We start from the raw sequence: 57671 nt of genomic DNA, 5'->3' as shown, positions 1-57671 counted from the left end.
TCCAGACCTTTGGCCGCCGAGCTGGCCAGTACAGGAATGAGCCGCCATTGTTCCAGTTGAGATTTTAGAATGAGGAGATTCGTTTGATTATCATCTACGATCAGTATTTTCTTGTCTTCGTAATCGTTCGTATTCAGCACTACGTACTGGCGGCGGGAAGTGGTGCTAACTTCCGTACGAATGCTAAAGGTAAACGTTGTGCCCTGACCCTGGGTACTGCTTACGCTGATCTCCCCGCCCATGAGCTCTACCAACCGTTTACTGATGGCGAGCCCGACGACCCGTCCCCCCGTACTTACGCGTGGTGGAGGAGTCAACCTGCGAAAAGGATTTGAACAGCCGTGACATTTTGTCGGCCGGAATGCCAATCCCCGTATCCACTACATTAAACTGAAGCAACAGCGTATCCGGTTCAGAGGCAGGCAGACGCATGACGCGGACAAAAATTTCTCCGGCCGGCGTAAACTTGATGGCATTGCTCACCAGATTGGTCAATACCTGACGCAGCCGCAGGCTATCGCTTTTGATGAAAGGCGGTACATCATAATCCATCTGATAAATCAAATCCAGACCGATAGCAGAGGCTTTGTTGGCGAAAATGTCCAGCGTTTCTTCGATACACTGGCGTAGGTCTACCTCCTGGTGTTCAATTTCCAGACTGCCGGATTCAATCTTCGAAAAGTCCAGAATATCGTTAATGACGCCCAGCAGATTATGACCACACTGCCGAATGGTTTCGGCGTATTCCTGCTGTTCAGTGGTCAGTGGAGTCTCCTGCAACAACGTCGTCATGCCCAGTACTCCATTGAGTGGGGTACGGATTTCGTGACTCATGGTAGCCAGAAATATACTTTTCGCCTGGTTGGCTTTTTCTGCCTGCTGACGGGCCTCGGCTTCCTGTTCCTTCTGCTCGCGTAGTTCTTCGTTGACTACCTGCAAATCAGTAGCCAGACTCTGGAGTTCTTCTTTCTGCACCATCACTTCCGCATTAACCTGCCGCAGGGCCTGGGTTTGTTCGAGCACCTGGCCTTCCAGTTTCTTCCGCTGGGCCTGCATGCGTTGGGTTCGCCACAGGTAGATACCGTATAAGACTACGATCAACAGCAAAACGACCAGCACCCGAAACCACCAGGTCTGGTAATACGCGGGCATGACAATCACCTCAATACTCGCTCCTTTCTGATTCCAGAGGCCGTGGTTATTCGCAGCTTTTACGTGAAAAGTATACGTTCCCGGATCCAGATTGGTATACGTAGCCGTATGGTTATTACCCACATAGTTCCAGTCTGAGTCGTACCCTTTCAACTGATAGGCATACTGGTTTTTATGCGAAGAGGTATAGTTAATCGCTACGAAATCAAAGGAAAAGGTGGATTGCTCAGGAGATAATCGGATTTCTTTCGCCTCCGTAATCGCCGTCGTCAGAGGCGAATCCTTGTCTCCTACGTCAACGGGTCTGTTAAATAAAGAAAAGCCCGTAATATACACCTGCGGTACAAACCGGTTGACGATGATATGGCTGGGATTGAAGGTTACAAAGCCTTTATTACTACCGAAATACAGCGTACCATTGCGGGTACGAACGTGGGCATTCTGTACAAAATTATTACTCAGCAAGCCATCGGCTTTGGTAAACTGCTGGGTAGTGCGTTCTTCGGGATTAAACTTCACCAGTCCCTGCAAGGTACCCAACCACAAATTCCCCTGCGTATCTTCTTCAATGGACTGAATCCCTTCCAGAGCCGGTAGCGGAACCGTGATAAAGGTCTGGGATTTAGGATCGTACTGACTTAGTTTTTTCTGTCCCAGCCAGACGCGGTTTTTCCGATCCACGTACAAAGCCTTGATATAGTGATTATTCTGACTGTTTTCACTACGCTGGTATTGAACGAAACGCGAAAGCTTCCGGGTTGAAAGATGATAGCGACTCAGCCCGTCCTGCGTTGTTCCAATCCAGAGATTTCCTGATTGATCCTCAGTAATGTCGGTAATGTTTTCGCCATAAAATTTGTGCTGATACGCGTCGGTTGACAAGCGGGAAAACTGGCGGGTTTTGGGGTCCATGCGGTTGAGTCCACCGAAAAAAGTACCTACCCACAAGGTTCCCTCGTGGTCTTCAAAAAGTTTCCAGATGTGATCCGAACTCAGGGAATTGGGATTGTTAGCATCGTACAGGTACCGCTTGAACTGGCCCGTGGAGCGGTCCAGCAGGTTAAGTCCGTTCCAGGTTCCGACCCATAGGTTGCCCTGGCGGTCTTCCAAAATGCTGAGTACTGAATTGCCACTCAGACTGGTTGCATCCTGATCACTATGCCGGTAATGCGTAAAGGTTCGGGTTTTCGGATCGAAACGATTCAGGCCCCCCTCCCCATCGAGTCCCAGCCAAATAATTCCTTCATGGTCTTCACAAAAAGCTTTTACTTCATTGTGACTCAGACTATTGCGTGAAGATGTCTGGTAATAAAAATCGAAGAGGCTGGCGTTCAGATTAAACAGGTTCACACCGGCCCGTTGCACGCCCGCCCAGATGTTATCGGTGCGATCCTTCAGTAAACTGGTAACCGTATTGTTGGAAATACTCAGGGGATTGGTATAGTCGAACTGATACCTGCTGAATGTTTCCGTTTGCGGATTGAACAGATTCAAACCGCCGTTTTCCGTCCCTATCCATATCTTACTGGGCGTATCAACGATGATACTCATGAGCATGTCGGACGCAATGCTGCGGGGATTGCCCACCTGATACCGGTAGACCCGCAACTGTTTCAGACTCGGATTGATGACGTTCAGCCCCCCGCCGTAGGTACCCACGTACAGATTTCCTTTTGCGTCTTCGGACATGCACCGGACATACTCATGACTCAGGGGCTGGTCGAAACCCATTTCTGCCGGAGTAGAATAAAATTGCTGTTTTTTCCGGTCGAACAGGTTGAGGCCTTTCTGGGTACCCACCCAGAAGCTGCCCCGGCTGTCTTCCAACAGACACGTTACCTTATCGTGCGTGAGCGTATGCGACTTGAAAGCATCATGACGGTAGTTTTTAAACGTTTGCGTCTCCGCATCAAAACGATTCAGGCCACCGCCGTAGGTACCCACCCAAAGCGTGTGTTGACGATCTTCGTAGATGCACATGATTTCATTACTGCTCAGCGAAGTCGCATCCCCCGGTCGGTGGGTGTACCGAACAAAGGTGTTATGCTGACGGTCGTAACGATTCAGGCCATCCGGCGTACCTATCCACAATTGATGCCGATGATCTTCATAGACGCACCGGACATTGTTACCACTCAAACTATGCGGATCCTGCGGTTCATTCCGGTAGGTAGTCATGTGCTGCCCGTCGTATTTGTTCAGGCCATCGTACGTACCCAGCCACACAAAACCCTGACTATCCTGTACGATACATTGCACGTTGCTTTCCGACAGTCCCTGATCGGTGGTCAGGTGGGAAAAACGGATTGGAATCTCTTGCGACAGGGCAACGGTACCTGTCAGCAAAAGCAGGAGTACACTCCAGAAAGCTTTCATAAAAAGGTAAGACGCAGGGCGAGTATCAGGCCAATTTACCCTAAATTTTTAACATTGAATGCATTCCCACGCTTAAAACTTCTATTTCGCATTAGTTCCCTCTAATTTCCTCAAAATAAGGTAAAAACGATCCGCTTTCGTAGTTTTGAAATGGCATCTATGACCAACAGAACGGGAGCTGCGTCCCGAATCACGAACGATACGGAAAACTTTCCGGTTATAGGCCTAACTCCCTACTTTGACCCTTATTGATAACTATCGTGCAACGCTCTATTCCCTATTCCGAACGTTTTTCCGCGAACCGTATGATCCTGGAACCAACTTACCAGGCAGCCCGACTAGTGGCGGCAACGATAGAAACGCATTTTGCCCAGCAACTCACTTCCACCTGTAAAGCCAAGTGTCAGCCACTGGCTCCCAACCCGCCGGCTCGCGTCATTGAAGCGATGATCGACGCGGCGTTCTGGGCCAGCTTACGGCACGAAGAAGGGTATTCACCGAAAATTTCACTGGCCTATATTTCGATTGATCAGGCGGATCAGCCGCTGGTATTCGAGCATCGTTTGCCGTTGACGCCAGCGGTACTAACCAAACTGGCCCCGGCCGTCGAACGACCCGGTATTCACCTGGGCATTGGCTACGAAAACGATGAGCTGTTTGTCTGGGGAACTACCCGGGAGATTCCGGGAAACTGTTTTGTACTGGAAGTGATTGAACCAGGTCTGCTGGTGGTAAAACACCGCCGCCTGGCCGGATACGGAAAGTTTGTGAACGTAGCCATTCTGAAAGGCGATCAGGTGAAAATTGTAGATAACAGTCTTACCGATCTTCCCGACTACCTGGCGTCCCTGACCTGTATGCCGGGTTTTCAGACTTCGCAGAGTAAAAATGTACTCGTGCAGCTGGCCGTTTCGATGCGGGCCCACGGACGGGGTGGTTCGTTACTGGTAGTCCCCTCAAGTTCAGAAGCCTGGCGGGAATCCATCATACAGCCCATGACCTATCCCATTGTTCCGCCGCATTCGCAACTGGCGGATTTAATGCAACATAACCTGTACGAAACAACCCAGTACAGCTGGCAGAAATCCCTGGATTTGTCCATCGAAAGTATGGCCGGACTTACGGCAGTGGACGGTGCTACCATCATCAACGATCAGTACGAACTACTGGGTTTTGGAGCGAAGATTGGCCGCTCGGATACGAGTGCCCGCGTGGAACAGATTCTTGTATCCGAACCCATCGTCGATCAGACCAGTACGGTTGTGCATTCCACGCAAACGGGCGGTACACGGCATTTGTCGGCGGCCCAGTTTGTCTACGATCAACGCGATGCTGTCGCTCTGGTGGCCTCGCAGGATGGTCGCTTTACGGTATTTGTCTGGTCGCCAGCGGAAAAAATGGTACACGCTCACCGGATTGACTCGCTTTTACTCTAGTCTGTTCATACCGACATTGAGAAGGGGATGGATGTTGAACATCCATCCCCTTCTTTTCTGGAAAGTACATACGTGGCTTGTACCACTTGCTTCACCTGAGACTGGTTCTAATTTTCGATCCGAACGTTTGCCAGCGGAGCTTCCCACTTGGCACGTTCGATGGCCTGATCCCGGCTGGCCGCAGATGCGTACTTTCGAGCACTACGGGCAATGAGTTTTTGATTGGCCGATTTTAGCCAGAACGTATATTCATGGATTCGATTGATCCGTTCGTAACGACTTTCCAGCGGGGCGTAAATGCGTATGGGTTCAACGTCATGCCAGCAGGTTTCAAAATCCTCGTAGACTTCGCTCATGAGCAGTGCTTCCCCCTGGCTTGATTCAAGCGTAAACTGATACCCTTCGCCCCTGGCAGCCCGGTGAATGATGAATACAGCCATACAGAAGGTTTAGTAGCGTTGACGTTTTTCATGTATCACCGTCAGGGGCAGAAGGATAACACGTATCCGTAAAAAAAACTCTATTTTTTTAATTACCTGCCTAATTCATTCGCTATTATTAAGCTTTTATAATAAATTTTTCTTTGTTCTAAAGATCCTGATTGCTGACAGTCTTGCTTTTTAACGATTTCACTCTTTTGCATTACTACGCAGAATTTCAGCTTTTAGAAAATATTTTTTTGTAACTGATAACCTTTCGACTCATCCGCAGATGTATGGATAAAGGTTCGGTTGTATTTTACGACCTTCTGTCAGCGAACAAAAACTGACTCACTTTAGGATGAATACGTAGTAGCCCTATGCCTCCAATTAACCCCGTACCGGATTCGTCAAAAAGTAATGAAGAAAAGCGTATTGAAGCTCTGCAGGCCAACGACGATATAGCCTGGCGTGATCTGTACCTGGAAGTCTCACGGATTTTCATTCCGTATGCGTTACAGCGAAGCTCCATTTCGGAAGACGATGCCTATGATCTCTTTCAGGAGTCCATGATCGAATGTTCGCTGAAAATCAGAGGCGGTCACTTTCAGTTTCAGGGTAAGCCCGTCACGGCCTATGCCTTTACGATCTGTCGGTATCGCTGGATTAATTTTGTAAAAAGACAGAAACCGACCGACTCCTATCAGGAATGGTCCCTGGAGGACGATAACCCCTTTCTGGACGATGACACTGAATCAACCGCTTCGTCCATGGCCGACTGGGCCGATAGCAGCCTGTGGGGAGATGAAACCGTAGAAGCCGACTTGCAGGCACTGCAAAGGGCAAAAGACGAACTTTCCGACGCCTGCCGTACCCTGATTGAGTGCTTTTACGTCGAAGAAAAATCACTGGCCGAATGCGGTGCCCGCCTGGGCATTCAGGAAGGTTCAGCCAAAGTAAAACGATTCCGCTGTACGCAGCGATTCCGGGAACTCTACCTCACGTACCGTAAAAAAGAATAAGTCATGTCTTTATCCGAAGAATCCATTAGCCAGGTTGGAGCTTACGTAAACAATCAGATGAATACGCAGGAGCGACTGGAATTTGAACGTCTGCTCGAGCAAAACCCCGAGCTGCAACAGGAGTTACACATTCAGCGTGAACTGAAACAGGGCCTTGTGTGGCTGAAAGAAAAAGAACGTTTCCAACAGATTCATCAGGAATTACGAGCTCAGGGCGTGTTACCCCAGGCTCCGAAGTCTGAAGCCCGAAAGGTTGATTTTACCCCCCGTCCGGAAGCAGGCCTCAAGCGTTGGTACGGTTGGGCAGCAGCGGCTTCGCTGGTACTCCTGCTCGGTTTAGGCTGGCTTTGGTTGCGTCCGGTTGATACGGGAGCCCAGTTGGCTGATCAGTACATCCATACCCCCAAGTCCGCTCCCTCACGCATCGACGAAAACGAAGACCGGCTCGGAGCACCGCTTCCCACTACCCAGGTACAGCAGGATTCCATGCAGTTGCAACAGGCTGTAACCCTGCTGCAATCGGGTCAGGTAGATGCCGCCATTTCCCAGCTCAAACCCCTCACGCAGCACATCACGAATCACTGGAACGCCAGTGCCCAGTGGTATCTGGCTTTGGCTTATCTGAAAAATCAGCAGTCGCAGCAGGCTCGGGTATTGGTTGACTCCATTGCCGAGACGACCGGCCATCCCTACCAGCGGGAAGCTCAGCAGCTGGCCGAACAATTTGCTCATCAAACTGCCCGCTAGTGAATCCACGCCTCTGGTTTGCCCTGCTTTTTTTCGGTGGTCTGGCTTTAAAAGGTCTGGCCCAGCCCTTACCCAAAACCGGACTGGTTTTTGACGACGAGGCCTACGAGCAATTACCCTACGAGCTGGTGTTGACGAAAGCTCCCCTTCCGGCTCGCGTCAGTTACGAAGCCTACTGCCCTTCCATTCAGGCTCAGGGGCCGTATAGTACCTGCGTAGGCTTTGCCTGTGGCTATTACCTGCAAACGATTCTGGAGGCTAAAGCTCGCGGACTGAACAAACGGGCTATGATTGATCAGCTCGCCTTTTCGCCGAGTTATCTGTACGAAAAGGCAAAGGTCCAGCAGGATTATAGCTGTACGGAAGGCGTTTCGCTGGTGAAAGTACTGCAAATCATGCAGGAAGTGGGGAACACACCCATGCGAAGCTTCCCCTACCCCGCCTGCGGACAAAAAACGGCCCGGGCCGATCAGCTGGCCGCCCGGTTCCGCATCAAAGGCTTTGAGCGAATTTTCAAGTTACAGGACCCCGATGCGATCAAGATACGTTCGCTGAAAAAATCCCTCGCCGAAGGCAAGCCAATTGTTGTTGGGATGGTGATTCCGGCTTCGTTTTACTACACCAAGAAAGTGTGGCAGGCGGCTCCGGGTGACAATCCCCAAAATCCGGATTTGAAAGGTCACGCCCTCTGCGTTATTGGCTACGACGACGACCTTCACGGCGGAGCCTTCCGCGTTATCAACAGTTTTGGTAACGACTGGGCCGATCATGGTTTCTGCTGGGTAACCTACCGCGACCTGGCCCGCTTTGTGAAGTATGGGTTTGTGGCGAACTAAAACGCCTTAACTTTACGTCTTTCCACCGACAGGTCTGTATCGCTGACTCAGGATTCCAATCTTTCCGTAACCAACCAGATCCTGAGCTTGTGCGGGCTTTCCCTGATTCATTACACATCTTTGCTCCACTTAAAATCATAAAACTGAACAACCGATCCGTGGAAAATTACGCTCCTTTTAAAATCAAAGCTGACGACTATTACCTGATCAAAGCTGAAATCGAGTTATTACCCGAGTACATGATGCTGTTTGCTAAACACGGGTACGAACCCAATGGCTACTGCTGGGAAGGGCATATCATTCAGATTTTAGAGAAGGTCAATCCGGACTTACTGGCTCATATTGAATTTGATCCGGAAGCGGGTGGCTTTTACGCAGTGGCTGATTCCGAAGCCAGTCAACTAGCCTTTGTGCATACGCTCAGCCCTATTTTCCAGGATATGGAAACGCTGGAAGCATACATTCGTACGGCGGATCGTGAACGCGTTGACGATTAGCATTCACGCCCCTATTCAACGGCTGATCCAGCGAAGGCCCTACCAAAAAATTTGGTAGGGCCTTCGCTGGATCAGCCATTACGCATACTTTATATTAGTTCATGATCCTAAGCGTGATTCCTGCAAATAGAGCTGTACAGTCTTTCCGATCAGGTGTATTGAAAATCCACGCATTACTGCTCAACCTTCTCGCCCATCTTAGCCGTAATCCGGTCGCCTTCGCAGATGATTTCGTAATAGTAGCCATCACTGAAGGCCACTTTCGAGCCACATTTGCAGCAACGGGTATTGTAGCCATCCGTCTGAATCTGCGTACCACCGTGACCGTCGCTAACCAGAAAAAAGGACTCGCAGTCCAGACAGTACTCACTTCCTTTGACCTTCGTTCCGGCGGGCAGGGACGTCCGTTCGGCTGTCTTTTCCCCGCTTCGTAGGGCTTTAAATGCGGCCTGTACTTCCACCGTATCTTTGCCCTGTACGGCATAAAACGTAATGGGCTGGCCGTTGCGTTGAGCCACCGGAATCTGAAATACGCTATCGAGCTGCGAACGCCCCGACCGACCGTTGATAAACACGATGGGCGTACCGTCACCCCCTCGCGTGCTAAGGGTCAGTTGAGAAGTTCCTTTTTTGGCAATCCGTACCGTCAGGCCGGGTGTGGGTGTTGTGGTTAGTTTACTGAGGGTCCAGCCCACCAGTGATAGTAATCCCAGAATCAATACAATCAGGGTAACTTTTCCTATTTTGGTTAATCGCATAACTGGTTGGTAAGGTTAGAAGTTTTTGGCTTCGCGGGTAGTGATTTGAATATGATCTTCGGCAATTTTTCCATCGTTGTTCTTCCGGCACTTCATGAGGGTCTGAAAGGCCGCCAGCGAACCGACAAAAATCCGGTAACCGCCTTCGTTTCGCACGTAACCCTGCTGACTGGGAGCCGTCGGTAACGGACAAAAGGCTTCCTCGGAAGCGTATGCCAGCAGGTATTCCGTGCCGTAAGGAGGCGAGCAGATAAAGGCCGATTCGGGTGAGATGCGAACGGGGGTATTTTCCTGACCGGGTTTAATGACGAAATCGGATTCGAGGAGCGTTTGGGTGCCATCCGCCAGGCGATACAGGAGTCGCAGGTGACAGGGTCGGTTAGCTGTAGCTTCCAGAATCATTTGCTGTCCCGCCCAGTACTCCACGCCGGTACGGCCCCGATCGGTACGAATTTCGATCTTCAGAGCCGATTTAGTCGTCGTCGTAATCTGTCGTAAGGTATCCTGTACGTTTCGAACCCGTTCGTAGTTTTCGGGTTTTAACGGCAACTTCTGCTCTACCAGCCAGCTCAGCGGAAGCTCGGAACTACGGGCCTGAGCCAGTACTTTCCGGCTGGCTCCATCCACCACTTCCATGCGTAGGCGTAACTGATTGAGGTCTTCTTCGTACGAACCCCGAATAATCCAGGATTTTTCGTCGGAATCGGCCACTGATCGTACCGGTATTTGAGTATGCCGTTGCCAGCAGGAACTAAGCATGGCGAACACCTGATCCGACAAGGCATCGTTGATCCCGCAATTTTTGTACGTAAATCGCTCCAGTACCAGCCGTTTGACGTTTGGAGGCAGGTCTTTCTGTACCTGTGCTGTCAGGGTATCGAGCACCGACAGGAGGTCTTTGGGTTTTTCTGAACTAGCCAGCGTTTGACTGGTAAAGGCCGTGGTGGGTCGCTGTCCGACTTTAGTGATCCCTACAATCCTGAAATTCAGGAAAGAGTTCAGGGTGGCATGAAAGGAAAACTGCACCCGAAACTCCGTTAAGTTTTCGTAAGTAAAAGCCTTATTCTGAGCATTCTGCCCCTGAAGTGTTTTGATCAGGTATACATTTAGATACGGCTCCCCCGCGGTCGTCCGCTGAAAGTCGTACTGCACCTTTGACCAGTCGAGTGCATGAATGATCGGTTTTCCTCCCGAGAAAATCCGGCAATCTTTCACATACTCCTCGACTGACGTTTGGGTCCCCTTTGGTTCGCGAAACTCATTGAATACCAGAACTTCCTTGTCCCGCAATGCACCCGTAATCAGCCCTTTGAGCTGCGGTCGCAGGGCATCGAAGGGCTGATTGGCTTCGTAATGGGTCAGGATTTCGAGATTCGTCAGGTACTGATCCGTAATCAGCCGACGGGCATTCTGTATAATCTCGGTCTGTTGGGCAGGTGTATACGACTGAGCCCAAAGGCTGGATAAACCGCCCAAAAACCAGCCGAGAATTCCCAAAAATTTCTTCATAGGCTACTGATGATCAATGGCTACCACCAGAGGTACTACCGAGCCAACGGCTTTGGGATCGACTTCAAAACCTACTGCGTCGGTACGGTACTTGATTTGGGCTGCAGGAATTAATTCGTCCTGAAGAGCCTGTTGCAGCCGATCCGTCAGATTCCCTGAACTTTGCTGAAGCTGACTTAGGATCGTATTGAACGTCAGTGGTTTTTTCGAAAAGAGAACGATCAGGTAGTCAGTCCCTTTGGTATCATCCAGGGTGATGGATTTATGGTCGGCCGGGTACGCAACGGTGGTATGGGAGCCTAACGCGGGGCTGATGCCGGCGGCATAGGGAAAAAGCTGGCTCATCCGAAATGTCGTATCCGTACCGATCATGTATACATACGCCTGCTCACTGGTATTGACCAGGGCCTTAAACGCCGTACCGGACGAATGACTTTCCGTGGTACGGTACATCGTTAGTTCACGCGGATCAGTACTGACGACCAATCCCTTTTGCAAACTTCGCTGAGCCTGCAATTGTCCGCCTTCCCGCAGCCGTAACTCCATCTGGCCTTTCAAGGCTACGGTCGTTTCAGCAACGGGTACAGTGAGGTCCGGAAACGCCTGGTACGCTTCCCAGGTAAAACGGGCTAGATCCTGGTACTTAATCCAGCAATAGCCGTGATCCGCCCAATCGCTGCCCCAACTGTTGACGATCCGAAAAGCTCCACCGTACTGAGCATCGTCGTAGCCAATCACACACAGGGCGTGGCCCCCTTCCCGAGGCATTCGTTCATCCCCCGGAGCAGGCTGCCACACAGTCTGCGTAGCAAAAAACGACAGCGGCGTCTGCATACCGATCACGACGGGATACCCCTCGTTCAGAGCCTTTTTAATGGCAAGCGTTTTCTGAGCGGCGGGAGCCAGTAAGCCAAACAGGCGAATGACATCCCCAATTTTGTGCGGCGAAGCCAGTTCGTCCAGATCCTCGGTAGTATTGCCGCAGTTGGGGTACGGAAACGCTTCGTACTGCGGAGCACCGTAGGTTTTAAGACTACTCAGGGCATCGACCAGCCGGGAGCCTTCCTTGCACTCTACATCCGTAGGAGCCTTGATTTTATCGTAGGTATAGCTGGGCGAAAAAGACGCCGCCTGATTGGCTGTATGCCGTTTGCGGATGTTGTCGAGCATGGTCCGCAGGTAATACGTACTGGCAAAACCCACGCAGGTGCCGTAGCCTTCGCCCTGATTCATGACGGGTGGAGCGTAGGCCTCGTAGGAAATGCGTTTGGCCAGATGATCGTAGCTGTCTTTGGTAAGTACGGCTTTCAGGGGGAATTTTTCGTAGGCCGCGTCATCAAATTTCAAACCCGTAGGGTATTTTTTCTGAGCGACAACCGTATTTAAACTCAGTACAAGGGCAAGTAGTAGAGCTTTTCTCATGCCAACTAAGGTTTGGGGGTGGCGGACAAGGTATTGGGGACTTCCGTAATTTTTAATTCGTAAATCTGCCAGTAATCGCTGGCGGGCGGTGTTTGCGACAGGGGAATGGTTACTTTCGAGACGCTCGAACTCTGGGGTTGATGATTCTCGAAACGTTGTACGTCAAAGTAAATCGATGCGTAGCTGCTGTATTTCCCATTTTTATCTTTTTTGACATCCTGAAAATGAATCACTTTCACGGATTTCATCTGGTAACGAACGCCCGACGAACGGTTCAACTGACTCAGGAACTGAGGTACGGCAATCCATTTTTCGGTTTTATTGGGCAATTCCACGATAAAATACCCCGACGGAGCAAATAGCCATTCACTTTGCTCCTGGAGATATTTCAAGTCCTGTCCTTTCGTTTTTCCACTGAGCCATTGCATGACGGTATCAAGCTTGGTGTCAATTGGCCAATGGATGGCTTCCCGGCTCTGGGCTTTCAGGCTCTGCGGAATTCCGAGCAGCAGCAGCAAAACGAAGCCAAGTGCGTAAATTTTCATAGAATCAAAAACGAGGGCTTTTGTTAAAATGAGCTTTACTCAAACATCACTCCCCTGAGCCTAAGGTTATCATTTTCAATCTATAAATTTTTATTCGGGCTTCCAGAACGCTCGCAACGCGGGGGGTAAGTCTTGTGGCCTTTGCCCCAGATCACTGATCAGCCAACCCGAAGGTTCAGTTTCCCGGCTGAACGACTGAATTTTTAGCCACCAGCCCTGATGGATGGGCCACCAAAGCTGACTGTCGAGCGAGAGCAGTACCTGAGCTTCCTGATTGGCTATAGCCCGTACCAACGCCGTCAATCGCGGTGAAGGGTCCGGATGGATACAGGAGCCGAAGTTCACGTCCGCCCGCATAATCCGGGATAAACCCATGAAATTAAGCTCATGAGCATTCGGCGGAATGAATACGAGCGAATCCGTCGCGGGCATCAAGGTCCCGGAGCTGGGTGGCCACTCAGTATCTACGTCCAACAATTGCCAGGACCAGTTACCAGCCTGCTGCTGTTTTTTCAGATACAGCTTTACTTTTCGTACCTCCTGCTGCCAGCGAATTTGGAGGCTCACCTCGGCGAACAATCCTTCCTGCGTGGGCTGGATGGGCTGTTTTCCAAGCGTTTCAAGGCATTGCTGAACGAGCGGAGCTTTGGAGGCCAGTACCAAGGCATCCATTAGCTCCAGAATCCGCAGGTGTCGGGCGGCGGGGTTTTCATCCAAGGCTGTTGTATCGTTGAATTTCATGAAAAAATCGCTCATGAAATGAATGCGACTTTTCATGAAGGCTTCGGCAGGTTTCCGTTGAATCTGAGCGAATGATACGACTGCCATATCTGGATGGTTCTCCAGGAACAGCGAATCCGTTTCCTGAGCCCACACCTCCCCTATCCCCGCCAGCAGTAACCCCAGTAGCAGCCCGCGTGGCATTTACTGATTAGGCCTTTTAGGTTGGACTTCCGTCACGCGGACGTCGCCCAGTAGTACGGTCCATCGGTGCTCGGCGTAGAACGGATCTTTCCGATTTCGCAGGTCTACCCCTAGTTGCTTGACCGTTTTGTCTTCGTATTGCATCCGGCCATCCTTTCCCCGCCCCTGAAAATGCTGGAAATACGTGGCCGTGGTTACGTAACTCGTCTGGGTTTTCTCCCAATCGCCCACTAGAGCCAGGTCGTAGAACGTAATGTTTACGTCGAAATACTTTTTCTCCAGATTCCGTAGCCGACGTAGGTATACGGTCAGTGGATACTCTTTGACCAGGAGTTTGCCTTTTACTGAACCCACCTGCATGCGGGAATCCGGTAAAAACAGCATCTGGGCATTTTCGATGGCCAGTTCCCGTACTTGTCCCGACTGCGAGGGATCAGCAATGATGGACAGATACCGCTGAAATTCGGCTACTTTCTGCTGAGTCAGCTGCTGGAAATCCTTCAGCTGTTTTTCCGACAACTGATCATCGCGTACCTCTAACCCTTTTGTGACGGGCAAGGGCTGGGCCTGGGCTACGGAAGCCAGCCAACCAGCGAGTACCAGACTAACTACATATTTCATGGGCTTGTACAAGGTTAAGGTCTTACCAGATTTCCTGAATGGCAGCTCGTTCGTAGTGTACACCATCTGACGAAACCGTCGACAACCGCTCAATCAGATTGATTCGCTGAATTTTACCGGCGTTGAGGTACAGCCGCTGAATAACCTGTTCAATGGGCTGTACTTCTCCTAAGGTCGTATTGACGTAAATATCAATCCGGGCTTTCTTCGTGAAATACTCTTTCACCTGCGTCAAGAGGGCGTACCGCTCGGCTTCGGGCCGCTGGACGTCCGTCAGTGCATTCAGGTACTGATTGATGCGTTGAAAATCCGGCTTGGGATCGGTTACGACAGCGAATGGCTGACCCGACAGGTGAATTTCGTAGATGGATTTTCGATCCCGCGTGGCAACGTGCTGATTGAGTCGGCCCTGCGTATCTTTTAACAGGGCTTGCCAGGAAATACTGCGGTTGTACCGACTTGCCAGTTCCAGAGCTTCGTCGAAAGCCCGCGTGTAGTAGCTGCCCGAATCCGCGTGGGCACAGGAGGTTTGCGGCGGCTGACTACTGGCAATCAGAACGTCTCCTGAGGCTTCCCCAAACAGTTTCCGATACGCCGCATTGAGTGAATCGTTCGTCAGCATAAGGCCTCGGATTAGTGGTTTGCGACTCACCATTCCCCGGGTGTTGCTGGATAAATTGTTACAGCAATCCCCAAAACTGACGCACAAGCGAGCTTTCTTCGTTTTCAGAGCCGTGTGCAACGCCTTTAGCGAAGGATTCTGACTCCGCTCCGCTGCTTCTTTGTGCAGGTACAGCAAAGGAAAGGCGTCGTTCCGCTTACTTTCGTTGTAGCCGTGGCCGGAGTAATAAAAGAAGATAACGTCCTGTGGTTCCACCTTCAGTGAATCGATCAGGCGATTCAGGTTCGACCGATTCAGAGCGTCCCCTGACAAGGTTTGCTCGTTCAGCCGCACCCGTAAGGCCGAAGCAATCTGCGTACACTGCCGGTGCATGACTTCCAGGTCGCGTTGGCAGGCCGTTGACAGCAGGGGATCTTTCGTATCAGCTACGAACAGGGCATGCAGCGTCTGAGCCTGTATTACCTGCTGAAAGAACATTCCCAGCAACAGCAGTATTCCTTTTTTCATCGTTCGCTGGGGTTGAACGTAAATTTACCCCGGAAGCGTCCTTCAATGTAGGGTGGCTGACGGAAACCTCTTTTTTCCAGCCCAAAATCAATACGTTCGATCAGTTCCCGAATGTCGAGGTCCGGCGTATCAATGTGTTGAATGAGTTCACTGGTGAATAATCCGTTTTTCCCTTCCCCATCCTGAGCGGTTTTGCCGGGTTCGGTCGCGTACACGATCATGGTACCCACGGGTGGGTTGATGGTGGTATGGCTCATCTCTCCGATGCCGCGTTTCCAGGAACGGTACGGGTTATTCCGGCAGGCATCCCAGAACACCAGATTGGAGCCATTGGGATTCACTTCTTCCATGCGGGCAACGAGCTGACGCAGCGGAAAGCAGTCGAACTGAACATCTGATTCACTGGCCGGATCGGCATCGACGGGTTGTACGTAATTGTCTCCATTGACCATTAGGCCATGGCCCGCGTAGAAAAACAGACTGACGCCTTTGTCGGTCAATCCGTTCGTGAATTCGTCAATGGATTTTTTCAGCTCTTTCCGGCTCTGGTTTTCGCGGAATATGACGCTGAATCCCAGTTTTTGCAGGTGCTCCTGCAACGCTTTCCCGTCATTGACCGGATTTTTGAGCGGGTGCTTCGTGTACGAATCGTTGGCAATAATCAAGGCCGTGCGTTTGGTCAACCCTGCGATTCCGGTTGGTGAAGTCGGACCGGTTTGATAGGTAATGTAATGCGATTCAGAAACCGTTTTTCCCCCGCTATTGACGGCCACGAAATGCAATTCATTCGCACCCGGCGTCAGCGTCAGCTCTTCACTGATTTCCTGACCGCAGCTTACTTTCTTAAATCCCCGGGCTTTGCTGCTAAACGCTTTACCATTCAATACAAACTGGTACTGCGAAACAGCTTCGGTGGATTGTACGCATACGGTAACTTTCAACTGCGGTTTTTCGACCGTCAGCTGGGGCGTGGATGGGTACTGCCAAACGATCCCCGGAGCTTTGAGAGGCACCTTGGGGGTTTCCCACTCGCCTTTAAACTTATGATCATGCTGGGCCTGACTAAGCTGAGCCCCCGCCAGGAGTATTCCCAGAAGTAACGTTTTTTTCATTGCCGTTAGAACGTTAAGTGATAAGCAAGGGTGGGTGTATTACCAAAGTACTGCACCGTAATGCGTTGCGAAGCGGTCCGTCTGAGACGATCATTCTGAACACCTTTGATGACACTGTAAATCACATCCGCCGCCAGAATCAGGCCGGCTCCCCGAAAGGCATTCATGTAGCGTTTGCGGTGCTGGTTAGCCGCATCGTAATAAGGCGTCGCGTCCCGCTCGTAGGGCTCGGTCATGTAGCGGTCGTATTGTTCGTTGGCTTTTGTCGTTCGAGGAAACCGTAAACGAGCAATCCACCGTACGCGACCGTGATGAGCGGCCGGTAGCCCACTTTCCGGTGTACCAGCATATTTCCTAGACCGGGTACGGCTATCGAAGCCAGAGCACTCAGGGGGCCTCGGCCAATGGGTTGCTGGCGGGGAGCTTCTTTCACGCCAACAATGGGTTGAATGGCTTCGTCGCCCATGGTAAAGCCGTCCAGAGCAAAATCCCAGTAAATGACTTTATTAGTTCCAGACGACAGGTTTCTACCCACGTCTCCGGTAACGGTACGAATCTTCAGCAATCCTTTGGTACGACTGGCAATTTGCAGGTAGACGGAATCCTGCTCGGTGAGCTTCTGTACGTCGTACGTAATCTTCATGCGATCCGCCGTGTAGTCCGTACGGATATTGGAAACGACAGGCTGAGCAAGGCTGAGCGACAGACAGCCTAGTAGGAAAAGCCCGGTGAGGAGGCTTTTGATTAGGAAAGTATTCATGATTAATGCTTGGAGAGTTCCCGGATTTGTGCTTCAGTAAGGGGTACTTCGTAGACCCGGATGTCATCCAGATGGCCTTTGAAGTTATCCTGATTTCTTTGATGCTGAATGCCGAAGCGTAAACTTCCGCCTGAGCAATCGCGAATACCAAAACCCTCAATGTCTGTTTTTATAGCCCACAATTCACCATCTAAATAGGTTTTTCCAACAGATCCATCAAATACGGCTACAAAGTGATGCCAGCTTTTTTCATCCCGGTGTTGCGTGTTGTGAGGACCTGCCCATTTGGATTCTGATTCTTTGCTACAATCATCACTTTCTTTGGGCTTTATATCCGCATGAATAGTCACATTAGGAGTGCTACCACCGTACTTTACCCAGGCACTATAAAGTGCGTTATCACCTGTATTATAATCCGATTTGTAATATAACTGCATCCCTCGAAGAGCATCAGCAGGTAAACCATCTGGAATTCTAAACCATAAACTAACCGTAAGTTTATTAGGTCTCAAGCTTACATGATCATTAATATCCAAATACCCACTTACACCGTCAAGTCTCAGAACTTTTTCAGTCTTATTGTTTCTACCAGTAGTTATAATATCTGCACCAATCTTAAGCGTTCCAGTATTATTCTTTCCGCTTAAATCTTTAATCTGCGTACCCGTATCCGTATTGAAATCATAATAGGCTACCAAGCCTGTCCAAATATCCGCACTGGTAGTTTCGAACTTCTTGACTTCTCCATACTGAGGATTCCCCTTGCTATCTATAATATAAGAACAATAGTAGTAAGATACTCCAGGGGTAAGATTTGATAGGGCTATCACAGCTGAATCTCCCGCTGATACCGATGACAAAGACTTCGTATCTGCAGTACCTATTCGTGGCGAGCTATTGGTGTAAGAATAACAGATTCCATACTGAGTAGCAGCCGGTAAGCCCACGTTGAGGAGTTGGAAGGTTACGTTGGCCGTAGTATTGTTCACCCGTGAGGAGCTTCCGGTAGCCACACTGGGTACAACGTCCTGAACGACCGTAATGGATCGGGTAAACGTAGCCTGTTCACCGCACTTATTCGTCAGTTTGACCGATACCTGAACCGTCTTTGCTTCTTTGTACGTATAGCTAGGATTGAAGGTGCTTGCCGTACCCCCGTCTCCGAAACTCCACTCCACTTTATCAAAATCAGCGGCATTGACGTTTAATGAATAATCAACTTTCAACTGATTAGTCGCGGCTGCAATTTGGGCAGTAATAGGCTCGCATTTCGGAAAAATCCGTTGTGGGAATTTGTCTTTACCACAGCTAACTACCAGCAGAATAAGCGGAAATAAACAGAGTTTTAGAAAGGAAATAGTGATCCCACGTAGATGTTTTTCCATGAAGATTAGTTAAAAATGAGGGCGATGCATTAACAAATTCAGAGGGGTAAAATTAATGCTTCTTACTTACTTCTGTATATACATAAGAATAATTTATCTCACTTTAATACTTGATATATGTAACCGGGCTTTTAAAACCTTTCAGCACTTATTCAAATTTATTTAGCAGGATTACTCACATAAACTAATTTTCCTTTTTATTCATAGTCAGTTCAACAACTAGCTACTGGTCAACTACTTACAAGTATAATCTTTGTTGATAGTTTAAAAAAATAAACTGTATTGGCACCAATCGAATTTTAACCTAGCGAAAATTAGTATTCACGTATTTCTACGTAAAGCCTGATTGTTTTTGCTTACAAGATTTAGGCAACCCTGTTTCTTCAAAAATGTTCCGTTTATTATTTCGTAAGTTTGCCAGGGTAACTACCCATTGCTTATATGCTTCCTTTTCAAACGCTTTTCCATTTACTGGATGAAACGATAGATTTAATAGAAATTAAACGTCTGGATTTACCAGATGAAAAAGATCCCAGCCAGCTGTATTACTGGCTGCTGATTCGCGATACTCAGATACAGCGGTTAACGTTTGTCTCTATGACCCGGAACGAAACTTCTCAGGAACGTGTCTTTGAGGAAGGACTCTTACATTTTGATACCGAAATGGCTTTGTATACGGATCTCGACACCCTGGAAACTCACCGATTAGCTGTTCAGAATCCAGCTATCCTTTCCGAGGCTCTTGGGAACCACATCCAAAACTATTTGACCGCTCAGTAGCAGTATCCCACTAACGTTCGACTCCCTACGTAGCTCATCGGCACAAGGTTTTACGGATGAGACATCAGGCAGGGACCAACGACATAAGCTATGTACATAGGTTTAGGTATCAGAAAAAAGTTAAAAGATCTTCAACAACGCTTTCAGGCTCCTGGCCTCACCGTGACGGCTAAGGCTTTTAAACCCACTCCTCAGGTGTCGGGTACTGACCTCCCCTATTGGCCCGTCATTACGGCTGCGAATCCTACCGAATTACAACTGTTCCGCTGGGGCTTACTAAGTCCGGATACCCGGCCGGAGCAAGTTCAATCTACACCCCTGCGACGCCTGCATTTGCCCACGGAGGAGGTAGTGAAGCGTACCTTTAGTAATCAACCGCTGGAACAGGGGCAACGATGTCTGGTCTTGGCAGACTGCTTTTACATTCATCGGCATGAAGGCAAAAACCGCGTCTTATATCAGATTTCCCTCCGCTACAATCAGCTATTTGCTCTGGCGGGTATCTTCCAAATCTGGGAGCAGGATACGCAGACCATTCCAACGTTTTCCTTACTGACCACACCAGCAAATTCGCTGCTGGCTTTCCTTAATAACAAGTACCAGCGAATGCCGGTCATCATTGATCCCGAAGCAGAACCGCTCTGGAATTCTACCCTTCCCTTTTCCGATCCGGCAATTCAATCGCTATTACATCCTTTCGACCCGGCACAACTGAAAGCCGAACGACTTACGCACACGGAACAATTGTCTTTGTTTGACTAAGGGCCTTCCTTTCTTCCGATGAATAAGTTGTGTTTTAATCGGTCTTTTCGTTCAAGCATTTTGCTTTAAAATTTGTATTGTAAATCAGACATTTACATACTCCAAAAGGTTAATCAAACTTTCTTAAAGCAATTTAAAAGTTGTGTTTTGATCGGTCTATATCTTCCGTTGTCTAAAAATCCTCTCGTTCATTTCTTAAAAAAATGATACGATTAGTCCGTATATTCGGACAAATACTATTTATTTGTCCGAATATTATTCCATCTTCTCTTGTTGTATGCTCACTCACGAAGAAACGCTCTTATTTTTTCGCCGAAAACCCGCTCTTTCGGTCTCAGCCATTGAAAAGCAGGCGGGCTTACCTTCCGGAACTTTGGCTAAGGCCATTTCCGGGGATCGTACGCTGAATGACAAACACTTGGCTGCTTTGTACCCGGTATTGCTGGAATACGGTTATGCTGAAATGGCTGAACGTAAAGCCCGTATCATCTCGGTAGTGAATCACAAGGGTGGTGTAGGCAAAACAACGACTACGCTCAATCTGGGTAAGGCTCTCTCACTGGCAGGTTTTCGTGTGTTGTTGGTCGATATGGATTCACAAGGCAACCTGACGCAATCGCTCGGGCAGGATGAGCTGGACAAACAGGTTGTACACGCCTTACTCAAAAACGAACCCTTGCCGATTATCCCTATTGCGAAAAATCTGGACTTAGCCCCGAGTGATCTGGAGTTGGCTTATGCTGATCTGGAGCTGGTTCAAGTAGTAGGGGGTGTCAATCAGCTCAAAAATGCATTGGCTCCGGTTCGGGGAAACTATGATTTCATTTTTATTGACTGCCCCCCGCTCTGAATATTTTCACGAACTCTTCTTTAGTAGCCTCTCATAGCTGCCTAATTACCCTTCAGCCGGAAGCGTCCTCGATGAAAGGGGTAAACCATCTTTTTGATCGTATTGCTCAGGTACGGGACCGGATTAACTACGAATTGAAAGTAGAAGGGATTTTATTAACGATGGTGGATAAACGCCTGAACGTTCACCGGGATATGATTCAGAACATCCACGAAGCCTTGAGCAACTTCCGAATCTTCAAAACGGAAATCCGGACGAACGTAGCTCTGAAAGAATCCCAGGTAGCCCAACAGGATATTTTTACGTATCATAAAGATTCCAATGGTGCGATTGATTACAAAAACCTGGCTACTGAATTTATGCAATCCCGAGCTTAATCCCTTCTCCGATGAAAAAATATCAGATTGGTCTGAACGACAAAAAAATCATTAAGGATCAGAGTCTGCTTCGTCACGAAGAGATCAAGAATCGGATTCTGGTTTTACCGGAACTGGAAGCCTTCATACCGCCCCTGTTACCGGAAGAGTATACCCAACTCGAAGCCAACATTAAGAAAGAAGGTTGCCGGGAAGCTCTGCTGATTTGGGAAACGACGGAAGCCGTAGCCAAAGGAACGGACAGCGACGCTCCGGCCTACGTATTGATTGATGGACACAATCGTTACGCCATTTGCAATACGCATCAGATCGACTTTAAAATTCATCTGGTTCAATTCCCAACGAAAGAAGCCGTTTACTTTTTCATGATTGAAAATCAGTTGGGTAGACGAAATCTTACGCCGGAACAGGCTTCGTATTTGCGGGGTTTGCGGTATCGCACGGAACGTCAGGCGAAGGGTAAATATGACCGTTCCGGACATAAGGGTCAAAATGACCTTTATGCTACGGAAGAACTCGAAAACCATAAGGGACAATTTGACCCTTATGTCAGTGAAGAGGGTCAGCTCGATCATAAAGGTCAAATTGTCCCTTATGAAAAAGGTACTACTTCCGGGCGTCTAGCGGAGCGTTTCAATGTCAGTGAAAAGACGATCAAACGCGACGCGGAATTCTCTCAGGGAATCGATAAGCTAACTCCGGAGTTGAAAAAGGATGTACTGAGTGGTAAGGTAAAAATCAGTAAGGGAGATATTCAGCAATTGGCTTCTTTACCCGTCGAATCATTACCCACGCTGGATGCCGTAAGTCAGGCCTTGGCCAAACCAGCTGTGGAGGAGAAAACCGAAATAAAAGACGATCCTGAAGTACTGATGAATCAGTTACGGAAGAAGTTAAGTCAGCTAACCCGACTGAGTGAACCCAATGACGAACTCCTCAATTCGATTATACGAATCGCGAGGCAGTTAAAAAGTAAAAAGTAAACGAGAGCGGTGAAATTCACCGCTCTCGCCGTTTATAGACCATTGTATAGCGTTTTCTTGGTAACATAGGCATGGCGTTCTGAGTAACAGACATTTCCGATAGTTACGTTTGGGTTTTCAAATACAGGAAAGATGAAAAAAGGATTGCAATATTTAAAAAGTTGTGTTTTGATCGGTGAACTTGGAATAGTACTTACCGATGAGGTGATATGGAGTGTATAGCAATAATGAATAAGTTGTGTTTTAATCGGTCAGATACAACGCTTGTGATCATACATAATCTATTGAAAAACAGAGTGATAATTTCGTTATGAACTTACCGTAAGTAATCAGATCCGTTTTAAAAGTTGTGTTTTGATCGGTGCATTCGGGTTGATTCCGGTAGTTAATTCGAGCAAATTTCAAGCCAAGAAGGAATACTTGTAAATCAGCGGGTTGAGCAGTGAAAAAAGGTGCGAATAAGTTGTGTTTTGATCGGTGAATACACGCTCTAGGGCTGAATAAGTTGTACTTCAATTGGCGGTTTTTAGAACAAGATCGGGCTTCCCTTTAGGCTTGGCTTTATACGAACATCCGGCTATTGGATCTACCTTAAAAGTTGTGGTTTGATCGGTGGTTTTAAAAGTTGTGGTTTCATCGGTAGGTTTCGCAGCCAGTAAACCAGGGAAAAGTACCGTACTCTGGCAAAAAGCTTTCAGGCAATAATAAGTTGTGTTTTGATCGGTGTGTATTCGTAAACGGACTCCCAAAGAAAGATGATTGAGTAAAAGCAGTAATGTCAACGGCAACCGAAAATAGCCCAGAAGCCTTTCAAAACCTGCGTAGAGAGGCGATCGTACCTACTAATGACGTCCGGTATCAGCTTAAGCTACAGAGGAGGTTATAGGACGGCATACATTTGTCTATATTCTGAAATTCAAAAGTCGCTAGTATTTTAAAACTAAATATTTAGTTCACGCCGGACTTCTTTTTTCTTTTCCTGCCCGCTTTGCTTTTTGATTTTTATTGTTTTTCACTCGCTTTAAAAGAAGAAAGAAGCGGGGGAGGGAGGACGTTACAACAGCCCTATAAACGCTATAATCAAGTAATTGGGTTTTTCAATTACTCTTGTTATTCTCTTGAAAGGAAATTTTTAAAAAATAAACAATTGATAACCAGTAAATTATCCTGTGGATAACTTATAAAAGTTGTGTTTTGATCGGTAAAAAGTTGAGCTTTCATCGGTGAAAGAGGGGTAAAAAGTTGTGTTTTGATCGGTAGAATGGGGGTAAAAAGTTGTGTTTTAATCGGTAAAAAGTTGTGTTTTGTAAAATATTGTACAACAAATTAAATCAGACTCCTATATTTGTCTCACTGTCAGCAACCTATGGCTTTATGAAAAAACAGATTGAACTGTATCAGGATAACTTTATTACGGAAGCTCGCTATGAAATGACGGAAACGGAGCGGAATATCATGTACATGGTGATTTCGCAGGTACGTCCGGACGATCCCCTCAATAAAATCTATCAGGTATCGATTAAAGAGATTGCTTCCGTGATGGGAAGTGAAGAAATCTATTACGACGCTTACAAAAAAGCCACGGCTAAGATTGTGACGCGTCTGGTGGAGGGGTACTTGCCCAACGGAGACTTTCTCCAGACCACCTTCGCTGCTTCAGCAACGTACAAAAAAGGAACGGGAATCATTGAAATCGAACTTTCCCGAAAAATCCGCCCCTTTTACGTCGAACTTAAGGAGAAGTTTACCAAAATTCAGTTACAGGCAGCGATGATGCTGCAGTCCATACACGCCAAACGCATTTACGAATTGCTGTGTATGTACAAAAACATGAAGAATAAAACCTTCAGTCGCAGTGTGGTGGAACTAAAGTCCATGCTGGCCATTATCGATGCAAAAACGGGAAAAGATAAATACCCCAAATGGACACATTTCAACCGGGAAGTGCTGGAAATCGCCATGCGGGAAATTAATGGCAATACGGATTTAACGTTCACCTACACGCCTGTATACGGCGAAAAAGCCGGTCGGGGGCGTAAACCCGTGGAGCGGGTTGTGTTTGAAGTAGCCTACGCCAGCAAATCGAGTGCGATTGACGTAACGCCAATTATGGACCGCCTCATCAATCGTTTCAAACTACGGCAGGATCAGGCAGAAGAGATTCTGGAATCGTTTACCATCGAACGCATCAACAAAACCCTGTACGACATCGAGGTACGGGCGGCTAACAACGAAATCAAAAATATTGGTAGCTACACGGCTAAAACGTTCGGTGTTAACTAGTTGAGAAGCGATTTTACGCGGAAGCCATTTTAGTAATCGCTTGTAATTCGGTTTTGGGAGCTTCACAGGTTGGACATACGTAGTGGGCGGGAAGAGCCTGAAACAAAGTGCCTGCCGCAATGTTCTGTCGGGCGTCGCCGTACCGCTCATCGTAGTGCGTCAGGCAGTGCGGACATTCATATACTGTAGGATCAGGCATGGCAGGACGGTCTTCGGCCAATGTCAGGGCAATTGGGCTGGGCTGGTGTCGTTTGCTCGTATACTGGCGGCAAATGCGTTCTACCTGATGGGGGACGTGCATTTTAAAAAGCCCTTTTTCAACCCGAGTTAATTGTCGGCTGTTGGGATTATACTGCTCCGTCACGTAGATATCATAGACCGTTCCCAGTGAGAACAGCCCCCACTGCAACCAGGGACGTTTCCGAATGAGTACCGAACCAAATACCTCGGACTTGGGACGGGTCTGAATGCCGAAGCAGAGTCCGAAGGTGCGGATATCCAGTTTCTCAAAATGGCGACGGATGTAGTTTTTCAGCGTCGTTCCTTCCGTCGTATGATCCTCCGTTTGCCAGGCCAGTTCGTGGGCAGCGTGGCGTACATTAATGGCATACTTCCCCAGTAAGTAGGACCAGTTCGAACGGTCTTTTTCTTCAATGCCTTTGATAATCAGTGATTTCCAGGGAGTGGTGCAAATCTCGCCAATGCGGGTTCGCAGGCATAACTCACAAACTTCCCGTAAAAAAGCGACGGAAAACCAGTCTTCCCGGCTATACAGTCCCAGCCAGCTACGCGAGCCGTACCGGTTGAAACCTTCGTAATAGGGGAGTGAAAATTCGGGTAGTTCCACTTCCTGCGTAGCCGGACGCGTGATGAACGAAGTGTCCATCCTTTCGTACAGAAACGAAACATCTGCGTCGGCCGTCAGCCGTTCTTCCATTTGCTGGGCGAAACGGCCAATTTCGTTCGTATAAAGTAATTCAGGCCAGCGGAAAATCGCATTGGTTTTCGGCTTGCGTAGGTAGACGTACCAGAAATGGGGTTCGGGCGAAGCAATGAAGTTGAGGTGACCCGTAAAAAAAGGCGTAAAGCTCTGTCCCGCATCGGAAAGGTTAATTTTAAGTCGAGGCTGAAACGTCAACTGATCCAGAATGGTATGGTACTCACTTTCCCGCAGCCAGTCGCCGCTCCGGAATACGTCTTCGCCGCAGTACGAACTAATGATATTCGGCTGCTGATCCGTGGTAATTTCGTACGTAATGGGAGTCGTTTTCAGCGATTTTTCCAGAGCCGGTAACTGTTCGTAGTGAACCGTCATCAAGACCTGCTGACGGCTACCAAAACGTACGTCTCGAACCCCCGCTTCCTGGGCCAGTGCCAGTACGTGTCGGAATGTTCCGGGGGAAAGAATACCGCCCGGAGCGTTGATTTTCAGAGTATAATAATCCCGCATGGCTTTACACGCTTACTAAAAACGATTGGAGAATACTACGTACTTCGGGACGGCAGGAGCCGCAACCCGTACCAGCCCCGGTTTTCTGACACAATTGCTGAAAATCAGTACAACCCGCCTGAATGGCCCGTTCGAGATTGCCTTGTCCGACACTGTTACAGGAACATACCAGCTTGCCCTCCAGCGGATCGGCTTTTTGACTGCTGCGTAACAGCTGAAGTCGTTTTTCGGAAAGCTCCGTACCCTGAGCGATCAGGTCCCGAAACTCCTGAAATTCATTTTTATCACCCACCAGAATGGCCCCGACCAGCTTGTCCTGATGTACGATGCATTTTTTGTAATAGCGTTTGGCCGCATCCAGAAAGACAATTTCTTCGTAGGAAGCATCCGGAGCTTCAGCCAGTCCGATACTACAGAGGTGCAAACCTTCCATTTTCAAAATGTTCATCGAAACACTGCCGCGATACGGCTGGGTACCATCACCGCTCAGAAAGCGGGCTGCGGCTTCGGCCTGTTGTTCGGCGGCTAGTGTGATACCCCAGATCTGGTCCCGCCACTGGGCAATTTCTCCGGCGGCAAAAATGTCCGGATCGGAGGTTTGCAGGTAGTCATTCACGACTACGCCGCGACCGCATTCCAGCCCACACGCCCTGGCTAATTCCAGGTTAGGAGTAGTACCAATGGCTAAAATAACGGCCTGACAATCAATCATTCGACCCGATTTGAGCCGGATGCCTTCTACGGAAGCGGTCCCGTGAAACGTTTGAATTTCTTCGTTGAAATAAATGTCAATACCCCGGTCCCGCAGGTCCTGATAGAGCATTTCGCTGGCCCGGGCATCTAGTTGTCGTTCCATGAATCGTCCGGAACGTTGAATGACGGTGACCAACAAGCCCAGGTGCCGCAGTGAAGCCGCCAGTTCCAGCCCCAGCAAACCACCGCCGACTACTACGATTCGGGCATTGGGTGTACGCAGGTAGGGGCGTAGCGTATCCGCATCCACGCGGGAACGCATATTGAAAATGCCAGACAGCGGCGGTACACCTTTGGGCATAAAAGCCCGGCTGCCCGTGGCCAGAATCAGCTTGTCGTACGTATGTTCAGCTCCGGTACTGTCAGTCACGACTTTATGCACCCGGTCAATGTGAACGATGCTGGTTTCGGTATGCACCCGGATGCGGTTTTCCGCAAACTGATCGGGCGACAACTTGACCAGTTGCGACCAGGATTGTTCGCCACTGATGTAGTCGGGGAGGAGTACCCGGTTGTAAAACGGATATTTTTCCTGCGAAAAGACCTCAATTTCATCACTTTGATTCAATGCCCGGTACGACTGAATAAACCCAAGGGCCGCCGATCCCGCTCCTACAATAAGAATCTTTTCCTGCGGTTTCACGTATGCCTGTACCTGTACCGCTGAAAATTTGAAATCAGGCTCCTTCGATTTGGGGTCAATCAGGGTACTGGTCAGGTTGTTAGCCCGTCCCAGCGATCCAGTGCCGATTTTCCCCCAGTGCATGGGCAGAAAACAAAGGCCGTGACGTACATCCGTGGTGAGCTGAACCTTGACGCGTACTGTGCCCCGACGGCCCCGGATTTCAACCAGTTGGCCGTCACGTACCTGCCGGGCTTCCGCATCGGCGGGATGCATTTGCAGAAAAGGCTGGGGGAGGTGCTGGTTGAGCTTCGCCACCCGACCCGTTTTGGTCATGGTATGCCACTGATCACGGATTCGCCCCGTCGTGAGTACCAACGGAAATTCTTCATCCGTGGGTTCAGAAGCATTGCCGTCCGGTACGGCCTGAATCTGAGCTCGTTGGTTGGACGTATAGAAACGATGATTTGTAAATAATCGCTGGGTTGAATCGTCAGCATTTGCCGGGTAGGGCCATTGAATACTGCGTTTTTGACGGAGTAAGTCATACGTTACGCCCGTTACATCGACGTTAGTACCGGCGGTAAGCTGGGTGTATTCGCGATAAACTTCCTCGGCTTTTTCGTAGTGGAACGCCCGTTCAAAGCCCATTTTACGGGCAAATCGCCAGATGATCTCCACATCGGGAAGGGCTTCACCGGGAGCGGTCCGAATCTGGGGCAGGTAGGTAATGCGGCGTTCGGCGTTGGTCATCGTGCCTTCCTTTTCCAGCCAGCCCGCGGCGGGTAATACCACATCGGCAAACGCCAGCGTGTCGGCCCGGCTGGAAATGTCCTGTACCACCACAAAACGGGCGTTAGTCAGGGCTTTTTCAGCGGCGTTCAGATCCGGCATGCTCACCATCGGATTGGTATTGATAATCCAGATGGCTTTCAGCCGATCATCCGCCAGTGCTTCCATTAATTCAGTCGCCGTCAGGCCGGGTTTATCGGCAATTTTCACGGGCGACTGCCAAAATTCTTCTACTTCCTGCCGATGGTGGGCATTGGTTACTTCCCGGTGAGCGGGTAGGGCATTGGCCAGTCCACCCACTTCCCGACCGCCCATGGCATTGGGCTGACCCGTGAGTGAAAACGGTCCATTGCCGGGTTTGCCGATCCGACCCGTAATGAGGTGGAGATTAATAAGCGAGAGGTTTTTATTAACCCCCACGACCGACTGATTCAGCCCCATCGTCCACAAAGACAGGAAGCCTTTGGAAGAACCAATCCATTCCGCCGCCTGACGAATGGCGGCTTCCGTTACGCCACACAGCTCAGCGGCTTCGGCGATACTGCGTTGAAAAACGCTTTCCCGATAGGCTTCAAACCCATCAGTATGATCCAGAATGAAATTGGTATCGATTTTCTCCTGTTCAATCAATAAACGGCCAATGGCGTGGTTCAGCACAATGTCCGTACCCGGTCGCAAAGGCAGATGCAGGTCAGCGGAACGGGCGGTATCCGTGATTCGTGGGTCGACGCAAATGATTTTTACCTGCGGATTCGCGGCTTTGTGAGCTTCAATCCGACGCCATAGAATGGGATGACACCAGGCCGGATTGGCTCCCTGCACGTAGAACACATCGGCTTCTTCGATATCATCGTAGCAAACGGGTACGGAATCTTCGCCCAGCGAAAGTTTATACCCCACGACGGCCGAACTCATGCACAACCGCGAGTTGGTATCGATGTTATTCGAACCAATAAAGCCTTTGATTAACTTATTGACGAGGTAATACTCCTCCGTTAGACACTGACCCGACACGTAAAACGCCACGGAATCAGGACCGTATTTCTGAATGAACGTTTTAAAAACCGCCGCGGTACGCTCCAGAGCCGCATCCCAGCTGACGCGTTCGAGGGGAGCCGAACGTCCGTATCGCATCTGTGGGTAGAGCAAGCGGTCGGACTGATCCATCACCGTATAGTGCAGGTTCATGCCCTTCGAACAAAGCAAACCCCGGTTGGAAGGGTGTTGCGGATCGCCCTGTACGGAAAGCTGTCCCGAAGCTTCGGTTTTCACCACAATACCGCAACCCACGCCGCAGTAGCAACAAGTCGTTTGATGGGTGTTTTCCATAAGGGGGGCTTTTTTGCTTTTTATTAATGGAGTGCTGTTGATTTGGTGCAGATGGCGTGAGCTAGGGGCATATATACTGGGTTTCGTCTTATAAAGACGGCTGGTCATTAGTCCTATCGCGAACGCCGCTCACTTCATCCTACTCTAGGCCACCGCATTGCGGATGAAGTAGGCGACTTATCGCGATAGGACGGGGATGGGTTTTATGTCGTCCATAAAGAGGTTCGATTATATCAAATCGGTAATAGCCAACAACGATCAACAAACAACTACCGTCAGAAGATGAAAACTTCTCCCGCCCGTAAGCAAGGAAGACGGAACCCGGTATATATGCTCCGAATTCACCGAAACTAAACCGTTTGCAACGTCACCGCTTCCGCTGGCTCGGCTACCCGACTTTTGCCAAAATTGATCAGGAACAGCAATCCACCGATGATTACTACGGCCGCTCCAATGTAAAAAAAAGGCCTGTCCGTAACTGATGCTCTGCGATTTGAACAAAAAGCCCATCAGCATACCACCCAGGTTACCACCTGCTCCAACTACACCGGAAATAACGCCCAGGGCTTTGGGATTGATGAAAGGTACCAGAGCATAGGTGCTGCCATTGGCCATTTTCAGGAACAAAGCGAAGGTGAGCATGGAAACAATCGCCATCGTCAGGTTACCCGATTGAGCGAAAAGCAGAATGCCTAGTCCTTCCAGCAGGAGCAATACGGCCAGCAGAATGCCTTTCCCCCGCATCCCATACCGTTGACCCACGCGGTCGGCTACTACGCCGCCCATCGCCCGGGCAAAGAGATTCATGAATCCGAATAACATGGCCCAGAAACCCGCCTCCGTTTCGCCCAGACTGAACTGATCGAAAAAGTACAGAGCCGCTACGCCGTCAAACGTAATTTCCATACCGAAACAGCAGGCATACGCCAGAGCCAACGCCCACACGCGAATGTCCGTACAGGCCTCGCGGAAACTACCCGCCGCCGTACCGGCATTCTGCCGTTGCAGGTCTTCAAAATTGCCCGCTGGCGTATCCGTGGTGTAACGATAGTACAGAAAAGCCATCACCAGCATCAGCAAACCCGGTACAATCATGGCGAGTCGCCAGGCGTCGGATTTGACAAAACCCAGCCCCATAATCAGCGTCATGATCAAAGGCATGGCGAGTTGCGTCACGCCGCCCCCCAGATTGCCCCAGCCACCGGCCACGGCATTAGCCGTACCTTTGATTTTTTGGGCAAACATCATGGACGTATGAAACTGCGTAATGACAAACGAAGCTCCAATCACGCCAATTGCCAGACGAAACAGCAGAAACGTAAGGTAATCGTGGGCCAGTCCAACGAGCATAACGGGCAGCGAACCGATCACCAGCAAAGCCGTATAGGTTTTTCTGGGTCCCCAGGTGTCACACAGTTTGCCAATGATCAAACGGGCGAAAATCGTGGCTGAAACGGCCGCAATGATGGTGTTCCCCACCTGGGCCTTCGTCAGTCCCAGATCAGCCCGTATGGCGGGCATGAGCGGAGCCAGTCCGAACCAGCCGAAGAAGCAGACAAAGAAGGTCAGCCAGGTTAAATGAAAGGTACGCATCTGGATGCCACGGAAACTGAACAGTGGCAGGGTGTTGAGTGGTTGCTGGGTAGATTTCATCGGGAAGATTGATTTTTAGCTAAAAAGTCCGGACGGATGTTGAGCATCAGATACGCCCACTGACCCTGTTTGTCTTTCTGATTGACCGTATTTTGTTTGACGTATTCCAGGCGATTGTTGCCCTGCATGAAGCTGTAACCCAGTTCAAGTGAAGTGAAGGAGTTGAGCAGATACGTGGCTACGAAATCGTATTCCCAGCCCAGGCTGCCCTGAATACTAGAAGGAAGCGTACCGTCTATACTTCGGTTGAGTACGGGCGAGGCCAGAGCAAAATAATGTACGTCGAAGCTAGCGGTCAGGCGTTTGTGAGCGTATTTGCTCTTGAAAAAGCTGTCCTGTAAGCCCCCACTCGGTGAGCCCGTGCCTACGTAGAAGTAGTCCATGTAGCCCCAATGCCGATGCGGCGTGCCGTACAGGGGATCAAAGCGGGAAGTCTCCCCGGTCGTCAGACCAGACTTATTACCCGAAAGCACTTCATAACCGAGTCCAAAACTAAAATGGCCCTGCTGCACAAACGCATTACCACCGTAGTGATACGCCTGCCGGATGCGTAAGCCATCCCGGTCACGACCGCTTTGCAGGTAACCGAAAGCCTGATAATTCACGCGTTTACTCAGTTTTCCGAGTAACATGGCTCCGTAGGTCAAGCGGGAATGCACGCCCGGTACGTCGTATTTTCGTCCGTAGACGTAGCCACTTGATTCGCTACCGATACTGTCTATACGGTATTTGGAAAAGTCATCTTTGAAGAACAAGGCAGAAAACGTCTGTTGCCGGATACTGCGTTGCAGATAGGCCATCTGAAAAGCTTTGAACTGCTGCGTCTGACCGTTCGTACTGACTGCATTGGTTAGGATTGGAGACCCGTTTTTGCCACTGGTTGGAATAAAACCCGAAGGCAGGGGCAGTAACGTATTTTTCGTGGACAAAGCCGTCGTAGGTACATTGCCGGGAGTATAGCTGGTACCCGTCAGGCCAAAGGCATCGGAATTTTGATTGAAACCGCCGCCCAGATCCAGTTTCCAGCCCTGGTGCCGGAATTTGAGTAAGACGGCATCGAAGCGACGGCCCTGCTGTAGCCAGTCCAGATTACCCAGTAACCGCACATCGTCGTACACCAGCTCCTGCCGTCCGACTTTCAGCGACAATTCGTCGATGGGACGGAATTTAAGCGTCGTATCCGCCCGGTTGATGAGCTGAATTTCGCCCCAGGCTTCGTGTACGGACAGGCGATTGCCATCCGCTACGGAAATACTGGAAGCATCCTGGCCCCAGACGCGTACGTCCTGAAGCGTTACATTCATGCGAAGACGGCTGGCCTGATAGCCAAAACTCAATCGGGTACGCTGGGAGGTGAAAACGGCCGCTTGACTCCCTCGGGGGGCCAGATTGCCGTACCCATCCCGAAGTTCGGTTCGGGTGCGAAGCTGTCCCGTCAGGGAAAGCTGGGCATGAGCAGTCGGGCCGATGCAGCTGGCTCCACCAAGAGCCAGTACCATCAGATACATTTTTTTCATCGGAAAGGATTTCGTACTACCGGAAGAATGGTATGCAACGCGTGAGTACTTCTGACCTGCGGCAGGGCCAGTACGAAGAGCGGTAGGCGGCGACAGATCGTCGCCAGCGAGAGACTGGATTTGCTTTACGTCTGTTTTTCCATTTCCTTTGAAACGTTTGTGTGAACCATGAACAAGCCCCAAGTAACCGATCCAAAGGTGCCCCCGCACCGGATCGGTTCTTTTTTTATGGATTGGATTTTGTAAAAACCTGATTATTCACAAGCTACAGCAGCCAGGCACTCGCGGATGTAGGCCGGATGCAGCGTTACTACCTCACCGATCACCAGTACTGCCGGAGCCCCCACGCCGTGGGCAGCTACCCGTTCCGGCATTTCCCAGACCTGACCCAGCACGCAGCGTTCATCGGGCCGGGTTCCGTTCTGAATGACGGCCATGGGTAGCTCTCCGCGACCGTGGTCAATATATAACTGACACAATTCCTGAATTTTCTGCAAACCCATCAGTACTACTACGGTAGCCCTAGATTGTACGGCCAGCTTGAGGTCCTCCGATAGCTCGCCGTGACGCGTCGTTCCGGTAATGACCCAGAAACTTTCACTCACGCCCCGCCGGGTTACCGGAATGTGCTGTGAGGCGGGTACGGCGATACAACTGGATATCCCCGGAATAATCTGACAGTCGATGCCGTGCTCGCGGGCGTACACGTATTCCTCATGACCCCGGCCAAACACGTACGAATCGCCCCCCTTCAGACGTACCACGTGACCATACTGTTTCGCCAGTGACACCAGCAGAGCATTGATTTCTTCCTGCGAAAAGGAAGGCCGTCCCACCCGCTTGCCCACGTATTGCTTCATCGCACCCGTAGGAGCGTATCGCAGGAGTTCCTGATTAGCCAGATCGTCATATAATATAACGTCGGCCTGCTCCAGAGCCCGTAGTCCTTTCAGGGTGATTAACTCCTCGTCTCCGGGACCAGCTCCTACCAGGGTGATGCGTGTTTCCATGCCTTTGCTCGTTTGAGTTACTATCAGTTATGTACTATATATAATGAATTGTAACTATAGCTGATTGTTGGTTCAAAAATAGAGGTGAAATTTTAAAAAACAATGAAAAACATTAAAAATAGGTTTTAAAAATAACTATTTGTAAAAGAAAATATTAGGATTTGTGTTTTTGACGATTTATTTTTGACCGTATCAAAAGAGAGAGCACGGGGGTGGTTTCTTGGAAATGTTCAAAGATACAACGGGCTTGTACTAGTTAAATAGTTAAAAACAACTATGAATCCACAAACAGAAGTACGGGTAGTCGTCATTGGCAATGGCATGGTCGGCTACAAGTTTTGTGAGAAACTCCTGGCCAAGGCAAAAAAAGGATCCGCGTTTCGGGTAACGGTATTTGGGGAAGAGTCCCGCGTTGCCTACGACCGCGTCCACTTAAGTGAATACTTTGCCGGGAAAACCGCCGACGATCTTTCGATGGCACCACTGAACTGGTACCGGGAAAACGGAATCGAGCTATATTTATCGGATCCGGTGGTGGACATTGACCGGGAACGCAAGCAGGTTCGCTCGCACCACGGTCTGGTCGTTCCCTACGATTATCTGGTGCTGGCAACGGGTTCCGGAGCTTTCGTGCCGCCGCTGGAAGGCGTGGAAAAAGATGGTGTATTCGTCTATCGTACACTCGAAGATTTGGACCTGATTCAGTCCTACGCCCGGAAGGCAAAAAAAGGAGCCGTACTCGGCGGCGGTTTGCTGGGTCTGGAAGCCGCAAAGCCCTGCTGGATTTAGGTCTGGCGGAAGCCACGTGGTCGAATTTGCTCCCCGGTTGATGCCGCGTCAGATTGATGAAGCGGGATCGGGCATTCTGCAACGCAAATTATCATCCCTGGGCTTACAGATTCATTTGTCCAAGTCCACGCAATGCCTGCTGGGAACGGAAACCATCGAAGGCATGCAGTTCGCCGATGGTTCGGTACTTGACGTGGATATGCTCATCATTTCCGCCGGGATTCGTCCCCGCGACGAGCTGGCGAAAGTAGCCGGACTGGAAACGCACCCCCGGGGCGGTATTCTGGTGAATAACTGCCTGCAAACCTCTGATACGTCCATTTTTGCGATTGGGGAATGTGCCCTGGTGCATCAGATGATTTACGGACTGGTGGCTCCGGGATACGAAATGGCCGACGTAGTGGCTTCTCAGCTGGTGGGCGAAAGCAAGGAATTTAAACCCTACGATCTTTCCACCAAGCTTAAACTCATTGGCGTCGATGTGGCCAGCTTCGGTAATCCCTTCGCTCAGGAACCCGACTGCCAGACCATTGCCTACGAAAACAAAGCCAAAGGCATCTACAAACGCATCAACGTGAGTTCGGATGGCAAAACGCTGCTGGGCGGCATTCTGGTTGGCGAAGCCGAGCAATACAACATGCTGCTGCAAACCTGCAAAAACCAGACGGTTCTGCCGCCCAATCCGGAAGACCTGATTCTGGGCTCGCGGGGTGGCGAAGAAGCGGGTGCCGGCGTCATGAGCCTGCCCGACGATGCCCTGATCTGTTCCTGCGAAGCCATCACGAAAGCCCAGCTCTGTCACGAAATTTCCGAAAACGGACATACCTCCGTCGATGCCCTGAAAAAGAGTACCAAAGCCTGTACGGGTTGCGGGGGCTGTACGCCGATGGTCAAAGACCTCATTCAGGCGGTACAGAAACAGCAGGGGGTATACGTGCGAAACATCATCTGTGAACACTTCGACTATACCCGTCAGGAATTACTGGACCTGATCCGGATTAATAAACTCAAGACGTACAATTCCGTACTCGATCACTTCGGAAAGGGCCACGGCTGCGAAACCTGTAAGCCCCTGGTGGCTTCGGTACTGGCCAGTTTGTGGAATGAAAACGTACTCGAACAGGGTCGGGCGGTGATTCAGGATTCCAATGACCGTTTCCTGGCGAATATTCAGAAGGGCGGTAGTTACTCAGTCGTACCCCGGATTCCTGGCGGTGAAATCACGCCCGACAAGCTGATTGTGATCGGTCAGGTCGCCAAGCGATACAACCTGTACACCAAAATTACGGGTGGCCAGCGGATTGATCTATTCGGGGCTCACGTCGGCGATTTACCCTACATCTGGGAAGAACTCATCGCCGCTGGTTTTGAGAGTGGTCACGCCTATGGGAAAGCTTTGCGTACGGTAAAAAGCTGCGTCGGATCGACCTGGTGCCGGTTTGGGGTACAGGACTCGGTATCGTTCGCCATCGAACTTGAAGAACGGTACAAAGGCGTTCGGGCTCCGCACAAATTCAAATCGGGCGTCTCGGGCTGTATTCGGGAATGTGCCGAAGCCCAGAGCAAGGATTTCGGCATCATTGCGACCGAAAAGGGCTGGAATCTCTACGTGGGCGGCAACGGTGGCTCCAAGCCCCAGCACGCCCAGTTACTGGCGGCGGACGTGGATAAAGAAACGTGTATCCGGCTGATCGACCGTTTCCTGATGTTCTACATCAAAACCGCCGATCCGCTGACGCGTACGGCCACCTGGCTCAACAAGCTGGAAGGCGGTATGAGTTACCTCAAAGCCGTTGTCGTGGACGACGTATTAGGCATCGTGGCTGATCTGGAAGCGGAAATGCAGCAATTGATCCAGATGTACCAGTGCGAATGGAAAGAAGTCGTGGAGAACCCCGAATTACGCAAGCGGTTTACCCACTTCGTAAACGCTCCGGAACAGAAAGATCCCACGCTGGAATTTGCCCCCTTACGGACGCAGGTTCAGGCCAAAGAATGGAAATAAACCCAGGTATTCACTGTTATACGTTCATCCCGTTTCACTCATGGAAGTACTTTCTCCCGTAACCACCTGGCACCGGGCCTGCCGTGTAGAAGACGTTCCCGCCGACGGCGGAGCCTGCGTACTCATCGACGGTCGGCAGATTGCCATTTTCAATTTTTCCCGCACTAACGAGTGGTACGCCACCGACAACCAGTGTCCCCACCGGCAGCAGATGGTGCTTTCGCGGGGCATGATCGGCAGTCAGGGCGAGGAACCGAAAGTGGCGTGTCCGTTTCATAAAAAGACGTTTTCCCTGCAAACGGGCCAGTGTCTGACCGACGAACACTACCAGATTTCCACGTTTCCCATTCAAATCATCGACGGTCAGGTGTATATTGAAGTATGAATGCACTCGACCGGCAGGTAGCCCGCCGTCTGACCCGTTATTATCTGCTGGCCCTGCACGTCATTGCCCTGCTGAGTATCGGGGGCTTATGGTTCATTCGTCAAACCATCCATACGCACTATGCCGACAGCCGGGTACTGAATGTAGCCGGTCGTCAGCGAATGCTTAGCCAGCGACTTACCAAGCTGGCTTTGCTGCGTTTAGCCCCCCTGCCCAGTGCCGATTCGGTATTGTATGACTCACTGCTGCAAAGCCTGAAAACGAGTCATGAACAGCTGAAGGCGGGGGTACTGGTCATGGAAAAGGAATACACCGTACGCCGGAGTCCAACGATTGACCGGATGTTTCAGCAACTGGAACCCGTATTTCAGGCCATGTACCAAAGCTTCGTTCGGGTAAATACGCCGGGACAAACGCCGGATCAGCAACGACAGACGTTGACGGAATTGCTGAAGCAGGAACCCGTCTTTCTCCAGCGGATGAACGCCCTCGTTTTCCAGTTTGACGCGGAAAGTACGGCCCGTGTCAACGAACTGGAACGGCTAGAAAGCATACTGACACTAGCGACCTTACTAACGCTGTTGCTGGAAGGCCTGTTCGTATTTCGGCCCGTGGTGCAGTATACTAAGCAGGTCATTCGTCAACTGACGCAGTCGGAAGAGGCTCTGCAGGCGAGTAATGAACAACTGGCCGTAGCGAACGAAGAGTTACGCACGACGCAGGAAGAAGTACTGCGGCTTAGCGATGAACAACATGCGTTGCAACGAACGGAAGACCATATCCGCTCGGCGGCTTTGCTGGAAGGGCAGGAGGAGGAACGCCGCCGCTTCGCCCGCGAACTGCACGATGGGATCGGGCAAATGCTGACGGGCCTGTACCTGCAGGCGGCTAAATTTCGAAAAGTATCCTTTCCCGAAGAGCGGCAACGGCAGCGGGCCGATGAACTGGTGGAATCCATTCAGCTCATCATCCAGACTACCCGGCAGATTTCGCATAACCTGATGCCGACTCTGCTGGGCGATTACGGATTGGCGGCTTCCTTGCAGTTACTGGCTGATCAGCTCAGAAAATCGGCTAGTTGTACGATTCGTTTTGAACAGCAGGGCGAGGAAAAGCGACTGGCACCGGCTCAGGAAATTGCCCTGTACCGCATTGCTCAGGAAGCTATCACCAATGCTCTTAAACATGCCAAAGCCGGGGAGATTGCCTTAGTTTTGCATTACCAGCCCAAGGCCGTAACCCTGCGTATTGAGGACGATGGCGTGGGCATCGCCGAAACACCTGCCCGCGAAGGGAGCGGACTGGAAAACATGCAAACACGGGCTCAACTCCTGCAAGCTACGTTTCAACTGCATTCTGTACCCGGAAAAGGAACCTGTATTGAAATATATTTGCCGCTAGGCTAAACCAAAAACGATGGCGATACGAATTCTGATTGCGGATGATCACTCGATGGTACGAAAGGGTATTCGTACCTTACTGGAAGACGAAACGGACCTGCAAATTGTGGGCGAAGCCGCCGACGGCGACGAGGCTCTGGAACTGCTACCCCAGCTTCACCCTGACGTGTTATTGCTGGATATTACCATGCCGCGACTTTCGGGCATTGAAGTCAGCCGCATGACGGCTCAGCAGTTTCCTCAGGTGAAAGTGCTGATTTTCAGTATGCACAATCATCCGGATTACATTCTCAGTGCCGTGCAGTATGGAGCGTCGGGTTACTTGCTGAAAGATACGGACGATGAGGAAATTCTTCAGGCCATCCGTACCGTAGCAGCGGGCGATCTATACTATCCGCCTTCGGCCTCAAGCGTCATTATCAAACAACTGGTACTGGCCAAGCCCAAAGCTCGCGTAGATGTAGCTACGAATCCATCGATCTGGAATAAACTGACCAGCCGCGAAGCTCAGGTACTGGGTTGTTTGACGGAAGGTCTGAGTAATCAGGAAATCGCCCGCCGATTCGATACCAGTCCGAACACCGTAGCCAACCAGCGGGCGAGTATTCTTCGAAAAGCAGGCGTTAAAAATACGGCTGAACTCATCAGTCTGGCTTTGAAGGAGCCGCCGGGGGCTTGAGGAGTGGAGGTTTGAAGAGGGTTTGAGGTTTGAACGGGTTTGAAAGTATGAAAATGGTTGAACGGTTTGAGGGTGGTTGGGTGAGTACAAAAAAGAACCCCAGCGGGGTTCCATTTTCGTAGCCCAGGGTTACAACCCTGGGAAAATATTGATGATTATATAATTACGAAACAACCTTCTCTTTCTCCGTTTGCTGAATGGATTTGCTTCCCGCTTCCACCTGCACCTCTTTGATCGTTACAGCATACTCACTCGGGTGGATGGCTGAACCATATTTAATGGCGTAAGCCTTCGTAAATTCGGCTCCGAAGTACAGAATCAGGGAAGAGTAATAGGCCCAAAGCAACACAATAACCAATGATCCAGCGGCTCCGTAGGTACCGCCCACGTCGCTCTGACCGATATAGAAGGAAATACCAAATTTCCCGATCATAAACAACACTGCCGTTACCATGGCACCCGCCCGTACGTCCTTCCATTTGATTTTGGCATCGGGTAAAACCTTGAATACCACACCAAAGATGATCGAAATAACGGCGAAGGTAATCAGCTGATTAACAATATAAAAGGCAATAACGGATACATCCGAAAAGCGAGCTTGCAGGCGGCCACTGATTCCATCGAGTACAGAGGTAACGGCCAGGGAAACCAGCAGGATAAAAGCTAAACTCACAATCACGGAAAAAGAAAGAAAACGATTCTGAATCATTTTCAGCCAGCCTTTCTTCGGCTTCGCCCGGATTCCCCAGATGGTATTGATCGAATCCTGAATTTCCGCGAATACCGTCGTTGCCCCCAGCAGCAGCGTGCCAAAACCAATCACGGCGGCCATATTACTCTTACCACTGACGGCCGCTTTTTTCACAATATCCTGTAATTGCAGAGCTGATTCCTTGCCCAGAAATCCGTTGAGGGTTTCGTAAATCTGCCCTTCCACGGCTTCACGGCCCAGAAAAATACCGCACAGCGAAATGATCACAATGATGAGCGGCCCCATGGAAAACACCGTGTAATAGGAGAGGGACGCCCCAAGTTTCGTGACTTTGTCGTCCGAGAATCCGGAAAAGGCATTTTTCAAAACCTCCCAGATGCCTTTGAATGAGAGTTTTTCTTTCATATCGAGGATTGGTTGATGACTGAATACGTGGCAGATCGTGGGGGACGGAGCCCTTATGAAATTCCATTTTTAACGATCACTCTATACGCAAAGAAAAAAACATTCCAGCTCAGCGGCATTAAACCTCAGATCGAGCGACACAGGGAAAAATCGGGCGGAAAGAGAAGCATACGCCACGCTCCGTTTCCAGGCGAATGCATAAAGGAAACGGAGCGTGATAGCTAGGGGAAGGGCCCATAACTGGGCTTAGGATTTATAATCGAGCTGGAGACGAATCCGGAAAAGCGTGCCTACGTTGGGAATGGATTCAATCTCCATCATACCACCCAGTAATTCGCAGAGGCGTTTCACAATCAGTAAACCTACACCTTCGCTAACGGGCAGGCCTTGGGAAGTGGCATGATTGAGCTCTTCACTCGTAAAGTTAGGAACCTCATCGACCTCCGAAAGATCCCGCTCAAGCACGCCTGACTCTTCTGCCTTGGGCATCAGTTGTTTGGAAAACAAAGTAGCGAGCCCATCGGACAAACCCGGACCGCTATCCTGCACACTGATGTACCATCGGAAGTCACCTTCTTTGGACCAGGAAACGGAAACGATCCCCGTTTGGGTGTATTTGATAGCATTCAGAAGCAGATTCTGAACAATGCGGTGAATCTTGACGGAGTCGTTCGAAACCAGTAATTCCGGCGGACCATCCGCCCGTAAGATCAGGCCTTTCTCGGTCGCCAGCGGCTGGGCACTTTCAACAAGCTCGTTGAGGAGTTGCGAAGCATCAAAACGCTGAAGGTCAAGTACCTCATAGCCTGCTTCCAGGCGGGATAAATCCGTGAGCTGCTGTAACATCTCGTGGATATTGCCTAGATTGCGATTTAGCATTTGCAGTAACTTAGTCCGTTCTTCCTCGGGTTTTTCGGCTTGATCCAGCAAAATGGCAGCACTACGAACGACGCCAAAACTGCTTTTGAGGTCATGCGAGGAAGTCCGTAGTAAATCCCCCCGAAGACGCGTCATTTCCTGCAACTGATCTAGCGTGTACTGGAGGCGATTGGCCCGGCTGGCGGCGGCGATCTGCTGTTGCTGATCGTATTCCCGCACACTACCCAGCATGGTTTCGGTTTTCAGACGATCCACTTCCTGATAGCCCGCGATCAGTACGTCGGCATTACTGTCCGGATAAAATTCCCGGTACAATTGAAGCTCCCGAAGTACGCCCGCGTAGAGGTAATTGATCTCAGCCAGTAAATTCTTTAACGTCAGCCTTTTTGCCAGCGATGCAGGCCATGAGCGGCGGCAATTTCGATAGGGTCATTACCCTCTGGCTCCTTTAAAAGACGTTGGTGAAGAATCGTCAATAAGAGCGGAATCATATTGTTGAATTCTTCGCGGGCCAGGCCAGAAACATTGAGTAGGGTAGTATCCTGTTCGCATTGGTTACGCCAATGGTTGAGGATGGCTTCCCGACGGGTAAACAGATAGGCGGCTAAACCAGAAAGGTCTGCATCTGAGATAGAAGAAGCCATGGGTACTTCAGATAGGGTTTTAAAGTTATGGGGGATGAACTTGACGGTAAAAAATCGTCCTAATATAAGTAAATTGTGTCAAGAGTTTAGAAGGAACGCTGTTGCGTATGTTGTAAGTAAAGTGACCAATGATAATATACTAATGAAACACCATTTACATCTGAGCTATTTTAGGAGTTAAAAGCTAGCCAGGGAAAGGCATAACGATTTAATAACGCCCAAGCCGTGTATTTCTGGAAAGGGAATTTTATATTGCCAGCTTAATCGATAAACAACTGATCCTCTGCTTATTCAGATTCAATCTCCTCATACCGATGAATCGCTGATCGCCCTGCTCAAGCAGGACGATCGTTCTGCTTTTGAGCTCTTGTACCGAAAATACTGGCGTCGGCTTTATGATTCCGCGTACCGGCGGGTACAGACTCGTGAGGACTGTGAGGAGATCGTTCAGGAATTATTTCTGGATCTCTGGTCCAAACGCCAGCACCTGGAAATTACGACTTCCCTGGAAATCTACCTCTTTACCGCCCTTCGCTACCGGATTTATAACTACATCCGTTCCTTGCTGACAAAAAAAGCTCATTTGGATTATCTGCTACAGCGGGGCGACTACGAGGCGAACCTTGTAGAAGATCAGCTGTATTACGAAGAACTGCAACGAGCCCTTGATGCCGGCGTGGCCCAGCTCCCCGAAAAATACCGGCGGGTGTACGAGCTAAGTCGACAGGAGCATTACACCTACCGGGAAATTGCCCAGCTCCTGGAACTCCCAATCGACACGGTCGAAAAACAGATGGCTAAAGCTCTGAAACTACTGCGTCTTCACCTGAAAGAGCATCTGTTTATGCTTTTGCTGGCCGCTCATCTGCTGGGCTGAGCATGAGCTTACCTTCTTTAATTAGTGAAAATTTCTTCTGATAATCAGGATACTGAAAAATAATTTAAAAATTTTTGCTTCGCTTTTGGCGGAAGTTTTCGACTTGTGTGACTTACCGAATAGAAAGCCTACGCAGGGAATCCGCTGGCTTACGTAACCAACCGCATGACTCAGGAACGACTCACTTTTCTGTTACAGCAAGTACAAAGGGGGCAGGCCACGCCAGCCGAGCGTACCGAACTCGACGTTTGGTATGATCAGTTTGAAAACCGCCCCTCGCTGACCGACCAGCTGGATACGCAGGCCCGGCAGGCTCTGGAGGAGAAAATGCTGAATCAGATGCAAAGTCGCCTCGACCCAGCTGAACCGGAAGAGGAAACGCCCGTCGTGCCCTTGCGTCGAAGCTGGCGACGAATGGCCGCTGGTGTGGTAGCCGTACTCGCTCTGGCTACACTCTGGTTTTACGTAAGCCGTAACGCTCCAGCCACGTCCGAAGCCTCGGTTCCCATGTTAGTACAGAAAACGGGTTACGGACAGACGCGTACGTTTACCTTGCCCGATGGTTCGGAAGTAACGCTGAACGGAAATTCGAGTCTTTCGTATCCGCAGCAATGGACGGGAAATCGGGAGGTACAACTCACGGGCGAAGCGTATTTTAAAGTAGTCCATACCAAAGACCATCGCCGCTTTAGCGTCGTAACGGCCGATAACTTCCGGGTGAACGTACTCGGGACGCAGTTTACCGTCAGCCGCCGGAAAGCCAAAACGCGGGTAGTACTGAATGAAGGCAAAGTACAGTGTCTAATCAACGAAAAAGCTCAGGCCGATTCCATTGTACTCAAACCCGGTCAGCTGGTTGAATTTGCCCGTATCCCTGAAAATTACACCCTGAAACAAGTAGACGCCTCGCTGTATTCAGCCTGGAAAGATCACAAACTTATTCTCCGAAATACGTCCTTAAAAGAACTCACCGAAGTACTCGAAGACACCTACGGCTATCGTGTCAACGTAGAAAAGGCATCCCTGCTTGACCGTCGTATGTCGGGCTCGCTGCCCACCAATGATGTAAACGTATTATTAGAAGGCATCGCCGAAGCCTGCAAAGTCAGTATTCGTCAGGAGGAAGGCCGCATCTACCTCACGGATCAGTCCCGATAAATCATCCCTTTAGCATTCGTACGCGTTCGGATTTCCCTCCCAGGACATCCCCAGGAATTCTATGTCTTGATTGGTACCACACTAATTCATGTTTCGATGAAAAAACGTATTACACTTTTGTATGGACTGCCCGCCTTCATGTACCTCTGCGGCCCACCGGGTGTACGGGCTCAGGAAATCGTTCGGGCGGGTCAGGAACAGGTTCGGGAAGCATCGGCGAGCGGCCAGAGTCTGGAGCATCGCTTGCAGGAAGTGGAAAAGCAGTACAAAGTTTCGATTTTGTACAACCCTGAACTGGTCAGTAAAAAACGGGTGAAGGATTTTCGAAAATATACTTCCCTCGAACAAACCCTGGAACAGTTGCTGAAACCGTATGGCCTGACTTTTAAAAAGGTAAGCGACTCGTTTTACATCGTTTCGGAAGAGAAGAAATCCAATACTTCGGCCGTCAACCTCTTGCCGAACAAGTTCGTTCCGCTCGAGAATCTGACGAATCTTTCGCGGTCCGAACGCATTTCGGCGACCTCCCTGACCATGCCCCTGATGGCTGCGTTGACCGTTCAGGGAAAAGTAAGCGACGCGACCACGGGTGAACCGCTGCCGGGCGTCAACGTCGTCATAAAAAATACCTCGCAGGGCGTGACGACCAATCGGAGCGGGGAGTATTCCCTGCCCAATGTTCCCGAAAATGCCGTACTGGTTTTTTCATCGATCGGGTATCAGGGGCAGGAAATTGCCGTACAGAACCGATCCCAAATCAATATCTCCTTAACCTCTTCCTCGCAGGAACTCGATCAGGTCGTGGTCGTCGGCTACTCCCAGCAACGGCGTTCCACCCTGACGGGCTCTGTCGCTCAGATTGGAGCCGATCAGTTGAAACAGGCTCCCCCGCTGAATGTTTCGAACGTACTGGCGGGCCGCTTACCGGGGGTCATCGTTACGCAACCCTACGGTCAGCCCGGAGCCGACAACGCCACTATCAACGTACGCGGCATCAGTACCACGGGTAGCAATGCTCCGCTGGTGATCGTGGACGGCATTGAACGTCCCTTCACTGCCCTGGATCCGAATGAAATTGAAACCGTCAGCGTATTGAAAGATGCTTCGGCGGCAGCCGTTTACGGAGCCCGGGCCGCCAACGGGGTCATTCTGATTACCACGAAACGCGGTAAAACGGGTAAACCAACGATTACCTACGAAACCAATTTCTCCCAAAATACGAATACCCGATTCCCCAAATTCCTGAACGGGCCGGATTACATGCGGTGGTACAAACGGGCTGAAGAACTGGATAATCAGTACCTCGTTTCGCAGGGAAAAACGCCCTTTGCTCTGACGTATACCGACGAAGAAATTGCGTCTTTGGCCAATGGTACCAATCAGTCGGAGTTTCTTGGCAATACGGATTGGGTGGGTATGCTGACCAATAATACGAGCGTCAGCCAGTACCACAACGTCTCCGTCAATGGCGGTACGGATCGCGTTCGGTACTTCACGACGCTGGGGTACTGGAACCAGAACGGGGTCATCAAGAACACGAATTATAAACGCTACAACGTCCGGACCAATATCGACGCCGATGTCAACGATTTTATCTCCACGCGGCTGGACCTGACCGTTCGGATGGAAGATCGGATGAATCCGGCTCTGGCACCCACGGACCAGAACTATCAAAACCCATTCATTCTGGCCCAGCGGATGCAGCCGAATCTGCCGATGTTCAATCCCGCGGGTTTACCCGTCGGTGGTAATACCGATGCGGGCGTCGGAAACCCCATCGTGGCCGTGAATGACATTGGAAATCGGAATGCCGAGGCTACTACCTTCAACGGTAACTTATCCATGAACGTGAAAATCCCCGGTGTACAGGGACTTCAGGCTCGTTTACTGGTGAGTTACGACAAGACGATTACGGAAGTAAAAACCTTCGTGGAACCGGCGATGCTGGCCGTGCGGAACCGTAACGCCAACGGCTGGCTCTGGACGCCCGCCCGGATGAGTGCCTACAACGTCAACAACCTCATTCAGGATTACTCCCACAGCTATCGGACGACTTTTCAACCTTCCATCCTGTATGACCGAACCTTCGGTAAAAATGCCTTCAACGGTCTGTTACTCTATGAATATTCGGGATGGGGTACCAACGGTTTCGGGGCTCAGGCTCGGAACTTCCCCATCACCGATCTGCTGGATATCAACTTTGGTAGTAAGGCCGCCGAGGATCTGCGGGCCGCTACCGGCAGCAGCACGCAGTACAAGCGGGGTGGTTACGTAGGTCGGGTCAACTACACTTATGACGACAAGTATCTATTCGAAGTAGCCGCTCGCTACGATGCCTCGGTTAACTTCCCGGAGAGTACCCGCTGGGGCTTTTTCCCTTCAGCATCGCTGGGCTGGGTGTTGAGTAAAGAGAACTTCTGGCAACCGCTGAATACCCCGATCAACTTTTTCAAACTTCGCCTATCGGCGGGTAAACTAGGGAATGATGTCGTCGGTATTTACCAGTACCTGAATTCCTTCCAGCTTCGTACGACGCCTACGGTAGCTATCGGTAATCAGGTGGTTTCGACTTTGTACAATACGGCTCCGGCCAATCCTAGAATCACCTGGGAGGAAGCCACCATGTACAATGGTGGTATCGAACTGGGGCTTTGGAATAGCAATCTGAGCCTGGAAGTGGATTATTTCTACAAGGTAACTTCTAATATTCTCACGGGACAAAGTGGCGTGTATGCTCCTTCCGTGGGCGGGAACTTCGCTTCCACGGTTAACGCGGGTAAGGTGGATAACCGGGGTGTAGATCTACAACTGGCCTACAGCAAGAAGCACAATAAGCTTTCCTACAAGATCATTGGAAACTTCACCTACGCTCACAACCGCGTCCTGCGGATTAATGAATCCGTGAATGCTCCGGCAGCTCAGCGGCGGGTAGGGCATCCCGTGAATACGAAGTTTGGATTCCTGGTGGATGGACTGTATCAAACGCAGGAAGAAGTGGATCGCGGACCAAGTTTTCCCTACGGTCCGGGTGCTCCGGGTTACGTGAAGTATGTGGATTTGAACGGCGACGGCAAAATCTCGTTCGAGCAGGACGTGACCCGCATCGGTCGCAGCAACACGCCCGAGATTATGTACGGTCTGAACTTGCAGGCGGGATACGGCCCCTTCGATTTCTCCGCCCTGCTGCAGGGAGCGGCTCGCTCCAACGTAATTCTGGCGGGCGTGTACAACAGCGGTGTACAGGGCAACACAGTCTATACGCAGACGTTTGCGGGTAATGGAAACAGTCCGTACTTTTTGGTGGAAGACTCCTGGCGACCGGATAATCCTGACGCTAAATACCCACGGTTGACGGCTAACAAAGCCGGACTGACCAACCAGAACGGGTATCAGAACTCCTTCTTCGTGCGGGACGGTAGTTACCTGCGGCTGAAATCCTTGCAGATTGGCTATTCACTGCCCAAAGACTTTCTGAGTCGACTGAAAATTCAGCAGTGGCGATTCTACGCGGCAGGATCCAACTTGCTGACCTTCGACAAAATCAAATACGCCGATCCGGAAACGCCCAGCGTCGTACAGGCCGGGTTCTACCCCCAGCAACGCGTGTTTTCCATCGGAACCAACATCACCTTTTAAGACGGAAGCTCATGAAATCAAGACTCATCGTAGTAGCCAGCGTATGTAGCCTGCTGCTCGGACTGCTTCAGTCCTGTAAACTCGACGTCACGCCGCGGGATCGCTATACCGACGTGACGGTCTGGGCCAACGAAAACAACGCCAAGCTGTACCTGCTGGACCAGTATTCCGTGCTCGGTGATTTTGCCTTTGGCACCATGCCCTTGGGCTACGCCAACAATACCGATGCCCTGACCGACCTAATTAAAAACACGTCCATTTCCAGTGGCAACGGTACGGCGAATATGGTGGCCTTTAATCCGGCGAGTATTACGGCAGCGAACCCGACCTTTTCGTACTGGGGAACGGCCTACAACCGGATTTTCGCCATCAATAATTTTCTGAACGGCACTAATCAGTACCAGACCTTCAGCGATTCCACCACCCGGAACGTGTACCACGCGGAAGCTCGTTTCCTGCGGGCCTACGTGTACTTCTGGCTGGTCAAACTACACGGCAGCGTGATTTTGCTGGAAAAACCAGTAACGGATAATAATAATCCGCGGTCGTCGGAAGATGAATGCTGGAACTTCATTGCCCGCGATCTGGCCTTTGCCGCCCAGTATTTACCCGAAACCCGAGCCACGGCCGACCTGGGCCGGGCCACTAAAGGGGCGGCGTATGCTCTGCTGGCCCGTACCTGGCTCTACGCAGCTTCGGTGGCAGAATATGACAAAAAGCAGTACAACAGCGACCCGCTGACGGGCGTACCCACGGCTAAAGCTCCGCAGTACTACCGCAATGCAGCAGCAGCGGCTCAGGCCGTGGTGGATTTGGAAGCCAAAGGCGTGTACCAACTTTTGCCGCAGTTTACCAGTGTGTTCAGTACCAAGAATAACAAGGAACTCATTTGGGGTTTCAACTACATCCGGCCTTCGCTGACCAACACATTTGATCGGGATTACGCCCCACCGGCGGATGTTCCGGCGTACGGAGCAAAGGGTGTACCTACTGCCGAACTTTCCGATGCCTTTGAAATGGCCGATGGCCGCAGCTTCTCCTGGACCAATCCCGCCATGGCAGCGAGTCCGTACCGGGGACGGGAGCCGCGTTTCTACGGAACCATCCTCTACCACGGCGGAAGCTGGAAAGGTCGTACACTCAACATCGCTACGGGTACGGATGCGTACATCGATTACGGTTCAGTGGCCGATCCGAAGCGAACGGTTACGGGCTATTATCTCCGAAAATACGTGGACTCTACCAACGTAGATCCCATCCGAAACGCGGGCGAGCAACAGTCAATTGAACTTCGTTACGCAGAAGTTTTACTGATTCACGCGGAAGCACTGGCCAAAACGGGACAGTACGCCAAAGCCAAAGAGATGCTGGATAAGGTACGCAAGCGGGCGGGTCTGCCCGGCGTAACCGCTGCCAGCGAAGCCGACCTGATGGCGGCAGTGGAACACGAGCGGATCGTGGAGCTGGCGTTTGAGGGCCACCGCTACTGGGATCTCAGACGCTGGCGGAAGGCTCATATCGTACTGAATAACCAACGGGTACACGGACATCGTCCAATCCTTCAGGCCGACGGAAGTGTCCGCTACGAAGTGGTAGACAGTGACAAGCAAGACCGCTTCTTCGCGGCTAACACGTACTATATCCCGCTGCCCGCGGCTGAAATTGTTAACAACCCGGCACTGTCCCAAATTCAGGGCTGGTAAACTCCTAAGTTGTATGAGATCGATCTTCGCTTTGGCAGCTTTAACGCTACTCGCCGCCTGCGACTCACCGGACGTGAAACCCCGCAACGACGATAATACCCTGACGGCCGTGTGGGTGAATGTGCCCGGAGCCGACGAAAACAGTGCTCGCTACAACGGCGTGTTCAATGCCGCTGGCGATACGGTACGGGTCACGGTACCGCAAAAAACGGCTACCGGATTAGCGATCAATTTACAAGAATTGAAGCTTCGCGGCTCCATTCCATCGGACGCCGAGGCTCGGCCCGCCATGGGTCTGATGAATATGAGTCAGCCCTTTAAAATGGATATTATTTCGGGACGGCAGAATGTCCGTTCGTACTGGATCGTAGTAACGCAAAGTAAATAGAAAGGCATGACGAAAAAGGGCTGTTACTGGCTAATTGGGCTATGGATGTTATGCGTACGGGTGGAGGGACAACCCTCCCTCCCCCGTACAAATACCGGAAAAGTGACCATAACCCGGGAAACGCTGCTGGATAAAATTAAAGGGGGCTGGGCCGGACAAACCATTGGCGTAACCTTCGGCTGGCCGACGGAATTTGTGCACCTGGGTACCTTCATCCCGGATGGACAAACCATCCCCTGGAGTGAGGATTACGTTCGAAAAGCCATGCAAACTTTTCCGGGGCTGTATGATGACATTTACATGGATTTAACCTTTGTCTCGGTTTTCCAGCGATGTGGTCTTACCGCTCCGGTTGATTCCTTTGCCCAGGCGTATGCCCGGGCGGGGTACGACCTCTGGCACGCCAACCAGGCGGGGCGGTACAATATTCTCCAGGGAATCAAGGCTCCCCAGTCGGGTCATTACCTGAATAATCCCCATGCTGATGATATTGACTTTCAGATCGAAGCCGATTTTGCGGGTCTGATGACGCCGGGTATGCCCACCGTAGCGGCTGAGATTACGGATAAAATCGGTCACATCATGAATTCGGGCGATGGCTGGTACGGTGGGGTTTACGTAGCAACGATGTACTCGCTGGCTTTTGTAAGTACCGATGTAAACTACGTCGTGCGGGAAGCCTTGAAGGCCATTCCCCAACAGAGTAAATTCTACCAGTGTATCAACGACGTTATCGGCTGGCACCGTCAGTATCCCGACGACTGGAAGAAAACCTGGTTCGAGATTCAGCGGAAATGGGCGGAGGAAGTAGGCTGTCCGGACGGCGTTTTTCAACCCCTGAATATTGATGCAAAAGTCAATGCGGCCTACGTCGTGCTGGGTTTGCTGTACGGCAAAGGCGATTTTACCCAAACGCTGGAAATTACGACGCGGACCGGTCAGGATTCGGACTGTAACCCCTCCACCGCCGCGGGCATTCTGGGGACGATGATTGGGTATCAAAACATTCCGGCGTACTGGCTGAACCCGCTTAAAAAAGCCGAAGATCTGCCTTTTTCGTACACCTCCCTTTCTCTAAACGCGGTATACGAGCTGAGTTACGCCCAGGCTCTGGAAACGATTCGGCTGCATCAGGGCAGGGTAGGGGAGAAGAATGTCGAAATTCAGACGGCCCGTCCTGTACCCGTTCGTTTGGAAGAGAATTTCAAAGGCCATTACCCCGTCGAGAAAAAGCACTTGTTTCAGTCTTTCGGCGATTCCCTGCGTTTTACGACACCGGAGGCCATCGGACTGGTCATTCGGGGTCATGTTCGGAAAAAACAGAGCGATGCTCCAACGCATCTGCTTCGGGCCGCTTTGTACATCGATGGGACGAAAGTTGAAGAAGCGAATTTTCCAACCCAGCCCAGCCAGCGTCGTACCGAATTGTTCTGGCGGTATCACCTTCCGAAAGGTGCCCACGTCATTACCATTAAAATACTGAATCCGCACCCGGCGTATGAGCTGGTGGCGGGCGAGTACCTCTACTACACCGATCAACCCGTACGCGGATTCCGTTCGAAAAGTCATTAATATCTGCTCTAGTACAACTCTTGTATTAACCTCTAAACCTAGTATTATCTTGCTGAAACGACTCGTACTGCTGCTCCTGCTACCGTGGACAGTCGGGGCTCAGGTTCCGGTCTTGAGTGATCCTAATTCCTGGAGTATGATTCTGCTGCCGGATCCTCAGAACTACGTTAAATTTTCGCAGAATCAGCCCATCCTGGATCTCATGACGAGCTGGATCAAAGAAAATGCCGCTCGGCTGAATACGCGATTGGTACTATGCACGGGCGATTTAGTGGATCAGAATCTGAACGCTCATCCGGACGGTACGCATGGCAACCAGACTAGTACTCAGCAATGGCAGGCCGTGTCGCGAAGCTTCGAAAAGCTGGACCGTACCTTGCCCTATATCCTGGCCACGGGCAATCATGATTACGGCATGAAAAACTCGGAAAACCGGTATAGTCAGTTCAATTCCTACTTTCCCGCCGAGCGAAACGTCCAAACGGCCGCCTTACTGCTTGAAATGGCACCCAACGAAAGTGGCGTACCTACGCTGGAAAATGCCTGTTATGAATTTACACCCCCGGTAGGCCCCAAGCTTTTGATTTTTTCGCTTGAATTTCTGCCCCGTACCGAAATCGTAGCCTGGGCGAAAAAGCTGGCGAGTCAGGTCCGCTTTGCCAACCATCGGGGCGTGGTACTGACGCATAGCTTCCTGCGTTCGATGCTAAAAAAGAACGAGCGAATTGATACCGAACCGTATCCGCTGAGCCGCCCGACGTACGGTCAGCAACTTTGGGAGAAACTGCTGGCTCCATCCCGAAACCTTCAATTTTTAATCTGTGGGCACGTCGCCGATTCCGAAGGTCACGAAGGCCATGTCGGATACCGCGAAGACCCGAATGCTGCCGGTAAAAAAGTAGCACAGATGCTTTTTAATGCCCAGCGGGAAGGCGGTGGCTGGCACGGCAACGGCGGCGATGGCTGGCTCCGGATTCTGGAGTTTCTGCCGGATGGAAAAACCATTCAGGTGCGTACGTTTTCGCCCCTGCTGGCGGCCTCACCCCTGACCCGGCACCTGGCCTGGCGAACGGAATCCTTTGATTCGTTTCGCATTGCGTTTTGATCACACCAATAGAAGGACGAATGACGTATTTTAAGCTTAGTTTAGTGGTAGCAGTACTCGGAGCGTTGGCGATGGTTCCGCGTCAACAGCCGCATTCCGTGGCGGCGTATCAACCCACGCCGCCGGATAGTAGTCGTTTCACCCACATGACCCTGGCCGAAGGTTTCGATGAACCCATGCAGATGGCCATTTTACCCAATCTGGACGTACTGGTGGTAGAACGGAAAGGAGCCGTGCGACTGTACGATGCTCAGGAACGGCAGCTCAAGACAATTGCTCATTTCAACGTATTCAGTGGCATTGAAGATGGGCTGCTCGGGGTAGCCGCCGACCCGAAATTCAGTACCAATCACTGGGTTTATTTTTACTACGGACTGGGCGGCGAACGGAACGTAAGTCAACTGGTTCGGTATGAACTGCAGGGCGAAAAACTGATAGAAACCAGTAAAAAAGTATTGCTCGAAGTACCTACCCAACGGACCTACTGCTGCCATTCGGCGGGGTATTTAACCTTTGGTTCGGATGGTTTGCTGTACCTCTCCATCGGTGATAATACGAATGCGGAAGAAATCGAAGGACACAATCCTACCGATGAACGACCCGGTCGGCAGCTAGCCGATGGTCAGGGAACTTCGGCGAATAGCAATGATTTACGGGGCAAGATTCTGCGGATCAAACCCGAAGCCGACGGTACCTACACCATTCCCGAGGGCAACCTCTTTCCCAAAGACGGCTCGAAAGGACGGCCCGAAATTTACGTGATGGGTTGCCGAAATCCCTTCCGGGTTTCGGTCGATCCGAAAAATAGCTTTGTCTACTGGGGCGATGTCGGTCCGGATACCCAAGTACCCGCCGAAGAAGGGACGATGAGTTACGATGAAATCAATCAGGCCCGGAAACCCGGTTTTTTCGGTTATCCGTATTTTCTGGGAAACAACGAAGCTTTCCCCAAGTACGACTTCGCTACCAAAAAGGAGGGGCCCAAGCAGGACCCGGCTCATCCGGTGAATCGTTCCCCCAACAATACGGGCGTGAAAGAATTACCACCCGCTCAACCGGCGATGATCTGGTACGGCAAAGGTCCATCCAAACGCTGGCCGATGGTGGGAAAAGGCGGAGCCAGTGCTATGGCGGGTCCGGTGTACTACAGCGATTTGTACCCAAACGCTCCCTACAAACTACCCGCGTACTACAACGGTAAACTGTTCATTTACGAATGGATTCGGCACTGGATTATGGCCGTGACCCTAGATGAGCAGGGGAACTACGTGAAGATGGAGCCTTTCCTGCCGCAACTCAATGTCGTAGCCCCGATGGATATGCAGATGGCCTCGGACGGAGCCATTTATTTACTCGCTTATGGTACCAACTGGTTCGCCAAAAACACGGACGCCGGGTTGATTCGGGTGGAATACGCGGAAGGTAACCGTAAACCCATGGCCGCCATTCAGGTGGATAAACGCTACGGAGGATTACCGCTTACGGTTCATCTGTCGGCAGCTGCGTCGAAAGATTACGATCCCGCCGATACGCTGAGCTTTCGCTGGAAAATAGGAACCGCCCTGAAAAAAGGACGCGAGCTGACTCATACGTTCACTAAACCAGGACTGTATCAGGTGACGCTTACGGCGACCGATCCGCACGGAGCCCAGGGCTTCTCGACGGTAGCCATCAAAGTAGGTAACACGCCGCCCGAGGTGCGTATTGATACGAAATCCAATCGTACGTTTTATTGGGATAAGACAACGCTCGACTATGAAGTGAAGGTACGGGATGTGGAGGATCAGAAAATCGACCCTTCCCGCGTGAGCGTAGCCTTTCATTACCTGACTTTCGGCAAGGATCTGGCGAGTGTACTGTCGGCGGGCGAATCACCACAGTTCGCGGCTACGCAAAAGCTGTACAACTCACTGGATTGTAAAGCCTGCCACGCCCTCGACACCAAATCCATTGGTCCCAGTCTGAACGAAATTTCGAAACGGTACCACGGTAAAACCCATGTGAAAGAAACGTTGTCCCAAAAGATCATCAAGGGCGGCAGCGGCAACTGGGGGACGTATCCCATGCCGCCGCATCCTAACCTCAGTACGCCGGAAGCGGACGAACTAGTGGGTTATATCCTCTCGCTGGCGGAGCAAAAACCTCGCTTACCGTTGAAGGGAAATCTGCCTTTGAACCAACATCCGGGCAAAGGAAAAGAAGGGGCGTATGTATTACGAGCTTCGTACACGGACCGTGGAGCCCGGGGTATTGAACCGCTGGAAGCCAGTGCACAGCTCGTCTTACGCGATCCACTCATTCAGCTTGAAGATTACCACGAAGGCAACGTAGGCGTGACGCCCGCCACCTTACAAACGAACTTCGTCTCCTATATTCGCAGCATTTCGGAAGGCAAGTACGTCCGCTTTAACCAGCTCGACCTCCAGCACGTCAAACGCATTCGCTTCCGCGTACAGCCCGATGGCCCCGGTGGAAGCATTGAAATTCGACTCGATAGCCGAACAGGTCCGGTCGTAGGTACGGTGGAAATTCCCGCCGGGAAGCAAAGCAGCTGGCAGGAATTCACGGCTCCGATTCAGGCCAAACCGGGGCTGCACGATTGGTACATCGTCTTCCGAAATCCCAAAGCAGGCTGGGTCAATTTGTTTAATGTGGATTGGATGGTGGTGGAGAAGGAATAGATTGGTTGGGTTTTATCAGTGGGTATTTGGTCAGTTTAATCGTCAGGTCTTTCGCCCCGCAAGCTTCAGGTTGTAGGCTAAGAACTATTAACAAATAACTATCAACTACTGCTGGAAGAGGAAAACCTCTCCCGCCCATTCCATGGGGGCCATCCCATGGTGGCCATCCCATGGTGGCCATTCCATGGTGGGAACAATGCGGTAGGCTTGAGCTAAGCTAGGCAGTTACGGAGAGGTCCAGCCTGGAAGGCTCATGGGCTACCGAACAGCCCTATCTGAAGTGCCAAACTAGGTATAGGTGAACAACGAAGCTCTATAAGAGGAAGCCTTTAAAAGTTTATAAGTAGTCCATGAGAGGCTTACAAGCTACTAGTTAGCCTTACCAACCGGACTTAAACGCATTCTGTTTAAAGTAGCCTAAGAAAAGATCCTATTTCTATGAAAGAACTTTCACGTCGCAAATTTTTGCAAACTACTGCGGTCACGGGCTTGGGATTGAGTCTGGCTCCTGCCAGCTGGGCAACGCCGCCCGAAACGCGTCGGATTGGTATCATCGGACTGGATACTTCCCATAGTCAGGTGTTTACTAAACTCATTAATGCCGGTAATTCGGGTGGATTTCAGGTGGTTGCGGCGTATCCACAGGGCAGTAAAGACATCCCTTCGGCCCTGAAAATGAAGCCAGACGTCATCGACGCGGTACAGAAGATGGGAGTTGAAATCGTAGATTCGATTGAGGCCTTGCTGAAAAAAGTCGATTACGTATTGTTGGAAACTAACGACGGTCGCCCACACCTAGAGCAAGCCTTACCCGTACTTAAAGCCCAGAAACCCGTATTCATTGATAAACCCATCGCGGCCAGTCTGGCCGATGCCCAGGCCATTTTTAAAGCCGCCCGGCAGTACCAGACCCCCGTCTTTTCTTCCTCAGCCCTGCGGTACGACGCAAACGTACAGAAAGTGGTAGACGGATCAATTGGAAAGGTATTGGGAGCCGATGTATATACACCCGCCGAGATCGATAAAAATCACCTGGATCTGGCCTGGTACGCCATTCACGGCGTCGAAATGCTGTTTACCGTCATGGGGCCGGGTTGTGTATCCGTTAGCCGGACGTATGAAAAAGAGGCCGATCTGGTGACGGGCGTCTGGAAGGACGGTCGCATTGGTACCGTACGCGGCATCCGGGCGGGAGCCACTTCCATTGCCGGTACGGCTTTCGGGGAAAAGGGCATCGCTCCGCTGGGACCCTTTGCAACGTATCAGCCCTTAGTTGATCAGATTCTGAAATTTTTCGAGACTCGCCAGCCGCCCGTTTCTGCTGAGCAAACCCTTGAAATCTTTGCTTTTATGCACGCGGCCGACCAGAGTCGCAAACAGCAAGGCAAACGCATTACGCTTTGAAAAGTCAGACGTATACCGCTACTTTGCGACGTTTTACCAATATGAAGCATGGATTTGAAGCGGGCAGCCCTCGGGGTTTGGCTCTTTTCGTGTCCATGCTTTCTTATTTATCCTTGTTTTACAACCATGAACAAACGAATTGTACTGGCAGGAATTTTAAGCGTGCTGTCGCTATCGGGAATGGCTCAGGATTTGCTGTTGACTCACTATACTTATAAGGAAGGCAACCCGACGGTAGGAAAAATTTCAGCTCTGAATACGTCCCTCTCGAAAATCAAACTGAGCGGACCTCAGGCGAAGTACTTTGGAGTAAACGAAAACCAGGAACTGTATTTCAAGAAAAAGCCGGACTCGCGGACGAGCTACGAAGTGAAAATCGAAGCTCAGAAACCCAGCGGAAAGGTCAGCCAAAGTTTCCAGATTATTAAGGATGAGTTTCATCCCAATGGCGTAATTGCTCACCGGGGAGCCTGGAAACACACGGAAGCGGCTCAGAACTCCATCGCTTCGCTACAGGGAGCAATCAAGCTCGGTTGCTACGGTAGCGAATTCGACGTACACATGTCCGCCGATTCTGTATTGTTCATCAACCACGATCCGCAGATTCAGGGTGTGGAGATCGAAAAAGCCCATGCTACCCAGCTCTCGGCTATTCAACTGAAAAATGGTGAGAAAGTACCGACACTGGAGCAGTACCTCAGCGAAGGGATGAAGCAGAAGGGCACCAAGCTGATTCTGGAAATCAAGACCTCGATTGTAGGTAAAGAACGTTCGCTGGCTTTGACGGAGAAAGTGGTGAAGATGGTACGCGATCTGAAAGCTCAGGCCTGGGTGGAGTACATTGCTTTTGACTACGACGTTTGCAAGAAAGTAGTCGCCCTGGACCCTTATGCCAAAGTAGCCTACCTGATGGGCAATCAAACGCCCGAGCAGGTAGCCGCCGACAAACTCACGGGACTGGATTACCACTTTAAAATCATGCAGAGTAAAGAAAATTACTTTGACGAAGCGAAGCAGAAGCATTTGACGGTGAACGTTTGGACGGTAAACGATCCTGAACTCATGAAATGGCTGATGGATAAAAAAGCCGACTTCATTACCACGGATGAACCTGAGCAGCTGTTGTCGCTCAAAAAGCAGCAATAGATAAGCGTAGCTTACGACTTTTTCAAAGGGAACCCCTCCAGGATTGACTTTTCAATTCCGGAGGGGTTCCCTCTACACAGCCGTCCGTATAACCCACGGTAGATTTTTAACACCCATAGATTTTTTCAATAAAGCCCTAAGGTTTCAATCCTACACGCGTTGCCTACCTTTGCTCCATACAGCAACCGGCAATGAATCAGTTTAAGCAGTTTACTTTTAAGAAGTTCGGCTATACAACTTTTGGTCAGCCGGCCTTCGAGGCCATGCCTGCCTTTGATAGTTTCGTAAAAGT

General features: G+C 50.6%; 42 protein-coding genes and 4 pseudogenes (2 of these 46 cut by a window edge). 25 read left to right on the top strand and 21 right to left on the bottom strand.

The annotated features are described in order from the left end of the window. A pseudogene (locus BWI97_RS21905) lies at positions 1-3434 on the bottom strand (response regulator) (it extends 685 nt beyond the left edge of the window). 399 nt (positions 3435-3833) lie between these two features. Here BWI97_RS21905 and BWI97_RS21900 point away from each other — a divergent pair. After that, positions 3834-4964, top strand: coding sequence for a putative sensor domain DACNV-containing protein (locus tag BWI97_RS21900; protein WP_102202806.1), 1131 nt, complete (start codon positions 3834-3836; stop codon positions 4962-4964). Between the two features lie 107 nt (positions 4965-5071). On the opposite strand, the gene BWI97_RS21895 is transcribed toward BWI97_RS21900, so the two are convergent. Beyond that, positions 5072-5404: a DUF1508 domain-containing protein gene (locus BWI97_RS21895; protein WP_094812228.1), complete on the bottom strand. Its 333-nt coding sequence runs from the start codon at positions 5402-5404 to the stop codon at positions 5072-5074. Between the two features lie 359 nt (positions 5405-5763). On the opposite strand from BWI97_RS21895, the gene BWI97_RS21890 reads away from it, so the two are divergent. From BWI97_RS21890 to BWI97_RS21875, 4 genes are all read left to right on the top strand, one after another. Continuing rightward, positions 5764-6405 (top strand): RNA polymerase sigma factor, encoded by a 642-nt coding sequence (locus tag BWI97_RS21890; protein ID WP_102202805.1) that lies wholly within the window; start codon positions 5764-5766, stop codon positions 6403-6405. Between the two features lie 3 nt (positions 6406-6408). Further along, positions 6409-7152 carry a tetratricopeptide repeat protein gene (locus BWI97_RS21885; RefSeq protein WP_094812224.1) on the top strand — a complete coding sequence of 248 codons (744 nt, stop codon included), beginning with the start codon at positions 6409-6411 and terminating at the stop codon, positions 7150-7152. Then, positions 7152-7988, top strand: coding sequence for a C1 family peptidase (locus BWI97_RS21880; RefSeq protein WP_102202804.1), 837 nt, complete (start codon positions 7152-7154; stop codon positions 7986-7988). Before BWI97_RS21885 ends, BWI97_RS21880 begins: the two co-directional genes overlap by 1 nt. A gap of 89 nt (positions 7989-8077) precedes the next feature. Further along, a complete protein-coding gene (locus tag BWI97_RS21875; RefSeq protein WP_094812220.1) occupies positions 8078-8485 on the top strand; it encodes an Imm51 family immunity protein in 408 nt (135 codons plus the stop codon). Between the two features lie 173 nt (positions 8486-8658). On the opposite strand, the gene BWI97_RS21870 is transcribed toward BWI97_RS21875, so the two are convergent. From BWI97_RS21870 to BWI97_RS21820, 11 genes are all read right to left on the bottom strand, one after another. Beyond that, positions 8659-9243: a hypothetical protein gene (locus BWI97_RS21870; RefSeq protein ID WP_102202803.1), complete on the bottom strand. Its 585-nt coding sequence runs from the start codon at positions 9241-9243 to the stop codon at positions 8659-8661. Positions 9244-9258: 15 nt separating this feature from the next. Next, positions 9259-10752, bottom strand: a complete 1494-nt coding sequence (locus BWI97_RS21865) for a DUF4384 domain-containing protein (RefSeq protein WP_094812217.1) — start codon at positions 10750-10752, stop codon at positions 9259-9261. 3 nt (positions 10753-10755) lie between these two features. After that, entirely contained in the window at positions 10756-12174 is a 1419-nt protein-coding gene (locus tag BWI97_RS21860; protein WP_102202802.1) for a C1 family peptidase, read from the bottom strand. A 5-nt stretch (positions 12175-12179) separates the two neighbouring features. Continuing rightward, positions 12180-12719 carry a hypothetical protein gene (locus BWI97_RS21855; RefSeq protein WP_102202801.1) on the bottom strand — a complete coding sequence of 180 codons (540 nt, stop codon included), beginning with the start codon at positions 12717-12719 and terminating at the stop codon, positions 12180-12182. Positions 12720-12809: 90 nt separating this feature from the next. Next, on the bottom strand, positions 12810-13643 hold the full coding sequence (locus tag BWI97_RS21850) for a hypothetical protein (protein WP_102202800.1): 834 nt from the start codon (positions 13641-13643) through the stop codon (positions 12810-12812). Further along, on the bottom strand, positions 13644-14264 hold the full coding sequence (locus BWI97_RS21845) for a hypothetical protein (protein WP_102202799.1): 621 nt from the start codon (positions 14262-14264) through the stop codon (positions 13644-13646). Between the two features lie 22 nt (positions 14265-14286). After that, positions 14287-15393, bottom strand: a complete 1107-nt coding sequence (locus tag BWI97_RS21840) for a caspase family protein (protein WP_102202798.1) — start codon at positions 15391-15393, stop codon at positions 14287-14289. Further along, entirely contained in the window at positions 15390-16505 is a 1116-nt protein-coding gene (locus tag BWI97_RS21835) for a caspase family protein (protein ID WP_094812206.1), read from the bottom strand. Before BWI97_RS21835 ends, BWI97_RS21840 begins: the two co-directional genes overlap by 4 nt. Positions 16506-16510: 5 nt before the next feature. After that, positions 16511-16741 (bottom strand): hypothetical protein, encoded by a 231-nt coding sequence (locus tag BWI97_RS21830; RefSeq protein WP_102202797.1) that lies wholly within the window; start codon positions 16739-16741, stop codon positions 16511-16513. Then, positions 16738-17265 carry a hypothetical protein gene (locus BWI97_RS21825; RefSeq protein ID WP_102202796.1) on the bottom strand — a complete coding sequence of 176 codons (528 nt, stop codon included), beginning with the start codon at positions 17263-17265 and terminating at the stop codon, positions 16738-16740. The genes BWI97_RS21830 and BWI97_RS21825 overlap by 4 nt, the downstream gene beginning before the upstream one ends. 2 nt (positions 17266-17267) lie before the next feature. Next, positions 17268-18650 carry a LamG-like jellyroll fold domain-containing protein gene (locus BWI97_RS21820; protein WP_102202795.1) on the bottom strand — a complete coding sequence of 461 codons (1383 nt, stop codon included), beginning with the start codon at positions 18648-18650 and terminating at the stop codon, positions 17268-17270. Positions 18651-19091: 441 nt separating this feature from the next. Here BWI97_RS21820 and BWI97_RS21815 point away from each other — a divergent pair, with 441 nt between their 5' ends. From BWI97_RS21815 to BWI97_RS21795, 5 genes and pseudogenes are all read left to right on the top strand, one after another. Continuing rightward, a complete protein-coding gene (locus BWI97_RS21815; RefSeq protein ID WP_102202794.1) occupies positions 19092-19430 on the top strand; it encodes a hypothetical protein in 339 nt (112 codons plus the stop codon). Between the two features lie 90 nt (positions 19431-19520). Further along, positions 19521-20192: an SOS response-associated peptidase gene (locus BWI97_RS21810; RefSeq protein WP_094812196.1), complete on the top strand. Its 672-nt coding sequence runs from the start codon at positions 19521-19523 to the stop codon at positions 20190-20192. A 277-nt stretch (positions 20193-20469) separates the two neighbouring features. Next, a pseudogene (locus tag BWI97_RS21805) lies at positions 20470-21419 on the top strand (ParA family protein). An 11-nt stretch (positions 21420-21430) separates the two neighbouring features. Then, positions 21431-22402: a hypothetical protein gene (locus BWI97_RS21800; protein ID WP_102202793.1), complete on the top strand. Its 972-nt coding sequence runs from the start codon at positions 21431-21433 to the stop codon at positions 22400-22402. Positions 22403-23776: 1374 nt separating this feature from the next. Next, complete coding sequence (locus BWI97_RS21795; protein WP_102202792.1) at positions 23777-24685, top strand: replication initiation protein; 909 nt, start codon at positions 23777-23779, stop codon at positions 24683-24685. Positions 24686-24698: 13 nt separating this feature from the next. Here BWI97_RS21795 and BWI97_RS21790 read toward each other — a convergent pair whose 3' ends face one another. The 5 genes and pseudogenes from BWI97_RS21790 to cobA form a co-directional block, all read right to left on the bottom strand. Further along, positions 24699-26135, bottom strand: a complete 1437-nt coding sequence (locus BWI97_RS21790) for a rubredoxin domain-containing protein (RefSeq protein WP_102202791.1) — start codon at positions 26133-26135, stop codon at positions 24699-24701. 4 nt (positions 26136-26139) lie between these two features. Then, entirely contained in the window at positions 26140-29631 is a 3492-nt protein-coding gene (locus BWI97_RS21785; protein WP_102202790.1) for a nitrate reductase, read from the bottom strand. A 350-nt stretch (positions 29632-29981) separates the two neighbouring features. Continuing rightward, a pseudogene (locus BWI97_RS21780) lies at positions 29982-31284 on the bottom strand (NarK family nitrate/nitrite MFS transporter). Next, positions 31281-32801: an alginate export family protein gene (locus BWI97_RS21775; RefSeq protein WP_102202789.1), complete on the bottom strand. Its 1521-nt coding sequence runs from the start codon at positions 32799-32801 to the stop codon at positions 31281-31283. Before BWI97_RS21775 ends, BWI97_RS21780 begins: the two are co-directional and overlap by 4 nt. Before the next feature lie 254 nt (positions 32802-33055). Further along, positions 33056-33811 carry a uroporphyrinogen-III C-methyltransferase gene (gene cobA / locus BWI97_RS21770; RefSeq protein WP_102202788.1) on the bottom strand — a complete coding sequence of 252 codons (756 nt, stop codon included), beginning with the start codon at positions 33809-33811 and terminating at the stop codon, positions 33056-33058. Positions 33812-34132: 321 nt separating this feature from the next. Between cobA and nirB the strand changes: the two are divergent. The 4 genes and pseudogenes from nirB (at position 34133) to BWI97_RS21750 (ending at position 39069) form a co-directional block, all read left to right on the top strand. Further along, a pseudogene (gene nirB / locus BWI97_RS21765) lies at positions 34133-36605 on the top strand (nitrite reductase large subunit NirB). Positions 36606-36645: 40 nt separating this feature from the next. Continuing rightward, complete coding sequence (gene nirD, locus BWI97_RS21760; RefSeq protein ID WP_102202787.1) at positions 36646-36990, top strand: nitrite reductase small subunit NirD; 345 nt, start codon at positions 36646-36648, stop codon at positions 36988-36990. Further along, positions 36987-38396, top strand: coding sequence for an ATP-binding protein (locus BWI97_RS21755; protein ID WP_102202786.1), 1410 nt, complete (start codon positions 36987-36989; stop codon positions 38394-38396). The genes nirD and BWI97_RS21755 overlap by 4 nt, the downstream gene beginning before the upstream one ends. A 10-nt stretch (positions 38397-38406) precedes the next feature. Next, positions 38407-39069 (top strand): response regulator transcription factor, encoded by a 663-nt coding sequence (locus BWI97_RS21750; protein WP_102202785.1) that lies wholly within the window; start codon positions 38407-38409, stop codon positions 39067-39069. A 163-nt stretch (positions 39070-39232) separates the two neighbouring features. On the opposite strand, the gene BWI97_RS21745 is transcribed toward BWI97_RS21750, so the two are convergent. The 3 genes from BWI97_RS21745 to BWI97_RS21735 form a co-directional block, all read right to left on the bottom strand. After that, positions 39233-40186: a YihY/virulence factor BrkB family protein gene (locus BWI97_RS21745; protein ID WP_102202784.1), complete on the bottom strand. Its 954-nt coding sequence runs from the start codon at positions 40184-40186 to the stop codon at positions 39233-39235. Between the two features lie 246 nt (positions 40187-40432). Next, positions 40433-41380, bottom strand: coding sequence for a sensor histidine kinase KdpD (locus tag BWI97_RS21740; protein WP_102202783.1), 948 nt, complete (start codon positions 41378-41380; stop codon positions 40433-40435). Positions 41381-41442: 62 nt separating this feature from the next. Then, on the bottom strand, positions 41443-41709 hold the full coding sequence (locus tag BWI97_RS21735; protein ID WP_102202782.1) for a hypothetical protein: 267 nt from the start codon (positions 41707-41709) through the stop codon (positions 41443-41445). Positions 41710-42076: 367 nt separating this feature from the next. Between BWI97_RS21735 and BWI97_RS21730 the strand changes: the two genes are divergently transcribed. The 11 genes from BWI97_RS21730 to BWI97_RS21680 all read left to right on the top strand — a co-directional run. Next, a complete protein-coding gene (locus BWI97_RS21730; protein WP_158242816.1) occupies positions 42077-42586 on the top strand; it encodes an RNA polymerase sigma-70 factor in 510 nt (169 codons plus the stop codon). Positions 42587-42751: 165 nt separating this feature from the next. Next, the gene (locus tag BWI97_RS21725) at positions 42752-43744 is read left to right on the top strand and encodes a FecR family protein (protein ID WP_102202780.1); all 993 of its coding nucleotides are present in this window, start codon (positions 42752-42754) and stop codon (positions 43742-43744) included. A 96-nt stretch (positions 43745-43840) separates the two neighbouring features. After that, positions 43841-47380: a SusC/RagA family TonB-linked outer membrane protein gene (locus BWI97_RS21720; RefSeq protein WP_102202779.1), complete on the top strand. Its 3540-nt coding sequence runs from the start codon at positions 43841-43843 to the stop codon at positions 47378-47380. 11 nt (positions 47381-47391) lie between these two features. Next, on the top strand, positions 47392-49083 hold the full coding sequence (locus BWI97_RS21715) for a RagB/SusD family nutrient uptake outer membrane protein (protein ID WP_102202778.1): 1692 nt from the start codon (positions 47392-47394) through the stop codon (positions 49081-49083). A 13-nt stretch (positions 49084-49096) separates the two neighbouring features. After that, the gene (locus tag BWI97_RS21710; protein WP_102202777.1) at positions 49097-49471 is read left to right on the top strand and encodes a hypothetical protein; all 375 of its coding nucleotides are present in this window, start codon (positions 49097-49099) and stop codon (positions 49469-49471) included. Between the two features lie 6 nt (positions 49472-49477). Further along, on the top strand, positions 49478-51043 hold the full coding sequence (locus tag BWI97_RS21705) for an ADP-ribosylglycohydrolase family protein (protein WP_199182060.1): 1566 nt from the start codon (positions 49478-49480) through the stop codon (positions 51041-51043). Between the two features lie 49 nt (positions 51044-51092). Then, positions 51093-52148, top strand: a complete 1056-nt coding sequence (locus tag BWI97_RS21700; protein WP_199182059.1) for a metallophosphoesterase — start codon at positions 51093-51095, stop codon at positions 52146-52148. 20 nt (positions 52149-52168) lie between these two features. Beyond that, a complete protein-coding gene (locus BWI97_RS21695) occupies positions 52169-54829 on the top strand; it encodes a PQQ-dependent sugar dehydrogenase (RefSeq protein ID WP_233207943.1) in 2661 nt (886 codons plus the stop codon). Positions 54830-55267: 438 nt separating this feature from the next. After that, positions 55268-56233, top strand: a complete 966-nt coding sequence (locus BWI97_RS21690; RefSeq protein WP_102202775.1) for a Gfo/Idh/MocA family protein — start codon at positions 55268-55270, stop codon at positions 56231-56233. 126 nt (positions 56234-56359) lie between these two features. Beyond that, positions 56360-57379 carry a glycerophosphodiester phosphodiesterase family protein gene (locus BWI97_RS21685; protein ID WP_102202774.1) on the top strand — a complete coding sequence of 340 codons (1020 nt, stop codon included), beginning with the start codon at positions 56360-56362 and terminating at the stop codon, positions 57377-57379. A 191-nt stretch (positions 57380-57570) separates the two neighbouring features. Beyond that, positions 57571-57671, top strand: partial view of an AraC family transcriptional regulator gene (locus BWI97_RS21680; RefSeq protein ID WP_102202773.1) — the 5' portion only. 736 nt of this gene lie beyond the right edge of the window; only the first 101 of its 837 coding nucleotides appear in the window; it begins with the start codon at positions 57571-57573; its stop codon lies off the right edge, out of view.

Origin of the sequence: Siphonobacter sp. BAB-5405, from assembly GCF_002872335.1 — a bacterium.
Classification (GTDB): Bacteria; Bacteroidota; Bacteroidia; order Cytophagales; family Spirosomataceae; genus Siphonobacter.
Note: the sequence above shows the minus strand (reverse complement) of the source record. Positions and strands in the feature narration are given on the sequence as shown.

What these genes read in the sequence shown, in the direction of transcription:
- BWI97_RS21810 (WP_094812196.1), top strand. Translation starts at nt 19,521, where the DNA reads ATGTACATAGGTTTAGGTATCAGAAAAAAGTTAAAAGATCTTCAACAA.
- BWI97_RS21900 (WP_102202806.1), top strand. Translation starts at nt 3,834, where the DNA reads ATGATCCTGGAACCAACTTACCAGGCAGCCCGACTAGTGGCGGCAACG.
- BWI97_RS21870 (WP_102202803.1), bottom strand. Translation starts at nt 9,243, where the DNA reads ATGCGATTAACCAAAATAGGAAAAGTTACCCTGATTGTATTGATTCTG.
- BWI97_RS21735 (WP_102202782.1), bottom strand. Translation starts at nt 41,709, where the DNA reads ATGGCTTCTTCTATCTCAGATGCAGACCTTTCTGGTTTAGCCGCCTAT.
- BWI97_RS21690 (WP_102202775.1), top strand. Translation starts at nt 55,268, where the DNA reads ATGAAAGAACTTTCACGTCGCAAATTTTTGCAAACTACTGCGGTCACG.
- BWI97_RS21785 (WP_102202790.1), bottom strand. Translation starts at nt 29,631, where the DNA reads ATGGAAAACACCCATCAAACGACTTGTTGCTACTGCGGCGTGGGTTGC.
- BWI97_RS21830 (WP_102202797.1), bottom strand. Translation starts at nt 16,741, where the DNA reads ATGACCGAGCCCTACGAGCGGGACGCGACGCCTTATTACGATGCGGCT.
- BWI97_RS21750 (WP_102202785.1), top strand. Translation starts at nt 38,407, where the DNA reads ATGGCGATACGAATTCTGATTGCGGATGATCACTCGATGGTACGAAAG.
- BWI97_RS21715 (WP_102202778.1), top strand. Translation starts at nt 47,392, where the DNA reads ATGAAATCAAGACTCATCGTAGTAGCCAGCGTATGTAGCCTGCTGCTC.
- BWI97_RS21865 (WP_094812217.1), bottom strand. Translation starts at nt 10,752, where the DNA reads ATGAAGAAATTTTTGGGAATTCTCGGCTGGTTTTTGGGCGGTTTATCC.
- cobA (WP_102202788.1), bottom strand. Translation starts at nt 33,811, where the DNA reads ATGGAAACACGCATCACCCTGGTAGGAGCTGGTCCCGGAGACGAGGAG.
- BWI97_RS21800 (WP_102202793.1), top strand. Translation starts at nt 21,431, where the DNA reads ATGAAAAAATATCAGATTGGTCTGAACGACAAAAAAATCATTAAGGAT.
- BWI97_RS21855 (WP_102202801.1), bottom strand. Translation starts at nt 12,719, where the DNA reads ATGAAAATTTACGCACTTGGCTTCGTTTTGCTGCTGCTGCTCGGAATT.
- BWI97_RS21725 (WP_102202780.1), top strand. Translation starts at nt 42,752, where the DNA reads ATGACTCAGGAACGACTCACTTTTCTGTTACAGCAAGTACAAAGGGGG.
- BWI97_RS21815 (WP_102202794.1), top strand. Translation starts at nt 19,092, where the DNA reads ATGCTTCCTTTTCAAACGCTTTTCCATTTACTGGATGAAACGATAGAT.
- BWI97_RS21720 (WP_102202779.1), top strand. Translation starts at nt 43,841, where the DNA reads ATGAAAAAACGTATTACACTTTTGTATGGACTGCCCGCCTTCATGTAC.
- BWI97_RS21845 (WP_102202799.1), bottom strand. Translation starts at nt 14,264, where the DNA reads ATGAAATATGTAGTTAGTCTGGTACTCGCTGGTTGGCTGGCTTCCGTA.
- BWI97_RS21820 (WP_102202795.1), bottom strand. Translation starts at nt 18,650, where the DNA reads ATGGAAAAACATCTACGTGGGATCACTATTTCCTTTCTAAAACTCTGT.
- BWI97_RS21890 (WP_102202805.1), top strand. Translation starts at nt 5,764, where the DNA reads ATGCCTCCAATTAACCCCGTACCGGATTCGTCAAAAAGTAATGAAGAA.
- BWI97_RS21790 (WP_102202791.1), bottom strand. Translation starts at nt 26,135, where the DNA reads ATGCGGGATTATTATACTCTGAAAATCAACGCTCCGGGCGGTATTCTT.
- BWI97_RS21795 (WP_102202792.1), top strand. Translation starts at nt 23,777, where the DNA reads ATGAAAAAACAGATTGAACTGTATCAGGATAACTTTATTACGGAAGCT.
- BWI97_RS21745 (WP_102202784.1), bottom strand. Translation starts at nt 40,186, where the DNA reads ATGAAAGAAAAACTCTCATTCAAAGGCATCTGGGAGGTTTTGAAAAAT.
- BWI97_RS21885 (WP_094812224.1), top strand. Translation starts at nt 6,409, where the DNA reads ATGTCTTTATCCGAAGAATCCATTAGCCAGGTTGGAGCTTACGTAAAC.
- BWI97_RS21695 (WP_233207943.1), top strand. Translation starts at nt 52,169, where the DNA reads ATGACGTATTTTAAGCTTAGTTTAGTGGTAGCAGTACTCGGAGCGTTG.
- BWI97_RS21860 (WP_102202802.1), bottom strand. Translation starts at nt 12,174, where the DNA reads ATGAGAAAAGCTCTACTACTTGCCCTTGTACTGAGTTTAAATACGGTT.
- BWI97_RS21840 (WP_102202798.1), bottom strand. Translation starts at nt 15,393, where the DNA reads ATGAAAAAAGGAATACTGCTGTTGCTGGGAATGTTCTTTCAGCAGGTA.
- BWI97_RS21835 (WP_094812206.1), bottom strand. Translation starts at nt 16,505, where the DNA reads ATGAAAAAAACGTTACTTCTGGGAATACTCCTGGCGGGGGCTCAGCTT.
- BWI97_RS21685 (WP_102202774.1), top strand. Translation starts at nt 56,360, where the DNA reads ATGAACAAACGAATTGTACTGGCAGGAATTTTAAGCGTGCTGTCGCTA.
- BWI97_RS21710 (WP_102202777.1), top strand. Translation starts at nt 49,097, where the DNA reads ATGAGATCGATCTTCGCTTTGGCAGCTTTAACGCTACTCGCCGCCTGC.
- BWI97_RS21775 (WP_102202789.1), bottom strand. Translation starts at nt 32,801, where the DNA reads ATGAAAAAAATGTATCTGATGGTACTGGCTCTTGGTGGAGCCAGCTGC.
- nirD (WP_102202787.1), top strand. Translation starts at nt 36,646, where the DNA reads ATGGAAGTACTTTCTCCCGTAACCACCTGGCACCGGGCCTGCCGTGTA.
- BWI97_RS21850 (WP_102202800.1), bottom strand. Translation starts at nt 13,643, where the DNA reads ATGCCACGCGGGCTGCTACTGGGGTTACTGCTGGCGGGGATAGGGGAG.
- BWI97_RS21895 (WP_094812228.1), bottom strand. Translation starts at nt 5,404, where the DNA reads ATGGCTGTATTCATCATTCACCGGGCTGCCAGGGGCGAAGGGTATCAG.
- BWI97_RS21825 (WP_102202796.1), bottom strand. Translation starts at nt 17,265, where the DNA reads ATGAATACTTTCCTAATCAAAAGCCTCCTCACCGGGCTTTTCCTACTA.
- BWI97_RS21705 (WP_199182060.1), top strand. Translation starts at nt 49,478, where the DNA reads ATGACGAAAAAGGGCTGTTACTGGCTAATTGGGCTATGGATGTTATGC.
- BWI97_RS21755 (WP_102202786.1), top strand. Translation starts at nt 36,987, where the DNA reads ATGAATGCACTCGACCGGCAGGTAGCCCGCCGTCTGACCCGTTATTAT.